Below are 57671 nucleotides of genomic sequence, written 5' to 3'. Positions count from 1 at the left end.
GCTGATTCAACAATTTAAATCAACAGAGGGCGTACTGGCAGCAATAGACGAACTGAAGCCGGCGCAGAAAAAGAAAATCGAAGAGCACAAAGAAATGCTGCTGCTGTCGAAAGAGCTGGCTGTCATCAAATGTGATGTGCCACTCGATGTTTCCTTAACGGAAATTGCCGTTCCGCGCTATACGGAAGAACATATCCGCTTCTGTGAAGAGGAGCAGTTGACTTTGCTCGCCAGACAATTGGCAAAAAGCTTATAAGGCGTGTGGCTATTGGGAAACGGGAACGATTTTCACAAAAGATAATACCTGTTGATGTTTACGGTAAGAAGCTGTCCGGAGTTTACTCGGCCGGCTTCTTTTTCCGTTATCGTGGAAAAACAGAATCACATCATCCTGCTTTTCTTCGAAGCCGATCAGCGGTACCCAGTGGTAACGGAACATCGGCTTGGAAAACCAGCGAAACGAAAAATAGCGGTCGAACTTCATGGCTACTGGACGACCTGCAAGAAGTTCCGTTTTCACCTGGTCGATGGAACGGATTTTTTTGATTTCAAAGCGGGAGCCAGTCAATTTGCGAAGCTTCCGGATCAGTCTCCAGCTGAACAAGCCGATTGCTGTGGTACCGAGGCTGGCATAAAGGTCATTGACGGCATATTCTTTTTCTCTATGAAATTTCATGATGGAAGCCACTGTCACCGGTCCGCAGGCAGAACCTTGTTTGCGTCCTTCAATTGTGTTCTCGTATTGGGACATGCCTGTAAAAGGAATTATCGTTTTCACATTGAACATCTCCATTCCTGAACATTCAGAGGGAATAAAAGGGTTGTTCGTTTTCATTGAGCAGTTCTTTCAGCGCGGCTCTGAACGTGTTATACGCTTCAAGTTCCACATGAATGCCGGCATGGACAATTTCCCTGACGAAACGTGGATTGAATCCTACATAAATTGGACGAAGCCCCATCAGTTTTAACGCATCGTTCAATTGGAAAAGCTCGCTTGCCAGTTCGTTATAGTCGAATGTTTCGATATCTTCTCTTTCAACGCCGGTAAAGTCAAAAATAACGCGCTGTGTTTCGCGGTTCTCACCGGCATGTTTTAAGACAGCTGATTGTATTGCCTCAAAACGATCCCGGAAAATGACTCCTGCTATGGGCACCAAAATAGTGTGTGGAACAATTGAAGGGATGATGGGGGCAGCCATATTTTTTACCAGCTTTTCATAGTATTTCACCAAGTCTCTGAGTTCTTTCATTTCCTGTTGTTGATCCATTTGATTGAACACCTCATTTTTTTACATTTATTATAACGCAAACAAAAAGAATAGGCTGCTGCCTACTCTTTTTGGTCTGCCAAGAATTCTGTGACGGATTCTGGTGTTTTTGCGTTGGCACTGTGAAGATGAGCTGTTTTTTCACCGTTTTTGAAAATCAGCAAACTTGGAATCCCCATGACTTCATATTTTTCAGCGACATCCGGTAATTCATCCCGATTCACGTCAAACCATTTGTATTGGCTGTATTCTTCCATAATCGGATCGATGAACATGTCCATCCGTCTGCAATCCGGGCACCAGCCGGCCTGGAACTTAACGATGACCGGTTCGTCGCTTTCAATTACTTGGTTGAATTGGTCGTTGGTAATAATAGGTTTCAAAAAAATCGCCTCCTGTTTCTATCGTCTTTACAAGTTGAACTAATTATCTTCACTTACCGATATTCCGCAAACCAGCAGCGCAGCGATGCAGGAGCAGTACGTTCTTCTCCGCTGTTTTGCTCCATATCTTTTATGAAAAACAGTGAAATAACATATACTCGCTTATTGGCTGATACTTTCTTAGCACCGGCGCGTTCACGGGCAGGACTGAGCTATGCTCAAAGTGGCCGAATCGGTGAAGAAAAGTGAATGTCTTTCGTTCAACTCATCTAGTGTAACGCGCCAAGAAGAAATGGGAAAGAAATTAAACCAGGGCAGAGATTTTTTTATCGCTTAAATATTGCGAAAATAGAAGAAATAGCTTACACTAAAAAACATAGAGAGCGTTCTATTTTTTTAACGTAAAAATGAATGAGTATTCATTCAAAAAAATTCAAGGAGGATTTGTTCATGCCATACCAAATAAAAAAAGCAGCGGTGCTCGGCTCAGGTGTCATGGGATCGGGGATTGCGGCACACCTTGCAAACATCGGCATTCCGGTGCTGTTGCTTGATATCGTTCCGCGTGAATTATCGAAAGAAGAACAGGCAAAAGGTTTGTCGCTCGAAGACAAAGCTGTCCGTAACCGGATTGCCTCCGGCTCCGTGCAAAAATTGCTCAAACAAAAGCCGGCACCGCTGACTTCGAAAAAAAACCTGCAGCTGATTACACCAGGCAACCTGGAAGATGATCTGGAACAGCTGAGCGAAGTGGATTGGATCATTGAAGTCATCGTTGAAAATCTGGATATCAAAAAATCGCTTTATGAAAAAATAGATGGAGTCAGAAAACCGGGGACCATCATTTCTTCCAATACTTCGGGAATCAGCATCAACGCAATGGCTGAAGGACGTTCTGAAGACTTTCAAAAGCATTTTCTCGGTACACATTTCTTCAATCCGCCGCGCTATTTGAAATTGCTTGAAGTGATTCCGGCGAATACAACAGCGCCTGAAGTGGTTGACTTTATGTCGGAATTCGGAGAAGACCGTCTTGGCAAAGGTGTCGTAATCGCGAAAGATACGCCGAACTTCATTGCCAACCGGATTGGAACTTATGGATTATTGGTGACGCTTCGGGAAATGCAGAATCGCGGGTACTCCATTGGTGAAGTGGATTCGGTAACCGGACCGCTGATTGGCCGGCCAAAATCAGCGACATTCCGCACGTTGGATGTAGTGGGCCTTGATACGTTCATGCACGTGGCGAAAAATGTCTATGACCAAACTTCCGGCGAAGAACAAAAAGTCTTCGAAGCTCCGTCATTCATGGAGAAAATGATTGAAAATGGCTGGTTGGGTGCAAAAAGCGGCCAAGGATTCTTTTTGAAGAAAGACAAGGAAATTCTGGAATTGGATCCGGAGACGCTGGAATACCGCCCTGCCGGCAAGTTGAAAACGCCTTCACAGGAACAGGCGAAACAGCAAAAAGGATTTGCTTCTAAAATGAAAACATTGGTATATGCAGACGACCGGACGGGGGAATTGCTGTGGAATATCCTTTCTCCAGTCATGCGTTATTCAGCGGAGCTGAACGGGGAAATTGCCGACGACATCGTGGCAATCGACAATGCGATGAAATGGGGCTTTGGATGGAACTACGGCCCATTCGAAACATGGGATGCGATTGGTGTCCAAAAATCAGTGGAGAAAATGAAACAGGACGGACAGGAAATTCCGGCTTTTGTCCAGCGTCTTTTGGATGCAGGACACGAAAGCTTCTATAAAGAACAAGACGGCGATTTGCTGTTTTTTGACGGATCGGACTATCAGTCGGTGCCGGTCAATGAAAAAGTGATTGATTTGAAGCGCTATAAGAAAAAGCATGGCGTCATCAAATCAAATTCTGGCGCCAGTTTGATCGACCTCGGTGATGGTATTGCATTGCTTGAATTCCATTCACAATCAAATGCCATCGGGTTGGATATTTTACAGATGATCAATTTTGCCGTCGACGAAGTGGAAAAAAACTTCAAAGGGCTTGTGATTGGAAACCAGGGCAAGAACTTCTGTGTAGGCGCCAACCTCGGCATGATTTTGATGGAAGCTCAGGACGATAATATTTTTGAACTGGATTTCACGGTCAAAACTTTCCAAAATGCCATGATGAAGATTAAATACAGCACGAAACCTGTGGTAGCAGCGCCATTTGGCATGTCACTCGGCGGCGGTGCGGAAGTGGCACTTCCTGCAGCACACATCCAGGCTTCGATGGAAACGTATATGGGCTTGGTGGAAGCCGGCGTCGGCCTGGTTCCCGGCGGTGGCGGAAACAAGGAATTGTACATCAAACACTTGAAAGGTCTGCCGAACGGTGTCACGGTCGATTACCAGAACATAGCGAACAAAGTGTTCGAATCGATTGCGATGGCAAAAGTGTCAACTTCTGCAGAAGAAGCGAGAGAAAACAATTTCCTCAGCTTTGTGGATGGCATCAGTGTCAACAGCGATCATTTGATCTATGACGCAAAACAGGCGGCTCTGGCATTGTATGAAAATGGCTACCAGGCGCCGTTGCGTGAAAAAGTGCCGGTCACCGGCGAACCCGGATACGCTACTTTATTGCTGGGAGCGGAAGGTATGTTCTTATCGGGATACATCAGTGAATACGATTTAAAGCTTGCCAAAAAATTGGCGTTTGTCATAGCCGGCGGAAAAGTTCCATACGGCACAGAAGTGGATGAGCAATATCTGCTCGACTTGGAGCGGGAAGCATTCCTGAGTTTAGTGGCGGAACCGAAAACACAGCAGCGCATGCAGCATATGCTGATTAAAGGAAAACCGTTACGCAACTAATCGCTGGAGAAAAAGGGAGGAAACAACTATGCGCGAAGCAGTAATCGTGGCCGGGGCTCGGACTCCGGTCGGAAAAGCGAAAAAAGGTTCTCTTGCCACAGTGCGGCCGGATGATTTTGGAGCACTGGTAGTCAGGGAAGCATTAAAACGTGCGGGCGGTTATGATGGTCCGATCGATGATTTGATCATGGGATGTGCAATGCCTGAAGCGGAACAGGGGATGAATATTGCCCGTAATATCGGCGCACTGGCCGGATTGCCGGATACAACGCCTGCCGTCACCATCAACCGTTTTTGCTCTTCAGGTCTGCAATCCATTGCATTTGCAGCAGAGCGGATCATGGTTGGACATGCAGAAGCCATCATTGCCGGCGGCGTGGAATCGATGAGCATGGTTCCAATGATGGGCAATGTACTGCGTCCTAATGCGAAATTGGCAGAAACAGCTCCTCAATATTATATGAGTATGGGCCATACAGCCGAACAAGTGGCGACACAATACGGCGTCAGTCGTGAAGACCAGGACGCATTTTCCGTCCGTTCCCATGAAAAAGCGGCGGCAGCCATTGAAGCCGGACATTTCGATGAAGAAATTGTACCGGTTGAAGTGACCAAACGTTTTGTCGATGACAACAATAAGTACCAGGAAAAAACGTTTATGTTTGAGAAGGATGAAGGAGTTCGTCACGGCACTACCATCCAGACACTGAACAAATTGCGTTCGGCGTTTTCAGCAAGAGGAACGGTTACAGCCGGGAACTCTTCACAGACATCGGACGGTGCCGGTGCATTGCTGGTGATGGACCGCGAAAAAGCGGAGTCGCTTGGCTTGAAGCCAATTGCGAAATTCCGTTCATTCGCTACTGGCGGCGTGCCTCCTGAAGTGATGGGCATTGGCCCGGTAGTCGCCATTCCGAAAGCCCTGAAACTCGCCGGATTGGAAATCAATGACATCGACGTCTGGGAATTGAACGAAGCGTTTGCTTCCCAGTCACTGGGAGTTATCCGGGAACTTGGGTTGGATATCGATAAAGTGAATTTGAACGGCGGTGCCATCGCATTGGGTCATCCACTCGGTGCCACTGGATCCATTTTGACATTGAAGATGATGAGTGAGCTGAAGCGCCAAGGAAAACAGTTCGGCGTCGTCACGATGTGCATAGGCGGCGGAATGGGCGCAGCAGGCGTCTTTGAAATGCTGTAAAAATATGAGCTGAATTTGAACAATGATATTCCGCCAAACAGCTTCGCTGTTTTGCTCCATATCATTTCTTCTCTCTTTAATTGAAAAATGCAGCGAAAAAATAGGAGGAAATTAAAATGGCAGAAGAAAAAACATTGATCAAAGGTGGAGGTTTTTTAATCGAAGAGGCGGATTTGTCCCGCGTTTTCACGCCCGAAGATTTTACGGAAGAGCATAAAATGATTGCCAAAACGACAGAGGAATTTGTGCACACGGAAGTGCTGCCGGTTGTAGAGAAATTGGAAAACCATGAATTCGACCATTCTGTCCGTTTATTGAAATCTGCGGGTGAGCTTGGGTTATTGGGAGCTGATGTTCCTGAACAATATGGCGGCTTGGGGCTGGATAAAATTGCGTCCGCTTTGATTGCTGAGAAGATGTCAGTTGCAGGTGGATTCTCCATCACTCACGGTGCCCATGTAGGAATCGGTTCATTGCCGATCGTCTTATTCGGCAACGAAGATCAGAAACAGAAATACCTGCCGGTTCTGGCGACAGGTGAAAAAATTGCAGCCTATGCATTAACTGAGCCAAGCTCAGGGTCTGATGCACTTGGAGCCAAAACTACAGCGAAACTGAACGAAGAGGGAACTCATTATGTCCTGAACGGTGAAAAGCAATGGATTACCAATGCCGGCTTTGCGGATGTATTTGTGGTATATGCGAAAATCGATGGCGAGCAATTCTCTGCATTTATCGTAGAACGTGAATTTGACGGTGTATCCGTTGGTCCTGAAGAGAAAAAGATGGGCATCAAGTCTTCTTCCACTCGCACATTGATCCTGGAAGATGCCAAAGTGCCGGTGGAGAACCTGCTGGGAGAAGCAGGGCGCGGACACATTATCGCGTTCAACATCCTGAACATCGGCCGTTACAAATTGGGCGTGGGCACAATCGGCGGTTCAAAACGAGCACTGGAATTGACCATCCCTTACACAAACCAGCGCCAGCAGTTCAAGACACCTATTTCATCGTTTAATCTGACACGTGAAAAGTTGGCTTCCATGGCTTCCCGTCTGTATGCGGTGGAAAGTTCCGTGTACCGTACGGTCGGACTTTTTGAAGATCGCATGAGCGGATTTACAGAGGAAGAACATGCCAACGGAAAATTGGTGGCCGACTCGATTGCCGAGTTTGCGATTGAGTGTTCCATGAACAAGTTCTTCGGTACAGAAACGCTGGATTACATTGTTGATGAAGGGGTTCAATTGCATGGTGGCTACGGTTTTATGCAGGAATATGAAATCGAGCGCATTTACCGCGACTCGCGCATCAACCGTATCTTTGAAGGAACCAACGAAATCAACCGTTTGCTGGTTCCTGGCACATTGCTTCGGAAAGCCATGAAAGGTGAACTTCCGCTGTTGCAGCATGCTGAAAAACTGCAGGAAGAGCTTCTGATGATGATGCCGGAAGAAGTTGGCACAGAAGCGTTGGAGCAAGAGAAATATCTGGTGAAAAACGCCAAGAAAATTGCTTTGCTGGCAGCAGGGCTTGCAGCTCAGCGCTACGGCAAAAAGCTTGAAACCGAGCAGGAAGTGCTCGTCAATGTTGCGGATATCATCAGCAACGTTTTCGCGATGGAATCCGTCGTCCTGCGTACGCAAAAAGCGATTGAAGCTTCAGGAGAAGAAAAAGCAAAGCAAAAACTTCTGTATACGCAGATTTACTGCCAGGAAGCTTTTGATGCCATCGAACGGGATGCCAAAGAAACGCTGCTGGCAGCAGTCGAAGGCGACAACCAGCGCATGATGCTTTCTGCTCTGCGGAAGCTGACGCGTTCAACTCCTTACAACGTTATTGATAAAAAGCGTCAAGCGGCAGTCAAGCTGATTGAAGCGGAAAAATATATCGTCTGATCTGAAAAGACGCCACAGTGCATTGTGCTGTGGCGCTTTTTTTATGACCGTTGAGCAGACGAGGGAAGCGCTGAGCGATTGGTTGACCATTTTCGAGGAAAGTGTGAAAAAATGCTGAGCGCACATTAATTGCAACCAGCGTGCATAACCGCAATTCACAAGCTGGAACATCTTCCGGCGAACGGAAAACTGATTCATGCAGCAGAAGAAAACTTGCATATTCACTTTGAAACATCGACCCGGGACGACGCTTTTGATAAGCTGAAGTACGAGGAGGTTGATAAAATGATTACATATTATGCATACCCGAAATGCGGCACTTGCCGAAAAGCGAAAAAATGGCTGGAGGAAAACGGCGTTGCATTTAACGAAGTGCACATCGCTGAAAATCCACCATCGAAAACAGAGTTGAAAAAGATTCATCAGACCAGCGGCTTGGAACTGAAAAAGTTTTTTAATACGAGCGGCATGAAATACCGGGAACTGGGTTTGAAAGACAAGTTGCCGGAAATGACCGATGAGGAGAAGTTGGAGCTATTGTCATCAGATGGCATGCTGATCAAGCGTCCGATCGCTTTTGATGGCGAAAAAGTGACTGTCGGATTCAAGGAAGCCGACTACGAAAATACTTGGCTGTAAACGCCTCGGCATCTTGTCTTTTGCAAAGGGTTATGTCAAACTGAGATTGAGCATACTACATATTTTGGAGGCGTTTGGATGAGCACACCAGAAGAACTTCGTTATTCAAAAGAACACGAATGGGTAAAAGTGGAAGGCGGCACTACGCGTGTCGGCATCACACATTTCGCGCAGGCGGAACTGGGAGATATTGTTTTTGTTGAGCTTCCACAAGTTGGAGACGAGTTGAAAAAAGATGAACCGTTCGGCAGCGTTGAATCTGTTAAAACCGTGTCAGAGCTTTATGCGCCTGTGAGCGGTAAGGTAGTGGAAGTCAACACAGAGCTGGAAGACAGCCCTGAATTTGTCAATGAATCCCCTTATGAAAAAGCCTGGATGGTCGTAATCGAATCACCGTCGGAAGAAGAAGTCGGCGAATTGATGACAGCGGAACAATACAAGGAAATGATTAACGAATAAGTCATGAAAAGCGCCGGATTTCTGGCGCTTTTTTTGATAGACGGTTCGGTTGTACAGCAAGCCGAATGTCTTGCAGTAAACGCCGGTTTCCTTCTATCATAGAAGAGTGATTACTGTACCGAAATGAAAAGATGCCAAGCTTTACTTAATGTCCAGACTCCAGCACCCAGCCCCTCGAGTCGCTTCAGCCTTTCCGTCAATGGCAAAGAACGCCATTACCGGCAAGGCTTCCAGCGCTTGTCAGGGCTACACGGGCGCTTACGCTTTTCTTTATAAAACTCGACGGGGTGTTGACTCATGGAAAAAGTGATTGTGGTCGAAGGAATTTCAGATAAAAGCAGGATTGCTCCTCTTATTGCAGAACCCGTAACCATTATCTGCACAAATGGTACAGTGAGCGCCACCAGGCTTGAAGAATTGCTGCTGCCTTATGAAGGGCTGGACATCATCATTCTCGTGGATGCTGATAAATCAGGAGAACAACTGCGGAAACTGGTGAAACGGGAATTCCCCGAAGCCCGGCATTTCTATGTCAACCGCAATTACAAGGAAATCGCCGCGACACCGATCCGGATATTAATCGATGTGCTCATCGCTGCCAATGTCCGGGTCAATAAGATTGTAACCGAGGGATGAAACCATGAATGAATGGACACATAAAGATTGGATAAAAGAAAAGAACATCAACAAAGCCACAGCTTACTATCTATACACGCCCATGTGCGGAACGTGCCAAGTCGCTTCTAAAATGATGGGAGTGGTAAAAGAGCTGGTGCCGGATCTTCCGATTGGAAAAGCCAATTTGAATTACGTACAGGAAATTGCAGGGTTGTACGAAGTGGAAAGCGTGCCGTGTCTGCTGATTACAGAAAACGGCAAACTAAAAGAAAAGATCTACGCTTTTCAGTCGGTTCCTTATTTATATAAAAAGTTAAAATCAGTTGACTGACATACTCAGCCATGATAAATTATAGCTCTGTACAACAACTGTATATCATAAACTCTTATTGAGAGAGGTGGAGGGAAGTGCCCGACGAAGCCCGGCAACCGTCATGAAAATGAAATGGTGCCAATTCACACAAAGCGAAAGCTTTGGAAGATGAGAGATTGGTTTTCGTATACGAGACGTAACCCTTCTGCTCACATTCATGCAGAAGGGTTTTTTATTTTGAAGTAGGAGTGTAAGCGAATGATTGAGCTAAAGCAACTGACGAAGATATTTGATACCGGCAAAGGTTCATTAACAGCCGTCGACCATGTTAACTTATCGATAGCGACCGGTGAAATTTTCGGCATTATCGGCTACAGTGGAGCGGGGAAAAGTACTTTGATCCGTTTATTGAATGGATTGGAACAACCCACTTCCGGCACAGTCCAGATCAACAAACAAAATATTACGGACAGCAAAGGTTTGGAGCTCCGGAAAGCGCGTCAGAAAGTCAGTATGATTTTCCAGCATTTTAATCTGTTATGGTCCCGCACAGTGAAAGAAAATATTGAATTTCCGCTTGAAATTGCAGGCGTACCCAAACAGAAACGGCAAGCGCGGGTGTCGGAACTGGTGGAACTGGTCGGTTTGACAGGCCGTGAAAATGCATATCCATCGCAGCTGTCGGGCGGTCAAAAGCAACGTGTGGGTATCGCCCGGGCGCTTGCCAACGAGCCGGAAGTACTGCTTTGCGACGAAGCCACATCTGCTTTGGACCCGGAAACAACGGACGCCATCCTGGACTTGCTGGTCGATATCAATAAGCGCCTTGGCTTGACGATTGTCCTGATTACACATGAAATGCATGTCATCCGGAAAATCTGCCACCGTGTGGCCGTAATGGAAGGCGGTAAAGTAGTGGAACTCGGTGACGTGCTGGAAGTTTTTCAATCACCGAAAGAAGAAATTACAAAACGCTTTGTTGCTCAAGTGACTGAAAAAGAAGACTCACACGAAACGATCAAACATCTCCGGGAATTGTATCCAACCGGCGAACTGGTCAAATTGATCTTTATCGGAGACCAGGCAGAGCAACCGATTCTGACGAAATTGATCCGCAATTTTCCGGTCGAAGTGAACATTGTCCAAGGTGATATCGCTCATACGCAACGTGGGGCCTATGGAACGTTGATCTTGCAAATCAAAGGAGAGCCGGAACAGATTGCCGGCGCCATACAGTTTCTCGAAGTTGAGAATGTGCAGACGGAGGTGATGGCAAATGCTTGAGTCATTATTTCCAAACGTCGATTGGGACAGCATGTGGGAAGCGACTGTAGAGACCTTGTACATGACAGCCATGTCGACATTGTTCACCTTTGTGATCGGTCTGGTCCTTGGAATCATTCTGTTTCTGACGGCTCCCCGGCAATTATGGGCCAACAAAGTCGTCAATTGGCTGACGGGCGCATTCGTGAACATTTTCCGTTCGATCCCTTTCATCATCCTGATCATTTTGCTGATTCCGTTTACAAAGTTTTTAATTGGTACGATCCGTGGACCGAATGCGGCTTTGCCGGCTTTGATCATCGGTGCGGCACCGTTCTATGCACGAATGGTGCTGATCGCCTTGAAGGAAATCGACAAAGGCGTCATTGAGGCAGCCCGTTCGATGGGAGCCACAACAAAAACAATTATTTTGAAAGTATTGCTACCGGAGTCGAAACCGGCGCTGATTTCCGGTATTACCGTGACGGCCATCGCGCTTGTCGGCTATACGGCGATGGCTGGAATCATCGGGGCCGGGGGTCTCGGAACATTGGCGTTCCTTGATGGTTTCCAACGCAGCCGGGAAGATGTAACTTTAATGGCAACAATTCTTATTCTCGTGATTGTATTCGCGATTCAGTTTATAGGAGATTTCCTGACGACAAAAGCTGACAAACGGTAGTAACGGGCAATCCGTTCACACATAAAAAACACAACAAGGGGAGAGTTATGACATGAAGAAATTTTTAACAGGTACAGCATTGACCGCTTTGGTCCTCGCAGGATGCGGAAGCGACACAGAGACTGAAGATACCAGCACAGAGAATGGCGGGACGACCGAAGAAGAAACAAGCACGTTGACAGTCGGTGCTTCCAACGTTCCACATGCTGAAATTTTGGAGCAGGCGCAGCCGATTCTTGAGGAACAGGGCATTGAATTGGAAATCGAGACCTACCAGGACTATGTCCTGCCAAATGAAAATTTGGAATCCGGTGAAATAGACGCCAACTATTTTCAGCATATTCCTTACCTGGAATCACAAATTGCAGACCATGGCTATGAGTTTGAAAACGCCGGTGGCATTCATATAGAACCGATCGGTGTTTATTCGCAGAAGCATGAATCTCTGGAAGACTTGCCGGAAGGTGCGGTTATCCTGATGAGCAACTCAGTTGCAGACCACGGCCGTATTTTGTCGATGCTGGAAGCACAAGGGTTGATCACACTTGAAGAAGGTGTTGAGAAAACAGCTGCCGAAGTAAGTGATATTGCCGAAAACCCGAAAAATTTGGAGTTCGATGCAAATTACGAAGCGGCTCTGCTTGTTCAAATGTATGAATCCGATGAAGGTGACGCGGTGTTGATCAATTCCAACTACGCGATTGATGCAGGGTTGAACCCGTTGGAAGATGCCATTGCTCTTGAAGATTCTGATTCTCCATACGTCAACGTCATTGCCGTACGTTCTGGGGATGAAGAAAATGAGAACATCCAAACGCTGGTCGAAACACTTAAATCTGAAGAAATTCAAAACTTCATTCTGGAAGAATGGGGCGGCGCGGTAGTACCCGTCGACTGATAAAAAGCATCCGAGAGGATGCTTTTTATTTATTTGAAATAATATTAATATTCCGGGTTTTCGTCGGTATCTATCTTCCTCAATGACAATGTGCTATTTTAAGATAATTAAAGAAACAGATGTTCATTTGAGGGGGACATATACATGAAAATCAAATTCGGTTTATTGCCCAGAATCATCGTCGCTATCGCGTTGGGTGTGACAATCGGTTCGATAGCACCGGAATGGCTCGCCAGGTTGTTTGCGACTTTTACGACTATTTTCGGGAACTTCCTGAATTTTGTCGTGCCACTGATCATTATCGGCTTTATCGCTCCAGGAATTGCGAAACTGGGAACAGGGTCCGGGAAGCTGCTTGGTTTCGCCACAGCTGTCGCTTATGCTTCCACAATCCTGGCAGGTGTGCTGGCTTTTTTGGCCGCGACATCGATTCTACCGTTCTTTATGAGCGGAGGATCGCTCAGTGGAATTGAAGATCCTGAAAAAGCATTGGCCACCACATTCATCGAATTAGACATGCCGCCTGTATTCGGTGTTATGACGGCTTTGATCCTGGCGTTTTTGTTGGGTCTTGGCATGGCAGCGACTGCCAGCCGGACCATGCTGTCATTTTTCAATGAGTTCCAGGCAATTATTGAGAAAACGATTTCCTTTATTATTATTCCATTATTGCCTTTTTACATTTTCGGTATTTTCGCCAATATGGCATACGGCGGAGCTGTCGCAGAAATTCTGTCGCTGTTTGCGGTTGTGTTTGTCCTGATTCTTGCCTTGCACTGGCTCATGCTGCTGGTGCAATATACGGCTGCAGGTTCACTGAACAGAAAAAATCCACTCGCAATGCTGAAGACCATGATGCCTGCTTATTTTACAGCGCTCGGCACACAGTCCTCAGCTGCGACGATTCCGGTCACGCTTCGTCAAACACGTCAAACCGGCGCCAGCGAAAGAGTAGCGGACTCCACGGTTCCATTATTCGCCACCATCCATTTATCGGGCAGTACGATCACGCTTGTGACATGTGCCATCGGTGTCATTATTTTAACGGGGCAGAGTGCTGAATTCGTCGACTTCCTGCCGTTCATAATGATGCTTGGAGTTACCATGATTGCGGCACCGGGAGTTCCAGGAGGAGCTGTTATTGCAGCTCTCGGCTTGCTGGAAGTTATGCTGGGCTTTGATGAAACCATGCTGGCATTAATGATTGCCCTTTACATGGCACAGGATAGTTTTGGCACGGCTGCTAATGTGACAGGCGATGGCGCTTTATCCAACATCGTCGACCGCTTTTCAGCCAAGGAAAAAGCAGCAGACAACGAAATATCTTCATAGAACAAAGAAAAGACCTCCTTTGCATTGCTGCAAACGGAGGTCTTTCAATATTTACCAAAAAGTAAGAAAATATAACTGTTTTTTGAATAGTTAAAAATTTTGGGTGTTTATACAGAAAAATATTGGGTATAATAGTTTTGAGGCAAATTAAGAAAGGAATGGTTTATTATCGAAAACCAAGGAATTGAGAAGCCCGAAAACATGGAGCATGCGTTCCGGAGCAAACATGGAATTGGAATGGATGAATACCAAAATGACCCGAACAAATTGATAGAAGTGGAACAGCGGAGAGACCGTGAGTATGAACAGGAACAACGAATCGTATCGCGTTTTCGTTCAACAGAATCACATCAGTAATATATAGAATGACAGCCAGCGCCCATAAGCGCTGGTTTTTTTATTGAATTCGATTCTCAATTAGAAAACTTTTATTGAAAATAAAAAAATAGTATAATCAGTAACAGCAGCTGAAAATTCCCTTGGAAATTCAGTATTTTAAATTGTTCATATATCTTTTCACCAATCGGTTTAATGATTTGCCAGTAGAATCAATATCGGTTAAGATTAGAATGATACTAATTAAAGAATGGTTTTTCCATTCTATATTAATTTTATGGAGGTATTTACATGTCAACTTTGGTCATCCAGGATTTACACGTTGAAATCGAAGGGAAAGAGATTTTAAAAGGTGTAAACTTAACAATTAATACGAGCGAAATTCATGCCATCATGGGGCCTAACGGGACAGGGAAATCGACTCTGGCATCTGCTATCATGGGGCATCCAAAATATGAAGTAACATCAGGTTCCATCACTCTTGACGGAGAAGACGTCTTGGAAATGGAAGTGGACGAGCGCGCTCGCGCCGGTCTATTCCTTGCTATGCAGTACCCAAGTGAAATTTCTGGGGTAACCAATGCCGACTTCATGCGTTCAGCTATGAATGCGCGCCGCGAAGAAGGCGATGAAATTTCATTGATGAAATTCATCCGTGAATTGGACAGCAAAATGGATATCCTTGACATGGATCAGGATATGGCTCAACGCTATCTGAACGAAGGTTTCTCAGGCGGGGAAAAGAAACGCAACGAAATCCTTCAATTGATGATGATCAAACCGACAATCGCAGTATTGGATGAAATTGACTCAGGACTTGATATTGATGCCTTGAAAGTCGTTTCAGAAGGGATCAACCAAATGAAAGGCGAGAACTTCGGCTGCTTGATCATCACCCACTACCAACGCCTGTTGAATTACATCACTCCGGACCACGTTCATGTGATGATGCAGGGCCGCGTAGTTAAATCGGGTGGAGCAGAGCTTGCTCATAAATTGGAAGCTGAAGGCTACGACTGGATTAAAGCAGAACTCGGAATTGAAGACGAGACTGTAGGACAAGAAGCATAATTGGAAGGGGAGACTACCGTGACGGTTGAAACAAACAAGAAAATGACCGAGCAGGACGTGCGCTCCTTCTCGGCTTCGAAATCAGAACCGGAAGAATTTACTGAACTGCGTGTGAAGGCCCTGGCGGCTGCAGAAGCGTTGCCATTGCCGAAACCGGATAAAACAAAAATCATCAATTGGAATTTCACTGAATTTCCTGTCCATGCGACAGAAAGTTCGACTTATTCTTCACTGGAAGAACTTCCGGAAGAAGTGAAGTCGGTCGTTGATTTAGACCAGAAAAACCTTTATATACAGCACAACAATACACCGGCTTATACAGCTCTTTCTGAAGATTTGAAAGAGAAAGGTGTAATTCTTACGGATATATTCACAGCGATTCGCGAACACAGCGAATTAGTGGGCAAATATTTCATGACAGAAGCGGTGAAAGCCGAAGAGCACAAATTGACGGCACTTCATGCAGCGCTTCTGAATGGCGGCGTCTTCCTCTATGTTCCGAAAAACGTAGTGATCGAAGATCCGATTCAAGTGGTTTTCCTGCACGATGACGAAAACGCTTCTCTCTTTAACCACGTATTGGTGGTTGCGGATACAAGCAGTAAAGTCACGTATGTAGAAAATTATTTCTCGACTGTGCCTGAAGCCAAAGGATTGGCCAATATTGTGTCAGAAGTCTTTGCACAAGACAATGCACAAGTCACTTACGGAGCTGTAGATGTACTCGCAAAAGGTTTCACCACTTATGTGAACCGGCGTGGAGTTGCTGCCCGTGATGCACAAATCGAATGGGCGCTTGGCATGATGAACGACAGCGACACGATTTCAGACAACACCACTTATTTGATCGGCGACAATTCTGTCGGCGACACGAAAACGGTGGTCGTTGGCCGCGGATCACAAAAACAGAACTTTACGACACAAGTCATTCACTGGGGTAAAAACTCAGACGGCCAAATCCTGAAGCATGGCGTCATGAAAGATTCCGCTTCTTCCATTTTCAATGGTATCGGCAAAATCGAACATGGAGCGACAAAAGCGAATGCGGAACAGGAATCGCGCGTCTTGATGCTGAGCCCTGGAGCCCGTGGCGATGCCAATCCGATTTTGTTGATCGATGAAGATGATGTAACTGCAGGACACGCAGCTTCAGTCGGAAGAGTCGATCCATTGCAGCTCTATTACTTGATGAGCCGCGGAATCACAAAACAAGAAGCTGAACGTCTTGTTATTCACGGCTTCCTGGCACCGGTTGTAAACGTGCTGCCAATCGAAGGCGTTAAAAAGCAATTGACGGAGGTTATCGAAAGGAAAGTCCGCTAATGATCAATCAAGAGATAAAGAGCTATTTCCCAATATTGAATCAGGAAATCAACGGGCATCCGCTCGTTTATCTGGACAGCGCAGCAACTTCTCAAAAGCCTGTCCAAGTGATCGAAGCATTGAAAAAGTATTATGAATTCGACAATTCGAATGTGCATCGGGGCGTTCATACGCTCGGCAACCGGGCTACCGAACATTACGAAGGTGCACGCGAAAAAGTCCAAAAATTCATCAATGCCGATTCAACAGAAGAAATTGTCTTTGTACGGGGCACTACGACCGCCATCAATACAATTGCCCAAAGTTACGGAAGAGCCAATGTAGAAGAAGGTGACGAAATTGTCATCACCTATATGGAGCATCATTCCAACATCATTCCGTGGCAGCAATTGGCCAAAGAACGCGGAGCTATTTTGAAATACGTGGAACTTGAAGAAGATGGAACGATTTCATTGGAACAAGTGCGCGCGGCCGTGACGGAACGGACGAAAATTGTTTCGATGGTATACGTGTCGAATGTATTGGGGACCATGAATCCAGTGAAAGAAGTTGCGCAGATTGCCCATGAGAATGGAGCAGTTCTTGTAGTGGACGGAGCTCAGGCAGCTCCTCATCTGAAGATTGATGTGCAGCAGCTGGATTGTGATTTCTTTGCCTTTTCAGGACATAAGATGTGCGGTCCAACAGGCATCGGTGTCATGTACGGCAAGAAAGCCTTATTGAACAATATGGAACCGGTCGAATTCGGCGGTGAAATGATTGATTTCGTCGGCTTGTACGACTCGACCTGGAAAGAACTTCCGTGGAAATTTGAAGGCGGAACACCGATTATTGCAGGTGCTGTCGCTTTGGGAGCGGCCATCGATTTTCTCAATGAAATCGGCCTCAATGAAATAGAAAAACATGAACATGAAATGGCAGCTTATGCAATGAATGAAATGCAGCAGATTAAGGGCCTCGACATTTACGGACCCAAAGACCCGGGCAAACGGGCAGGGATTGTCACCTTTAATCTGAAAGAAGTGCATCCACACGATGTTGCAACGGTGCTGGACATGAGCGGGATCGCGGTCCGTGCAGGTCACCATTGTGCTCAGCCGTTGATGAAATGGCTGGATGTTACTGCTACAGCACGCGCAAGTTTCTATCTTTACAATAACGAGGCGGATGTAGACCGTCTGGTGGAAGGTTTGCGTTCTGCAAAGGAGTATTTTAGCGATGTCTTTTAATAATTTGGATCAACTTTATCGCCAAGTCATTATGGACCATTACAAAACACCACGGAACAAAGGTTCACTTGAAAACGACAACATCAATATCGAAATGAACAATCCGACTTGTGGCGATCGTATTCAACTGACGCTTCAAGTCGAGGAAGGCATTGTCAAAGATGCCAAGTTTGATGGTGAAGGCTGTTCCATTTCCATGGCTTCAGCTTCCATGATGACCCAGGCAGTCAAAGGAAAAGACGTGGAGACAGCACTTCGATTGTCCAAAACGTTTTCTGACATGATGCTCGGCAAAGAGTATGATGATTCGATCGATTTAGGGGATATCGAAGCATTGCAGGGCGTCTCCCAGTTTCCTGCACGGATCAAATGTGCCACACTTGCATGGAAAGCCATGGAAAAAGGTGTACAAAACGAAGAAAAATCGTAACTTAGAACGGAGGAACGACGATGGCTAAAAAAATGCCAGAAATCGGCGATTACAAATATGGGTTTCATGATAAAGACGTATCGATTTTCAGATCACAGCGTGGCTTGACAGAAGATATTGTCAGAGAAATCTCGAAAATCAAAGAAGAACCTGAGTGGATGCTCGATTCACGTTTGAAAGCTCTTAAATTGTTTTATTCCATGCCTATGCCACAATGGGGCGGCGACTTAGGAGCTCTTGATTTTGATGAAATCACGTATTACGTGAAACCATCAGAAGCAAGCCAGACTTCATGGGATGAAGTTCCTGACGAAATCAAACAGACGTTTGACAAATTGGGAATTCCCGAAGCAGAACAAAAATACTTGGCAGGTGTTTCAGCTCAGTACGAGTCGGAAGTTGTGTACCACAACATGAAAGTTGAACTTGAAGACATGGGCATCATCTTTAAAGATACAGATGCGGCACTTCGTGAAAACGAAGACTTGTTCAGAGAAAACTTCCAAACGGTTATTCCAGCAGCAGACAATAAGTTTGCGGCATTGAACACAGCAGTTTGGTCAGGTGGATCTTTCATCTATGTTCCACCGGGTGTAAAAGTGGAGTCTCCGCTTCAAGCCTATTTCCGGATCAACTCGGAAAATATGGGGCAGTTTGAACGCACGCTGATTATTGTAGACGAAGGCGCAAGCGTTCACTACGTGGAAGGCTGTACAGCTCCAGTTTACACAACTAACTCACTGCACTCGGCAGTCGTTGAAATCATCGTGAAAAAAGATGCGTATTGCCGTTATACAACCATCCAAAACTGGGCAAATAACGTGTATAACCTGGTGACAAAGCGTGCTTTCGTTGATGCCAACGGCACAATGGAATGGATCGACGGCAACATCGGCTCTAAACTCACCATGAAATACCCGGCTGTCTACCTGCGCGGCGAAGGCGCCCGCGGAATGACACTTTCCATTGCAATCGCAGGGAAAGGACAGCACCAGGATGCAGGAGCGAAAATGATTCACTTGGCTCCGAATACTTCTTCTTCGATTGTTTCGAAATCCATTTCGAAGCAAGGCGGGAAAGTATCATATCGCGGAATTGTCCGTTTCGGACGCAAAGCAGACGGTGCTCGTTCGAACATCGAATGCGATACGCTGATCATGGACAACCAATCAACTTCCGATACGATTCCTTACAATGAAATCATGAATGACAATGTTTCATTGGAGCACGAAGCGAAAGTTTCAAAAGTATCCGAAGAGCAACTGTTCTATCTGATGAGCCGTGGTGTTTCTGAGCAGGAAGCGACAGAAATGATCGTCATGGGCTTTATCGAGCCATTCACGAAAGAACTGCCGATGGAATATGCAGTTGAAATGAACCGTCTTATCAAGTTTGAAATGGAAGGTTCAATCGGTTAATAAGCTATCAAGCCCTTGGCATGACTCAGTTCATGCTAAGGGCTATTTTTATGGTTGGATTTTTCATTACGCTGGTTTTATTCTGCTGCGGCTTCCTATAAGTGGCGCGGTCCAGCAAGACGGTGCAGTTTCATAATTCACGCAGAGGGTATACAACTTACGAAGAGATAATTCGAGGAGGTTTTTTGCAAATGAGTCAAACATTTGATGCGTTGAAAGAAAAAATCAGTAATGCGGACATGAGCCAGGCGAAAGAAATAATCGGACAAGTCAAAGAAGCTTATGCGGATGGAAAAATTGATGAAAACGAAAAGAACGAGCTGATGGAAACTGCGAAATCCAAGCTTGGCGGCGGAGGCCTCGGCGGATTGTTCTAAGAAATTGAAACGAAAAGGCAGCAAACAAATAACCTTTGGCGTCCTGTGGGGATGCCAAAGGTTATTTTGATGCGTTTTTCAACAAGCTTTCATAAAAACTCCTAAAGAAAATGTCTATTCCGGAAACGGGAACCGGGCAGAAGAGGATGGGTTTTGCGAAAAAATCACCGTACCTGTAAAGAACGCCTTTAAAAAAGGACGTTCCATTTTTTCTATGCTATCATGAAATAATAACGGTATTGGAGGCAGAACGATGATATACGTTGGGTTAACGGGCTGGGGCGACCACCCCGATGTCTATAGTCCGGGGTCAAAGAAAACAGAAAAGCTGATTGACTACAGTGCTCATTTTCCGATCGTCGAATTGGATTCCTCATTTTATGCGGTGCAACCGGAGCGCAACATTCGGAAGTGGATAGAAGAAACGCCGGAAGCTTTTCAATTCGTCGTAAAGGCGTATCAGGGAATGACCGGCCATCAAAGGGGCGAAAATCCGTTTGAAAGCAGGGAAGCGATGTTTGAGGCCTACATCCGGTCGATACGTCCATTAAAAGAAGCCGGGAAATTGGCGATGGTGCTGTTGCAATTTCCGCCCTGGTTCGATTGTACGAAAGAAAATGTTGAACAGCTCAAAGAGGCGGCCGGTAAGCTGCACGAGTTTGACGTGGCCGTGGAATTCAGGCACCAATCCTGGTATGCGCCTGATTTGAAAGAAAAAACCATTGATTTTTTAACCGACCACAACCTGATTCATTCTGTCTGTGATGAGCCTCAGGCAGGAGAAGGGTCCATTCCATTTGTGCCGATTCCTTCGCGGAAAGACAAAGTACTGGTCCGTCTCCACGGCCGCAATGTCCACGGTTGGCTCAATCCCGGAAACGCCCAAAAATGGCGGGAAGTGCGCTATTTATATGACTACAACCAGCAGGAACTTGCAGAAATCAGCCGGGCGGTTCAGTCTTTAAACAAAAGCGTCGATCAGGTCTATGTCATCTTCAATAATAATTCCGGTGGCCATGCGGCGGGCGACGCAAAGGAGTTCCAGCAGATGAATGAACTGGAGTTTGAAGGCCTTTCTTCGAAACAGATGGACTTGTTCGAAGGAGGATTTTGATGGAATTCTTTTTAATGGCCTTTGTCGGGTTGGTGGCAGGCGTGGTCGGATCGTTGATCGGCCTGGGAGGAGGCGTGATCCTAGTTCCTTCCTTATTGTTTCTGGGAACTACCTATGCTTTTTTTCCTGAGCTATCCCCCCAGAAAATTGTCGGTTTGTCCGTTGTGATGATGATTTTCACAGGCCTGTCTTCAACTTTGGCTTATATGAAAGTTAAAACGGTGGATTACCGCAGCGCATTTATCTTCTTTCTGGGAAGTGCCCCTGGAACTATTGTCGGTGCATTTATCAACAAAGGCCTGGATTTGCCTTCTTTCAATTTATATTTTGGTCTTTTAATGGTATTTCTGGCGGTTTTATTGATGGTCAGAAACAAGCTTCCCGCTGTCCGTTGGTTCGTGGAAAACGGGAAAACGTATAGCTTTACGGACAATATGAAGAAAGAGTATATTTATGGATACCCCATTTGGTTTGCATTGTTGCTGACGTTTTTTGTCGGCCTCGCTTCCGGCTTGTTTGGGATTGGTGGCGGTTCGATTATTGTGCCTGCCATGATATTGTTGTTTTTGTTCCCGCCTCATGTAGCAGTGGGAACATCAATGCTCATGGTCTTTTTGTCCGCCATTGTCAATTCAGTGACCCACATTTCGTTGGGCAATGTGCCCTGGATCTATACATTGGTGGTTGTACCCGGAGCCTATATCGGGGCAAAAATAGGCGCAGCCCTCAACAGCAGACTCAAATCTGAAACCCTGGTGATGATTTTACGCCTGGCACTGATTGTGTTCGGCTTACGTTCGATATATGAAGGATTATTCAGTTCCTAAAGAGGTGTATTATTGTGAGTGAAGTGATTCATATTTATCATACAAATGATTTGCACAGCCACTTCGCCAACTGGCCGAAGATCAAAGCGTTATTGAAAGAACGGAGACGCTGGCATGAAGAAGAAGGAGATGCGTGCCTGGTTCTTGACATCGGGGATCATGTTGACCGCTCGCATCCTTTTACGGAAGGGACTGCAGGAAAAGGCAATGTCGAGATGCTGAATGAGGCAGTTTACGATGCGGTGACCATCGGAAATAACGAAGGCATCACTTTATCAAAAGAAGAATTGAACGATTTGTATGTACAGGCAGATTTTGATGTGATTGTAGGAAACCTGTTTGATCAGAAAGGTGACCGGCCGGAATGGGCAAAGCCCTATCAGATCATCAAAACCACTGGAGGCACCCGCATTGGCCTGGTGGGAGCCACAGCGGATTTCACACCGTTCTATAAACGCCTCGGCTGGCAATTGACCGATGGAAAAGAAGCCGTCCTTCAAGCGGTGGAGGAAATCAAAGACCGGACGGATTTGATCATTTGTCTGTCGCATCTGGGGATCAAAGAAGATGAATACCTGGCGGAACTGTGCCCTGATATCGATGTTTTACTTGGTGCGCATACACATCATATATTCCAAAAAGGGAAAGAAATCGGAAAGACTTTACTGGGGGCGGCTGGAAAGTTCGGTTATTATATCGGTCATATCACCATTGACCTGGCAGACCAGTCAAAAACCGCTTATTTGATTGAAACAGCGAACCTTCATGCGATCGATGATTCCTATAACGATTCGCTTTTGGAACAAGGGAAGCAGCAGATGAATGACATAGTCTTTTACAACGAAGAACCATTAAGGGCGGAATGGTTCGGACATTCGCAGTTGGCTGAACTGTTTGGCCAATCGCTGATGGAACTGATGAAAGCGGATTGTGCTTTGTTTAATGCAGGTATTTTCGTGGAAGGGATGCCGCAGGGAGAAGTGACAAGTTATGATTTCCATAGAATGCTGCCGCATCCGATCAATCCCTGTTTGGTGGAATTGAGTGGCGCCGAATTGAAAGAAATCTATCTTCAATCCTTAAATGAAGATTGGCCTCACCTGGAACTTAAAGGAATGGGCTTTCGCGGCGTAATTTTTGGGAAAATCGTCCACATTAACCTGAAGATGGTCGATCGACGCCTGTATATCGGCGATCAGCTCCTCATCCATGACAAAATCTATCGTTTAGCCACTTTGGATCTGTTCACTTTTGGTTATTTTTTCCCGTCGTTAAAGCGGGCGAAAAAAACCTATTTCATGCCCGAGTTTCTGCGGGACGTATTCAGTGATTTCTTCCACAGTAAAGCCCTGAAATGAAGCTTTGTCATATCCTGTAACTGGTTTTTCTATGAAAAAAGCAAAGAATCCCTCGCGCAATTTCTGGCTGCTGACAACAGGATGTCCTGTTCAACGGCTGCGTGCCTGCGCCTTGTGGACCGAAAGCGACGCTGGTTCGTGGACACCACCCATTTATATAACAATAGAATAAAAAGAATATTTTACGAAATTGAAAGAGGCTTGATTTTGAAACAGACGTGGGCTATGCTAACAGGGAATTATATATTTCTGGGTAGAGGCTGCAGGGCTGATCAGTAAGATGCGCTCATATGACGAAAGAAAACGCATCTGAAAGGGAGTTTTGCCGAAGCTTGTGTTCCTCCGTCAAAAGGAAGACAGGCTGGGGGCATCTTGAATAAGGATGTCACTGTCATTTATGCACGCATAAATGGTGAGCTACAGGCTTGTTTGAGGGTTCGACCACACAAACGAATTGTAGAAGGCTGATGTATCCGCTTGGAGACGTCAGCCTTTTTTGCTTCTCTACCCGAAAGAGACTGGAGGAATCATAACATGGAAAACACGATTTTTTCGATACTGCCGCCCATTATTGCGATCGTCATGGTGTTATTGACGCGGAAGGTATTGTTGTCGCTTGGTACAGGTATCGTCGTGGCGGCATTCATCCTGACTTCTTTTTCGCCGCTGGAGGCATTGCAGGAACTCTTTACTTCTTTTGCGGTGACTTTCTGGGATGAAGGATTTAATGCATACAACGTCTTCATCATTTTGTTCTTATTATTGCTTGGCGTCATTACAGCCTTTGTCAGCTTGTCTGGAGGCAGTCACGCCTTTGCAGAATGGGCAACCACCCGCGTTAAGTCCAGGAGGGGAGCGAAAGTACTCACGGTTTTTCTGGGTATCGTGATTTTTATCGACGACTATTTCAATGCATTGACAGTCGGTCAGGTGGCCCGTCCCATTACCGACCGCTACAAAGTTTCAAGAGCAAAACTGGCTTACTTTATCGACTCCACTGCAGCGCCTGTCTGCGTCGTTTCTCCCGTATCCAGTTGGGGAGCAGCCATCATCGGAATGATTGCGACGATTCTGGCTGGACAGACTTTTGTGGAATATTCGGCGCTGGAAGCATTCTTGTGGATGGCTCCGATGAATTTTTATGTAATTGCCGCTTTGGCCATCGTCTTCTTTGTGGCCATTCGCGATGTTGACTTTGGAGAAATGAAGAAACATGAAAAGGCGGCGATTGAAAACGGTCAGTTGTTCGATCCCGAAAAAATAATTCCGGGGGAATTGAAAGAAGAATTTCCAAGCCATTCACATGGACGGGTACGGGATCTTCTTTTGCCGATCTTGCTGTTGATTGCCGGCACTGTAGCGGCAATGATTTGGACAGGCTACCAAAACGCCGGACAGGTTTTTGACATCTGGCTGATTTTTGAAAGTACCGATGTTCCATTGTCTCTTCTCGTGGGTGGTCTTCTTGGGGCCATCACTTCCATCGTCCTTTACTTGATGCAAATGAAAGTGAATAAAACAGCGAATGCCGGCTGGATTGGCAAAGGCATTTGGGCAGGAATCAAATCGATGACAGGAGCTGTATTGATATTGATTTTTGCCTGGTCGCTGACGTATCTGATCGCCGGCTTGGAGACGGGAGAATACCTTGCCGGTGTCGTTACTGCATCCAACATGCCGACAGCCGTTCTGCCGGTTCTGCTGTTTCTCCTTGCGGGAGTCATGGCTTTCTCGACAGGCACTTCCTGGGGGTCTTTCGGGATTCTCCTGCCGATTGCCGGAACAATCATGGCACAGGCAGAACCTGAATTATTATTGCCGGCGTTGTCGGCCGTGTTGGCCGGAGCTGTTTTCGGTGATCATTGCTCACCGATTTCAGACACGACAATCTTATCTTCCACAGGAGCTGGCAGCAACCATATGGACCATGTCGTGACGCAATTGCCGTATGCGCTTCTTGCAGCAGCCATTGCTTCAGTCGGGTATATTGTCATGGGCATCACTGAATCGTTGGGCTGGTCCCTTGGAGCAGTGGCGATTATCCTTTTGCTGCTGTTTGTGGGTTGGTCAAAACGCACAACTCTTCTTGAAAAACAAGCCAATACACGCTGACAGAAAGCGGAGAACTTTGTTCTCCGCTTTTTTGCTGCGAAAAATCATCTGAAAATATTTCAGAAACTGTCTTTACTTAAGACATTAGCATCGGTATACTATGCTTAAAGTAACAAATTATCTGAATAGAAACAAACTTCCTACTTTTCTGCTAGAAAATTGGGAAAAAACAAAGGGGGAGAAATAATGGAACGTTCGACATGGGGCACGCGAGCTGGGTTTATTATGGCCGCTGTCGGTTCGGCAGTAGGATTGGGGAACATTTGGCGTTTTCCGTATGTGGCCTACGACAATGGTGGAGGAGCATTTTTTATACCGTACTTATTCGCTCTGTTAACCGCAGGGATCCCGATTCTTATTTTGGAATTCACCATTGGGCACAAATACCGTGGATCAGCGCCTTTGTCGTTTTTCCGGATGAGCGGTAAAAAACTCGAATGGATGGGATGGTGGGCGATACTCGTCTCGTTTGTCATTTCCGTTTATTACGCGGTCATCATCGCATGGGCGATGCGCTATACGATCTTTTCAATTAACCAGGCATGGGGAACGGATACGGAAACCTTTCTGTTTTCCGATTTTCTGCAGTTAACTGTTGAACCGGGGCAAACCGGTTCCATCGTGTGGGGGATTTTTATCCCACTGGCGATTGTCTGGATTATCACACTCGGAATTTTGGCTGCCGGTGTTAAAAGAGGAATCGAAGCGGCAAACCGTATTTTCATTCCGACACTGGTTGTCATTTTCCTGATCATTGTCATTCGTGCAGTAACTCTGGAAGGAGCGGGACTTGGATTGACCGCTTTCTTCGAACCGAATTTTGATGCCATTATGGACCCGTCGGTTTGGGTGGCAGCCTACGGGCATATTTTCTTCAGTTTATCGATCGCCTTTGCGATTATGATTACGTACTCCAGTTATTTGCCGAAAAAATCGGATATTACGAATAACGCATTTATCACCGGCTTTGCAAACTCCAGCTTTGAATTGCTGGCTGGTATAGGTGTATTCGCAGTACTTGGGTTCATGGCTGCTCAATCAGGTGACGCAGTGGCAGATGTTGCGACAGCGGGTGTCGGTTTGGCATTTGTGGTATTTCCAGCCATCATCAATGAATTTCCAGGATTCAATGGACTTTTCGGGGTCTTGTTCTTCTTATCTTTAACGATTGCCGGCCTGACTTCACTGATGTCAATCACAGAAACATATGTGGCAGGTATTTCCGAGAAATTTGGGACTTCCCGCACGAAAGCGGTCTTGGTTGGTGGCGGCCTTGCAGCGCTGATCTCTATTTTATTCGCAACACAAGGCGGGTTATTCTTCCTGGATTTGGTCGATTACTATATCAACCAGTTTGGAGTAGCTGCAATTGGCTTGGTGGAAGTAATCATGATTGCATGGGTTTTCCGGAAGTTGGATACCCTAAAAGACCATGCGAATCCGCTTTCAGATATTCAACTGGGCGGATGGTGGAAAATCAGTCTGGGTGTCATCACGCCTATCGTCCTCGGTTACATGATGTTTGGCTTGCTGAGAACGAATATTCTTCAGCAGTTCGACACCGAAACCGGAAACTATGAAGGCTATTCCGATATGTTCGTCTTAACCGGTGGCGTTGCTGTAGCTGCTGCAGCACTCATTCTCGGAATTTTGTTCTCACTCGGCAAATGGCATAAAGACCATGCCCGCTTTGATGAAGAAAACTAAAGGAGGTTCACCATATGACAGGCAGTGCGATTGTAGTCATGATCATCGGCATGTTGATCATTTGGGGCGGTTTGGCAGCAAGTATTATTAACGCAGTTCGAAAAGGAAAACAACGAAAAGCTGCATGAAGAAAGAGGCAGTCCAATAAAATATACGCAAAAACCCGGGGATAGTTTGTTTCCGGGTTTTTTGTTGCCTGAAAACACCGCAGCTGGAAAGTTGCCTTGTGACTCCCATTTCTTTGTGGTACATTTGATATGGTATTTACTACATACATAAAACCAAACAGAATGGGATGATGAGCATGTCGACAAAACAGGAACATCTAAGAAAACCCGATTGGTTAAAGATTAAATTGAACACAAATGACAACTACACCGATTTGAAAAAGATGATGCGGGAAAATAATTTGAACACCGTGTGCGAAGAAGCGAAATGCCCGAACATTCATGAATGCTGGGGAACGCGCAGAACAGCCACTTTTATGATTCTGGGAGCGGTCTGTACAAGAGCATGCCGTTTTTGCGCAGTAAAAACCGGATTGCCGAACGAATTGGATTGGGATGAGCCGGAACGTGTAGCAAAATCTGTTCAATTGATGAATTTGAAACACGCTGTCATCACGGCAGTGGCAAGAGACGATTTGAAAGATGGAGGCGCAGCGGTTTTCGCGGAAACCATCCGGGCGATCAAACGGGCAAATCCATTTACGACAATAGAAGTTCTGCCATCAGACATGGGTGGAGTATATGAGAACCTGGAAATGCTGATGGATGCCAAGCCGGATATTCTGAATCATAACATCGAGACGGTCCGTCGCCTGACTCCGAGAGTCAGAGCACGTGCAAAGTATGACCGTTCACTCGAATTGTTGAAGCGCTCAAAAGAACTGCAGCCGGAAATCCCTACCAAGTCATCACTGATGATCGGTCTTGGGGAAACGAAAGAAGAAATTATCGAAGTCATGGATGATTTACGTGCCCACGATGTCGACATTATGACAATCGGCCAGTATCTGCAGCCGTCAAAAAAGCATTTGAAAGTGTTGAAATACTACTCACCGGCAGAGTTCAATGAGTTGCGGGAAATCGCAATGACAAAAGGATTCTCGCATTGTGAGGCCGGTCCTTTGGTACGGAGCAGTTACCACGCCGATGAGCAGGTAAATGCAGCCGCGAAGGAGCGTCAACGACTGGGAGAAGAACAAAACGCTGTTTCCAACAGCTGATGGATGGTGAGAAATTTGATTACACTAGATCAATGGAATTACGAAGTGATAATCAATTACCGGGATGGTCTTCAGGAAGAAGCCCTGGCTAGCCGGTATAGTGAAATCCTCGGAAAATATGATTATATATTAGGCGATTGGGGATATGGCCAGTTGCGGCTCAAGGGCTTTTTTGAAGACACAAACCACAAAGCCACCTATGATACCAAAATAAGTACGTTACAGGATTATTTGTATGAGTACTGCAATTTCGGCTGTGCCTACTTTGTGATAAAGAAAGTCGGAAAAGTGTCTCAGAAGACAGAAACAATAGAAAAAACAGAAGAAACAACCCCCGAAGCGGATACATGAGCGCGGGGGTTTTTCCCTGCCTCTATGGTATGATAGAAGTGAAAAAATCATTAGAACAAGGCATTATTGGAGGGTAAATCATGTATTTTATTGACCGGTCAAAAATAACAGAAACCACCACTTATATGAAGTCGTTAATGGAGGCGTACGAGAGCCAGCAGGAATGGGCTGGTATTACAGAGCAATTGGCATTGGAACGTTTGGTGCATAACATTGTTGAATCGATCATTGACGTGGGAAATTCCATGATAGATGGTTTTATCATGCGTGATCCGGGAAGTTATGAAGATATAATCGATATTTTGACAGATGAACAAGTAATCGATGCGGAAATGGACAAACCGTTGAAAGAAGTAATCGGGTTGCGGAAGATGCTGGTCCGTGAGTTTACGAAGGTTGACCATGGAAAACTGATAACAGTGATTGACAGGAATAAGACGGCTTTGCAAAAATTTGGGCCGAAAGTGGAACATTATTTGGAGCACGAACTTGGACCTGTTTCAGCATTTATGCCGGAGAAGAAAAATGAAAACATATAAAGCTTATTGTGTAGATTTGGATGGGACAGTGTATCGGGGAACAGAACCCATTTCTTCAGCGGTTTCATTTGTCCGGCGGTTGCAGCAAAAAAATACTGAGCCTTTTTTTGTGACAAATAATGCTTCGATGACACAGCTGCAGTTAAAGCAAAAACTGGCCCGTTTCGGCGTTTCTGCGCAACTGCCCCGCATCATGTCATCGGCCATTGCCGCAGCAAAATACATCAAGAGATGGTATCCGGGCAAATCGGTGTATATGATCGGTTCAGAAGGTTTGGAACAGGCATTGGTGCAGGAAGGCATCGAACGGGTCGGAAAAGATGCAGATATTGTACTGATGGGAATCGATCCGTCCATCAATTATGAGAAATTGGCCCAGGCTTGCCTCGACATCCGCAATGGCGCAGTCTTTTTATCGACCAACCGGGATTTGGCGTTTCCTTCCGAAAGAGGCTTATTGCCAGGAAATGGTGCGTTTACTACATTGGTTGCCGCATCCACCGGTGTGGATCCAGTCTATATTGGAAAGCCTGAGATGCATATGCTGGAAGCAATTTCCCACGAGTTCGGATACGACAAAAGCGAAATGGTGATGATCGGAGATAATTACGAAACCGACATACTGGCCGGCCTGAATTTTGGAGTGGACACCGTTCATGTCAACACGGGCGTCACACCGATGGAAAAGGTGCTGGAAAAAGAACAGCAGCCTACTTATATAGTAGAAGATCTATCTTTCTTGAAAGTTTAAAGTCGGACAAAATAAAAAAAGCCGTTTGGCAACGGCTTAAAACAATGGGTTTTCTTCTATAAACTGATACACTTTCTGCGTCAGTTCTTCTGGGCTGTCAGCTTCTACAATTTCGCCGTTGACCAGGGCATATAATGATTCTGCACATTTCGTGCAGTAACTTAAACAACCATATTCCAGAACATCCAGGTTTGGGTCCCGTTCCAGTTTTTCAAAAGATTCTTGTGAACCATTTGCGATATTGCTGATGCAAAATTCAACAATCGGATTCATTTAAATCACCTCGCTACTAAGAAATCCTACCTTTTTTACCGGCGAGAGTCAATTATTTGATTTCAGCAGAAAACATTGTGAAAGTCCTCACAATCAGCTATACTCATATTTGAGAAAGCAGCAGACAGAAGAGTTAAAGGAGATATTTATGAAAAAATTAGTCTTACTTGGTGGCGGATATGGCAATATGCGGATACTGCTCCGTTTATTGCCCAATAACTTCCCTCAGGACATGGAAATTACCTTGATTGATCGGACCCCTTTTCACAGTATGAAAACCGAATTTTATGCATTGGCGGCCGGCACGGAATCCGATCAGGATGTACGCGTGCCTTTTCCTGAGCATGAACGTTTGAACGTGGTTAATGGGGAGATCATGGAAATCGATTTGGAAGAAAAATGCGTCTTGCTCGAAGATGGCCAGCGGGTGCCCTATGACGATTTGGTGATTGGCTTGGGCTGTGAAGACAAATACCATAATGTGCCGGGAGCGGATGAATATACGTACAGCATCCAAACAATCGGTAATTCGCGCAAGACATACCAGGCATTGCTGAGTCTTCCTTCAGGGGCGGTAGTCGGTGTTGTCGGTGCAGGTCTCAGCGGGATTGAGCTCGCAAGTGAATTGCGGGAAAGCCGGAAAGATTTGAATATCAAGCTGTTTGACCGCAGTCCGCGGATTCTGCGTGACTTTCCGGAACGGTTGAGTAATTTCGTGAAAAAGTGGTTTGATAACAACAATGTAGATGTGATTCCAAGCTCGAACATCACCAAAGTGGAACCGAATCTTCTATATAATCACGAAGAGACGATTCCGGTCGATGCAGTGGTGTGGACAGCCGGAATCCAGCCGGTGAAACCGGTATTGGATTTAGGCCTTGAAAGCGATGGCAGCGGACGAGTGGTCATCAATCAATACCATCAATTGCCGAATGACGAGAATGTCTATGTGGTAGGAGACTGTGCTGCTTTGCCAATGGCTCCTTCTGCGCAATTGGCCGAAGAGCAGGCAGAACAAATCGTCAAAGTGCTCAGAACAAAGTGGAAAGGCGAAGCATTGCCTGAAACCATGCCGGAGATCAAACTGAAAGGATTTCTTGGCTCACTCGGCAAGAAACAGGGCTTTGCTTATTTGGCGGATCGTACAGTCACCGGGCGTATTGCACGTTTGATGAAGTCGGGTGTCTTATGGATGTACAAATGGCATAATGGGTAAGAAAAGATGCTGTCAATACAGGGAATACCTGCTTGGCAGCTTTTTTTGTTAAGGGCCATTCATTTTGAAAAAATTTTGTGCAAGGAAAAGGCAATAGAGGAATTCCTTTTTCTTTATCGAAATTGTCTATAGTGAGAGGCAGGTGAACTCATTTTGTTGGAATCATTGCTGACGCAAAAAGTGAAAGACCGGATCACCAGCAGGAAAATTACAGATGCTGAAGGCGTGTTCACTTTTTTTACGGACCGTTTCAGGGACTTGACGAATGATATCAATGCAATGGATGAGGAAGTGGTCCACGTCATTAAGCTGGAAAAAGAAAAAGTAAGGTTTTTTGAACTGTTTGAATACAAACTGGAGCTGAAAATCGAAGAGGGATTTATTGCGGTCTTAAAAGGAGTCGCAGATAAAAGAGAGCTGATTGGAAAAGTATCGTTCAAGGATGGATACTCCATCGCCACTTTTGAAGGGGAAGAGGAAGAATATCTTTTGACGTACGATGCAGTCGACCGTTTTTTTGACAGAGTTTTTAAGCCGTTGCTTGATTAATAGGAAGCTGCAGAAAAGAAACCGGATTGGCACAATAAAAAAACGCTCAAATTGAGCGCTTTTTACTGCGAAGCAAATCCGTGTTTTTCAAGTTCTTTGTAAACGGGCTTTAACTGAACGTACCCTTCACCGACAATTTCTCCTTCGACGGTGACCAGTGGATAAAACAGTTCATCGTCCAGTATTTTTTGGACGTATTCTTTTTGGTGCTCTTCCGATTGTGGTTTCTCAATATCCACATAAGTAATTGAAAATGGCTGGTCTTTGTATTTGCGTGAAATCGCAGCTTCCAACCATTCGTAAGTATCGATGGAGGAAGGTGCGTTTACACAGCTCGCACAGACGGCATCAGCGCCATAAACTTCGATTGAGATTTCTTTCGGCATAAAGATAAGCCCCCCTTTAAATTCATTAGTGGATTTTTCCGCTCATTCACATTATAATGATTATAATGAAAGGAGTCGATATAAATGACTGAAGCTTTGATGGAAGATCAAGTAATGGAAGTCTTAGATAAATTACGTCCATTCCTTTTGCGTGACGGAGGGGACTGTGAACTTGTGGATGTAGAAGACGGTATTGTAAAACTCCGTCTACTCGGTGCATGCGGCAGCTGCCCAAGCTCAACAATTACATTAAAAGCAGGAATTGAACGCGCGTTAGTGGAAGAAGTTCCTGGCGTTGTGGAAGTAGAACAAGTATTTTAAAGCCAAGGGACCTTTTACAGGTCCCTTTTTCTGTAGAGTAAGCGCCTTTGGAAAGTTGAAGAACTTGAAAAATGATGGAAAAGATTGCTATGATAAAAAGACAGGAGGGTGATATGGATGACACAAGTTGTGGAAATTACAGAAGCGGCATCATACCAGGTAAAAGAAATGATGCGTCATAACGAAGAGGAAGATTCCTATTTGCGTGTAGCCGTTAACGGAGGCGGTTGCAGCGGCTTGACGTATGGCATGGGCTTTGAAAAGGAAAAAAGCCCGGAAGACGATGAATACGAACAATTTGGAATTCCGATTTTGATCGCCAGAGAAGATGCACCTATTCTTCAAGGAACTGTGGTGGATTATAAGCAATCATTGATGGGTGGAGGCTTCACGATCAATAACCCGAATGCCATCGCTTCATGCGGCTGTGGAACATCATTCCGGACGGCAAAGAAAACGGGCACACCGGAAAATTGCTGATATGATTGCCGATTCAAAAACCTTTCCTGCAAGTGGATTTGCGGAAAGGTTTTTTCAATACTCCTTATTTTTATTCAGTTGAAATCGAGGTATAAAAGGGCTAATATAGAAGGTAGGAGTTTATCGGAAGCACTAGGGGCATAAAAGCCGCATGATCCGATTAAAAAAATGACTTGAAGGTGGTTGCGATTGTGTTGAAAAGACCGTCAATATTAGTATTAGGAGCAGGATATGGTGGATTGGCTACTGTAGTGAACTTGCAGAAAGTTCTAGGCACAGATGCAGCCGACATCACTTTGATCAACAAAAACGAATACCATTACGAAAGTACTTGGCTTCATGAAGCAGCGGCAGGGACAATGTTGCCGGAACAGGTGCGTTATGATATCAAAGACGTAATTGATGGTGTGAAAGTGAAATTTGTTCAAGCGACTGTTGAGGCAATTGACGTCACTGGCAAGAAGGTTTCGACGGACAACGGAGACTTTACATATGATTACATTGTTATCGCTCTTGGCTTTGAAGGCGAAACGTTCGGTATCGAAGGTCTTGATAAATACGCTTTATCAATCGCCAATGTCACAGCGGCCAGATATATTCGCGAACACATTGAATATCAATTTGCAACATGGTCTTCCGAGGAAGTAAAAGACGACAGCCGTTTGACAATCGTGGTTGGCGGAGCCGGCTTTACTGGTATCGAATTTCTTGGAGAGCTTGCAAACCGTGTACCGGAATTGTGCAAAGAATTTGATGTGCCGCGCGAAAAAGTCCGCGTCGTTTGTGTTGAAGCTGCACCGATGGTTCTTCCTGGATTTGATCCGGAATTGGTCAATTACGCAGTGGGGAACCTGGAAGCGAAAGGAATCGAATTCTCGATTGGCACACCGGTTGTGGAAGCCACTCCTGAAGGGGTCAATATTAAAAAAGGCGATGACGAATTTGAATTCATCAAAGCCGGTACAGTGGTTTGGGCAGCAGGTGTTCGGGGCAGCAAACTGATTGAATCGACGCCAATCGAAAACATGCGTGCACGTGTGAAAGTGGAAAAAGACCTTCGTGCTCCTGGGTTTGAAGATGTCTTCATCGTTGGTGACTGTGCTTTGATGATCAACGAAGAGACAAACCGCCCATTCCCTCCAACGGCGCAAATCGCTATGCAACAAGGGGAAGCGGCAGCGAAAAACATCAGTGCCTTGATCAAAGGTGAAGAAACACACGCTTTTGAACCGGACCTAAAAGGGACTGTTTGCTCATTAGGTGAAGACGATGCAATCGGCGTGGTATTCGGCAGAAAAGTGACGGGCAAAAGAGCTTCTTTCATGAAAAAAATGATTGATAACCGTGCTTTGTATATGATCGGCGGACCATCGCTTGTTATGAAAAAAGGAAAGTTCAACGTTCTATAAGACAGACAAGTTTGGGCTTGTAAACTGCACTGAAACGATTAGACATTTGTCTACCCGTGGAAGTGCAGTTTTTTTGGCGTTGTGCGGATTCTCTTATTCGTTCAAAATTGACGAAAAAGTGAACAATTTAAAAAAATATAATTGTAATCGTTTACATAAAGCATTTTTACTTGTGTGGTGAAAACATACATGATATATTATCAGAATATTACAAACAACAGGAGGAGGTGTTTCGAATGACAATCTTCAAAAAGTCTAAACCCGCAAACCAATGCCCTTATTGCTCAGGTCAAGGATATTTTCAATTACGACTTGGCGGCTCAGAAACGTGCTCCTGCTGTTCAGGATCCGGAAAAAAATAAACGATAACAGAAAAACGCTTATGGAAGTTAAACCCATAAGCGTTTTTTTTATTTGGTTGCGCGGCTGAAAACACGCCGCTTCGCCAGAGTGTCTTACGCCAGTCGGGCCTTGCTCGATCGCCTCCGCTATTCTGTGACAAAGCGATGAATTCTCTTTGCTGTCGTTGAAAGCGCAGGGGTTTTCGGTTAAACTGATGAAGGGAATATCGGAGGTTAGAAACCATGGACAGTTCATTAACAATCGTGCAATTAATTATTTCGATGTTGTTATTTTTTGTCATGTTTTTCGGCATCGGCTTTTTATTGAATATGCTTCTTCGAATGACATGGCTCATGGCGATCGTTTATCCGATTGTCGTATTGCTGATTATTGACGATATCGGCTTTTTTGATTATTTTACAGATCCGGGTAACTCATTCTCCCTGTTATGGGATTCATTGCAGTCTCTGACAGGCAGTGATATTGCGGTATTGGCTGCCGGCATGGCAGGCGCGATTACTTCAGGGATTGTCATGAAAATTCTGCGTAAAATGGGTTACCGCATGTTTTAGAATAAGCACATGGAAAACCGCCGGGACGGGCTGACTGTTCCGGTGGTTTTTCATTGGTCATTTTAGTTTTGTCTTAATTGTAAATGGCATAAAAAACAAAAGAAATGGCGATTCCGGTCAAAGCGCCCATGAACACCTCACTGGGCTTATGGCCAAGAAGCGTTTTCAAATCTTCTATTCGTTCTTCTTCCTTCATTTTCGTCCATTTTCTTGTTTCGTCCATAAAAATATATAAATCATTCCGTAATTTATTGATGGTCAATGCCTGCTGTCCGGCTTGGAACCGGACTCCAGTCGCATCGTACATCGTGATAACAGCAAACATAGCGGCAATCGCAAATATAGTGGAATCGACACCATATTCCAAACCGACAGATGTTGTCAACGCTGTCACGGCCGCGGAATGTGAACTTGGCATGCCACCCGTGGAAGTGAACAGTTTCCAGTCCAATTGACGTATCACCATATACTGAATCGGAATTTTAACAAATTGAGCAAAAAGGATAGCAAAGAGGGCCGCCATCAGCGGCAAGTTAGAAAAAATAGCCATCAAGTAACAACCTTTCGAAAAAATATGTGTTCATATTATATCATAAAGCGTTTCACTGCCATCGCATTATTTCATTTCGTCCTGCGAACTACTGAAAGAAAGGATTCCGTGCTAAACTGAATGTATTACTTAATTAGGAGGAATTTGAATGGAATTTACAGTACAGGCTGACGCCAAAAATGCAGAAGCTGATATTTTAGTGGTTGGTTTGAGCCGCCATCCGGAAAACAGCAAAGGGTGGGAATCTTTTGCAGAACGTTTTGACGGCAGACTGGAAGCGTGGACGAAGCAGGACCTGTCTTTTGATTTAAAAAACCTACTTACATATCCGACACTCAAAGGAACGATTTCCCGGGTGTTATTCGTTGGGCTGGACGACCGCAAAAAATTGACGGAGGAAGACCTGCGCTTGTCTTTTGGACAGGTAGGGAAAGAGCTTAAAAAGAAAAAAATGCAGAGCGTCGCCATTTACTTGGATTCTTTCTTGAATGAAAACATCACTTCAGAAGATGCAGCTTATCTTGCGGCAGAAGGAATCACGATGGGTTCCTACCAGTTCGATGACTACAAGACGACATCCAATGAAGCCGATATTGCAATTGAATCGCTGCATTTTTTGACTGAAGACGATCCGGAAGATATTCGGGCTTCGGCTTTTATCGGAAAAGTGTTTGCAGATTCTGTCAATGAAGCACGGACACTTGTCAATATGCCCGGCAATATCCTGACTGCCTCCGCCATGGCAGAGTATGCAAAAGAATTAGCTGCAGAACAAGGCTTTGAAGCGGATATACTGGGGAAATCGGAACTTGAAGAGCTCGGCATGGGAGCTTTGCTTGCCGTCAACAAAGGCTCTGTAGAGGAACCCCGCCTGATTGTCTTGAAATATAAAGCGACAGAAGGATTTGAAGATCCGTTGGCGCTTGTTGGAAAAGGAATCACCTTTGATACCGGCGGCTATTCCTTAAAGCCGAAAGACGGTATTGTCGGCATGAAAGGCGATATGGGAGGTGCGGCTGCGGTGCTGGGCGCCATGAGAGCCATTGGAGAATTGAAACCGGATAAAAACGTGGTGGCCGTAATCGCCTCTACTGATAATATGATATCCGGCAATGCATTTAAACCAGATGATGTCATCACTTCGCTCAGCGGCAAAACGATTGAAATTCTCAATACAGATGCGGAAGGGCGACTGGTGCTCGCTGACGCTGTCACTTACGCAAAACAGTTGGGAGCCACAAAGATCATCGACGTAGCGACATTGACAGGCGGTGTTATTGTGGCTCTGGGCAAAGACAAAACAGGAGCTTTGACCAACGACGAATCGTTTTTTGAGAGTTTTATGGAAGCTTCTTTGGAGACAGGAGAATTTGTCTGGAGACTTCCGTTTACGGAAAGCGACAAAAAACGAATCCGTAAAAGCGATGTAGCGGATTTGAACAACTCGCCGGGCCGTGATGGCCATATGATTTTTGGTGGCGGATTTGTAGGGGAATTTGCTGAAAATACACCATGGATCCATCTGGACATCGCCGGCACTTCCAATGCGGAGGCAGATCATGATCTGGGTCCAAAAGGCGGCACTGGTGCCATGGTGCGTACACTGGCGATGCTGGTGGAGAAAATGGCCGAAGAATCTTGATAACTAATAAACGAAAAACCTGCAAGCGATGATTTCGCTTGCAGGTTTTATTATTTCTCTTCTGCTTTTTTCTTTTTTATAGCGATTCCCATGTCATCCCGTACTGTTTCTTCGGCAACTTTGATGCCGGACATGTAAGAAGCACGCCCAATCAAGTGACCGCCGACGGGTGCGGTGATGAATAGGAACACAATAGCGATGATCGCCTGTGTATTAAAGACGTTTTCCACCAGCAAAAAATGGAGGAACGTGCCGACTAGCACACATAACACACCCAGTGTCGAACTTTTGGAGGCAGCGTGTGTACGCGTATAGACATCGGGCAAGCGCACAAGTCCGAGCGCTGTAACGGCGCTGAAGATGACTCCTGTGCTGATCAAAATAATTATGAGGGTGTTAACGATTATTGTCCCGATCGAAAATCGCTCCTCTCTCAATAAATTTCGCAAAAGCGACGGTTCCGATAAAAGAGAGGATGCTCAGTAACAGAATAATTTCCAGGAAGAATTCCGTTTCGATAATAAGCGACAACAAAGCCACAATCGAAACTAGCGAAATTCCGATGGCATCCAATGCAACCACACGGTCAGCGACTGTAGGACCTTTGACAAGCCGGAAGAGCAGGCCGGCAAAGGCGATACTGACAACGATCAACGATACCCAGTAAAACATCATCATGGCCGGCTCACCTCCAATATGGCGCGTTCAAAAGTGTTTTTAATTGATGAGACGGCATCCTCAATGTCTTCAAAATCGAGCGCGTGGATATAAAGTCTCTTCTGGTCATCGGAAATCCCCACGACCAGAGTACCCGGCGTTAAAGTGATCAGGGCGGAAAGGAGGGTGACTTCCCAGTCATGCTGCAATTCCGTTTCCAGTTCAAAAATCGCCGGTTTGATATTCATATTGGGTCTGACAACAATTTGCAGCACTTGAATGCTTGATAGGAAAAGCTCTTTCAAAAACAGCAGGATCAAAGATATAACAGCCCATGCGCGGGATGTGTAAAGGCGGTAAGAAAAAAATCGGCGCATTAAAACGATTATCCCCAAACCGACCAGATAACCCACGATAAAGCCAGTCGGAGTAAAAGACACTGTCATGAACATCCAGACCAGGGCTAAAAAGAAATTCAATAAGATTTGCAAAGCCATCGACATCTACTCCTTTAATACTGCATCAATATAGATGGATGGATTCAGTAGCACTTCACCCGCACCTGATATGAACGGCATGAAGAGTTCCGCACCGACTCCGAAGAACACTGTAATGGCTACCAGCACCACTGTCGGAGTAAACATCTGATAATAAGATGATTTTTTGAGTGGAACGGTTTCGACCGGTTCTCCCCAAAAAGCGTAAATGAAAATACGGACGACGCTTAGCAAGACGATTAAACTCGTAGCCAAAATGACAATGCTTCCCCAGAACTGAGGACCTTCAAAGCCTCCCTGGACAATCAGCAATTTGCCGGGAAAACCACTGAGAGGAGGAATTCCTGCTAATCCGAATGCGGCCACAAGGTATGACCATCCAAGCACCGGATAGGTTTTGATCAAGCCGCCCATTTTTCGAAGATTCGTCGTACCGAATAGTACAGCAACAATCCCGACAAGGAAAAACAGCGCTGCTTTGATCAACATATCATGGATCAAATAGAAAATGGAGCCTTCGATTCCTGCTTCATTCATTTGCGAGACACCAAACAAAATGACGCCTACAGCAATGATGATGTTGTAGATGATGATTTTCTTGACATCAAAATAGGCGAGAGCGCCCACACACCCGGCCAGGATTGTCAAAATTGCGATGATTGCCAGCAATTCATGAGTAAATCCTATGTTCATTGTAAAGAACAACGTGTATGTACGCATGATGGCATAAACACCGACTTTTGTCAGCAATGCGCCAAACAACGCCAGAATCGGTACGGGCGGTGCATGGTATGAACCAGGCAGCCAAAAGTACAATGGAAAAATTGCGGCTTTAAAACCGAACACGACCAAAAACATGACAGCGATGACGGTTAAAATGCCCGTTGCTTCAATTTCCGGTATTTTGACTGCCAGATCAGCCATATTCAAGGTGCCCGTCACTGAATATAAAAAGGCGACTGCCGCCACGAACAAGGCTGAAGAAATGATATTGACCAAAAGGTACTTGATGGACTCGCGCAATTGCGGTTTTTCACCGCCATGGACGATTAATGCGTATGAAGCCATCAACAGCACTTCCACAAAAACAAACAAGTTGAAAATATCCCCGGTTGTAAAAGCTCCGTTGACACCGGTCATCAAGAACAGGACAGCCGGGTAATAATACGATTGCTCCCGTTTGATGCCGATGGTCGAATAACTGTATACGACCACAAACAAAGTGATCAGTGAAGAGCTCAGTACAAGCAGCACGGATAACATGTCGGAAACCATTGAAATACCGAAAGGTGCCGGCCAGCTTCCAAGTGTTACAGCCTGCACACCGTCCGATTGGACTTTGGCCAATAAAAACAATCCAGCGACAAACGTACTGGCAGCACCTATTACAGCGATCCAGCGCTGCATTTTCAGGTTTTTAGGGAAAATCATAAGAACAGTGGCAAAAATTAATGGAATGATGATCGGAAATAGAAGTAAATTACTCATGGTCTTCGGTTCCTCTCAGCAAATCCATATTGTCTGTCCCCAATTCCTGATAAGCCCGATAAGCCAGAACCAAAAAGAAGGAAGTAACCGCAAAGGAAATGACGATGGCGGTCAAAATCAAAGCCTGTGGCAATGGATCGGCATAATCAGCGACGCTTACACCGTCCGCCACTACAGGCGGTGCATCGCCGCTCAAGCCGCCCATTGTCAACAACAGTAAGTGGGCTCCGTGGCTCAAAAGGCCGGTGCCGATGATAATACGGATTAAACTTTTCGAAAGCATCAAGTAAACAGCTGCCATGAAAAGCAATCCAATGAGAACTGACATAATAATTTCCATTATTCATCCTCTCCAATCGTTTGAATAATGGTCATCGTGACTCCAACAACAACCAAATAAACTCCTGCATCGAACAGCATTGCTGAATGCAGGGAAGTTTCGCCAAGCAGCGGCAGATCAAAATAATCATAAGCGTGCGTGAAAAACGGAACATCAAACACGATGGAAGCAGCGGCTGTTCCTACTGCGAGCAACAAACCGACAGCTGTCATGACGACATAATTGATCGGCAATATTTTCCTCACCGTGTTCATGTCGAATGCAAGCATCAGCAAGACGATTGCACTGGTAGTCAGCAATCCGCCGACGAATCCACCACCTGGTGTATAATGCCCGGCAAAGAAAATGTGGACAGCAAACAGCAAGATGATGAACGTCACCACTTTTGTGGCAGTTTGCAGCATGACGTCATTTGTTCTCATGCTGTCCCTCCTTTTTGCTCAACCGCAGTTTGATCATCGTCAGGATACCGATGCCCGCAATACCAAGCACCGCAATTTCAAACAATGTATCAAACCCACGATAGTCTACTAAGATTACGTTTACAATATTACCGCCTCCAGCTTCCGAGTACACCGTTTCCTTGTAATATTCTGAAATTGAAGGCAATGCTTTCTGTGAATGGGCGGCCAGCGCGACAAAAGTCATCGTAACCCCCACACCCACCGCAATGATGGCGTTTCCGAAACGGAAGCGCATCCGTTCTTCTTTCCTGCTGATTTGCGGTAGATGATAAAAAGCGAGCAGGAACAATGCCACAGAAATCGTTTCGATGACAAGTTGAGTCAAAGCCAAGTCAGGTGCTCTGAAAATGACAAAGAACAATGCCACTGAATAACCGACTGCTCCCAGAGCGATAATGGCTGTCAGCCTTGATTTTGAGGCAAGAATCGTCACAGTGGCACCAAGTAAGGTCAGTACAATGACGATTTCGTAAAAACCAATGGGAGCCAAATTGGCAAAATCGATGGCAAATGCACCGTTCAGGACAAATGTTCCCAGCACAATGATAACCAGAAAGCTGAACATGTAAACGAGATACGAGCGGATAAATCCTGTCATGTACGTTTTTGAAAAACGATTGGCGCCGACATCTCCCAAAAACATCAAATTATCGTATAGACGGTTCAGCGTCAACGCGTCAGGGAAGACTTCATAACTGCGCTGCCACTTGCGGAGTGTCCAGAACATCAAACCACCTACCGCAAAAATACCAATTGTCATGTACAATTCTGTATTGAAACCATGCCAAGCCGCTACGTGGACATCCACTTCAGCTGGAGAATTGTAGAGGAATGGCTGAATGGCAGCGACAGCCGGTTTGACCAGCCAATCGCCAACGATATTTGGAATAAAGAAAATCAGGATAACGAGTACCGCCATGAATACAGGTGACACCAGCATGCCAGCAGGTGCTTCATGAGCCGGTTTCGGCAGCTGGTCAGGTTTATGTTTGCCTGCAAAAGTGTGGAACACAAAATAGAAACTGTAAATGAATGTAAACACAGAACCGATCCAAGCGATAACAGGGAATAGAATCCCCCAGGCATCCATTGAGAACAAATCAAATTCCGTTAACGTCAACATAGCGGTCAAAAATTGTTCCTTACTGAGAAAACCACCGAACAATGGAAGACCAGCCATTGAAAACGATCCAATCATGGCAACCGTGAAACTGATTGGCATCAAACTCATCAAACCGCCAAGTTTCCGGATGTCACGCGTACCGGTTTCGTGATCGACAATTCCAGCGACCATGAAAAGGCTTCCTTTAAAGACAGCATGATTGACCAAATGGAAGATCGCTGCAAAGCCTGCATACTTAAACGCTGTCTCTGCTGCATTTTCCACATGGAAACCAGCGGCCGATGCCCCGAGAAGGGACATGATCAACCCAAGCTGAGAAACGGTGGAAAAAGCGAGTATGCCTTTCAGGTCTTTCTGCTTCAGGGCGAAAAAAGATCCCCAGAACATGGTCAGCAAACCGATGCCAGCGACTAACCACAACCATGTTCCAGAGACTGCGAAAATAGGTGTGAAGCGAGCAACAAGGTAAAGACCTGCTTTTACCATGGTAGCTGAATGCAAGTACGCACTGACAGGGGTCGGTGCTTCCATGGCATCCGGCAACCAGATGTAAAATGGGAACTGGGCAGATTTCGTAAATGCTCCCAACAGTATGAGAACAAGCGCCCACATAAAGAAGTCGTGGTTTGCCAGTTCAGGTGATTGGGCAACCAGTTCCCGGATGGAATATGTATCGCCCATTATGCTGAGCAGCACAAATCCACCAAGCATCATCAATCCGCCAAAAACGGTAATCATCATGGATTTCAAAGCTCCAAACCTTGAACGGTCGCGGGTATACCAATAACCGATCAAAAGGAAAGAGGAGATCGATGTAAGTTCCCAAAACAAATACAGGGAAATCATATGGTCGGACTGGACAACTCCGAGCATGGCGCTCATGAAAATCAGCAAATAAACATAGAAATTATGTAATTGCTCCCGGTTTTTATCCAAATAGAAAATGGAATACAGCACGACCAATGCACCGATGCCTGTGATCAGCAATGTGAACAGCAGGCTCAAGCCATCAAGATAGGCGATGACCGCAATATCAAGAGATGGGATCCATTGAAATTCCGAGACAACGGTTCCACCTTCCATCGTTGTTGGCAGGATTGTTGCGTAATAAAGAAATAAAGCGACCGGGACGATTAGGACAAACCAACCCGTATGTATCTGGCCGATTTTTTTAAACAACAGCGGTATGAAGAGCGCTGCGATTATAGGCAAAAAAATCAAAAACACAAGTGACAAATGAATCCTCCTTCCATGCGTATACGTGATGAGTTTCTAGAAAAATTATAACGTAAGTGAAGCAGTTTTGCACCGTTCGGCCTTTGAAAGACGATAAATGGACATACTTTGTCCCGAATTATGAAATAGGTAGAAACTCAGCAGAAAAATTATTTTTTGGACAAGAAAAAAAGCTGTTTCCGGATGGAATCAGCTTTTTTTACATGGATTTCATTTCCTGTTCTAGTAACACATCTTCAAAATCCTGTTCCGGCTTTTTCAAAGTATAACGCAAGAAAGCAAACGACAGCAGGAACAAGGTGCCAGTGACGATGAAGACAGAAGAGATGCCGATAAATCCACTGACAATCCCGCCAAACATAGGCCCCACAATGTTTCCTAAAAACCGGAAGCTGGTATTATAACCCATCACTTCCCCTTGTATGTCAATCGGGGCTTCCCGTCTCATCAATGCGGTAGTCGTTGGAATCATTCCGCCAACTGCAATTCCGAACAACAGGCGCAGGCCGATCAGTTGCCATAATTCGGTGACAAATGCTTGCGGCACCACAAAGGCGAACGCCAGTACCAGCAAAAAGCCCAATACTTTTTCGTAACCGATGGAATCTCCCAGACGGCCCCACCTGCGGGCAAACAAAATATTTCCGAGCCCGGTCGCGCTGAATGTAATACCTGCCAGAAAAGCGACTTGTGCACCATCACCCGTCAAATGATCTACGTAAAGTGACAGCAGCGGCTGTATGCTGAAATTGCCTATTTGAATCAGTGATGTGATAATCATGACATTGATCAGCAGTCGATGATGCAGAATTCCCTGGACGATGGTTTTTCTGGCATAGACATGACTGCCTTTTTTCTTGACGCGTTTGATTTCTTTGATGCCGAATAACACAAGAGTTGCGGCAAAACCGATAACGACCGCTGTGATGACAAACGTATAGGAGAAACCGAACGCATCCGCCATCAAACCGCCGATGACCGGACCGAATAAGGTGCCGGAAACACTTCCCATCTGCAGAGTGCCGAGTGTTTTTCCCGCGATTTCCCTTGGCGTCTGAGAACTGACAAAAGCCAGCGATGTCGGGATGAAGCCTGTGACAATCCCCATGAACAAACGAAGCAGGAACAATTCCATCACAGATTCGGCTGTGCCCATCAAAAAGATGCTGATGGCAATACCAAATCCGTTAATCACCAGTATCGGTTTGTATCCGTATTTATCGGCAATGCGGCCCCAGATGGGCGACATGATCAAAGCGGCAACAAAAGTGATGCCGAATACCAGTCCAGCCCAGCGCTGTACATATTCATCTGAGAAATCTCCCATGGATTCGATATAAAGGGATAAGAAGGGCATGATCATCGTGGTACTGCCTGCTACAAGAAAATTGGAAAACATAATTATAATAAAGTTCTTTTTTTGTCCAATCATTGTGAACCCTTCTTTCTAAAGCAACCAACTGTCTCTATTATAATCTATTTCGACACACGAAAAAAGCGGAAGGAATTACCAGTGAATTCAAAAATTTTTATGGTAAACTGAAACAGGGTGAAAAAGAGATGAAGAAAATGATAAGCATACTTTTATTGATGACTGTTGTCCTTGCTGCCTGTGGAGCAGAGCAAACCTCAACAAAATCACCGGAGCAAGAGCCGGCAGATAAAATGACTGCACCTGAACAGCTTCCGCAAACTACGGACCAAGTGGCTGAACAGGAGGCGTTAGTTGAGCTGAACACTTCAAAAGGGACGATTCAGATAAAACTGTTCCCGAAGATTGCCCCAAAAACTGTGGAAAACTTTCTTGCTTTGGCGGAAGAAGGATACTATGACGGAGTAATATTCCATCGGGTGATGGAAGGCTTCATGCTTCAGTCAGGGGATCCGACAGGTACAGGAAGAGGGGGCGAAAGCAGTTTTGGTGAGCCTTTTGAAGATGAAATTTCGAATGAGCTCTATCATTTCCGCGGCGCGTTATCGATGGCAAATGCAGGACCGGGGACAAACGGCAGCCAATTTTTCATTGTACAGGCTGATACGGCAGCAGAAGATGCATTGCCGGAAAACTATCCCGATGAAGTTGTTGCGCTGTACCGGGAAATGGGCGGTACTCCCTGGTTGGACGGCGCTCATAGTGTTTTCGGACAGGTGATCGAAGGGATGGAAGTAGTTGACGAAATCGCACAGGTTGAAAAAAACGGAGAGAAACCGGTGGAGGATATCACCATTGACACAATCGATATTCTTCAGCGGTAATCAAAAACTGTGCACCGATGACACTTTCACGGTGTTTCGATCCTTCTTTTTTATTTTGCAGAATGGGTCGGTATAACTGGTCATGATACAGAATGTTGGGTGAATACAGATGGATGTCAATGAAATGAACAAAAGGGCAGTCAGAATCCTGAAACAATGGGACCCTTTTTCAGTCGGAGAGCAAATGTACAGGGCTGAAATTGAAGATGCGGTAATGGCACTTCAAGTGCTGGACGACCCGTCTGAGTTGGCTAAAAAGATCCGAAGCATTTATGGATTTTCGTTTAATAAATGGATTCCGATTGAAAAATGTGTCGATATTTCCTATAAATTGCTGGCTTTGAAATACGAAGCCAAACACATAATCTAGCGGAAGCTGCTGGAGAAGTTGCTGTTGTGATCGTCCGAAGAGTGAACAGGTGAAGACAAAAGGGCGGAAGAGGTTTCCATTTTGCCAAAACAAAAAATAAAAGCTCTCGGCCAATACAGCCGAGAGCTTTTATTTTTGTGCTTCTATGCCTTCCAATAAATTTGAGGCTGGAACATCCAATGCATTGGACAGAATAAGAAGAGACTGTACAGATGGTACTTCTTCGCCTGATTCATAGGCTTTAAGGCGCGAAACACCGATTCTGGTTCGTAGCGATAAATCGTCCAGACTGACGTTGCGTTCTTCCCGAGCAGCTTTCAATTGAGTGTGCAAATCCTGTTTCATAGTCATACACTCCTTTAGTATTGGTACTTTTCCACTTCCATCATACCATGCCGGTACACCCGGTGAAAGCTGAAGTTGTGTCATTTTTCAAACACTTCAACCTCCGAACACATCCATCAAACCCTGGACGAAAACGATGATAATGGCAGCAGGCGCTACATACCTTACCAACACCCGCCATATGTCGACCAATACATCCTGTTCATTCAATTCGGCATGGACATCTTTCTTGGTCAGCACATATCCGGCAAACAACGAAATGAATAAGGCACCAAGAGGCAGGCCAATCCGGCTGGTTAACATGTCGATGAAATCAAAGAACAAGTAACCGAACATGAACGGTTCCGACAACACACCGAACGACAAAGCGCTTGGAACACCAACCAGGAAGATCAGTAAGCCAAAAACGATAGCTGTTCTGCGTCGGCGTTCGTATTGGTTTTTCACACCGATGGAGACGACAATTTCCAGCATGGAAATCGATGAAGTCAACGTGGCAAACAATAAAAGGACAAAGAAAATGATGATAAGGAATTGTCCCATGAAAAGCTGATCGAAAATTGCCGGCAAAATGATGAAAACGAGGCCAGGCCCTTGATCAGGCGTATAACCGAGTGCAAACACAGCAGGGAAAATGATTAATCCCGCCATGATGGAGATTAGAATGTTTAATGCCGCGACACTGGCAGCGGAGCGCCCCAAATTTTCAGATTTGGACAAATAGGAAGCATACGTGATCATTCCCGCTACACCCACACTCAATGAAAAGAAAGCCTGACCAAGAGAGATCAAAGCCGTTTCAAAAGTGAAAAATGACCAGTCGGGCACAAACATGAAAGAAATACCTTCCATAGCTCCTTCTAACGTCAATGAGCGGATGATTAAAATCACCAGGAAGATGAGAAGCGATGGCATCATGATTTTGCTGGCCCGTTCGATTCCCGACTTGATCCCCCCTTGGACGATCCAAACAGTGAGGAGCATAAATCCGGCTTGGGCAATCAATACTTCCCATGGATTGCCGATGATGCCGTTGAATAACTCAGCAAATCCGTTATCTCCCAAATCTGAAAGCTGGAACAACAGCGAACGGCCCAGATAAGACAAAATCCAACCGCCGACTACGCTGTAAAAAGATAAAATGAGAAAAGAAAAAATAAAGCCGGACCAGCCGATCAAAAACCAGTATTTTCCCGGAGCTAATTTTTTCAATCCACTTACTGCATCTGCCTGACCTTTTCGGCCGATGACAAATTCAGCAAGGAGAATCGGCAGGCCAATGGCGAGGGTACTGATGATAAACAGTAGGATGAAGACGCTTCCTCCATTGGCCCCCGTTTCGTACGGAAATTTCCAAATGGCGCCCAGGCCGATCGCACTGCCGGCCGCTGCAAGGATAAAGCCAATTTTGGAAGTCCATTGTTCGCGTGGTTTCATTGTGAGCACTCCTCTATATTCTGGATTTATTCATTCTACACGACACGGGGTGAAAAAAATAGATGAAACTGGCTCCTTCTTTAGAATGCGTTGTATATTGGGATGGCTAATTATAGAAAAGAGTGAACTCGTGACCGGCGAAAAAGGTGAAATGACGAAATGTGAAAGACTTTATTCGGTAAGTCGAACCCTGGTTAGCTCTTTCCGTTATAGAGCTGCTGATGAGCGACAACACAGACCGCTGTAATGACTGGCATGGTGCAGAAGCGGGCTGGAGGGTGAGTGAAATAGAAAGTGGAAGGAAAAACGCAGTATGGATGGCAAATCAGATTTTACTAGTTAGCAGGGACTGTGCTATAATATACAGATGCCAATAGGTGTATAGGACAATCAGATAAGACTAGGAGCGGGTAAAGATGACAAAAACATACCAAGTAGGAGACACAGTTTCCGGTAAAGTAACAGGAATCCAGCCATACGGGGCTTTCGTAGCGTTGGATGAGCAAACGCAAGGGTTGGTCCACATTTCAGAAATCACTCACGGTTATGTTAAAGAAGTGAGCGAGTATCTTGCAGTTGGGCAGGAAGTAGACGTAAAGGTATTGGAAGTTGACGAAAAATCGAAAAAAATCAGCTTGTCAATCCGCGCGCTTCAAGAACAGCCACCAGCAGCGCAGCGCAATGAAAAACCAAAACAGTCTTTGCAATCCCATGTGGATGAGCGTGATTCTGAAGGATTCAACACGTTGAAAGACAAAATGCAAGAATGGATCAAAAGATCCGGGCAATAAGAAAAACGGATCTGATCAATAAGAAAAAACGAAGGGCAGACATTACGTCTGCCCTTCGTTTTTTTTGATTTTACGCAATCGATACTGAAGGTTTTGGCGGCTCATCCCGAGAGCGGCAGCCGCTTTGGTGACGTTGCCATGGTGAAGGTCCATCACTTTCTCAAGGTAATAGATCTCGGCTTCCAACAAATATTCCTCCAAAGGCGGCAATTCCTTAGTCGTATGGACAAGAAAATCCTCCGGTCTCAGCTTTCCGTCTTTGTTTACTTTCAATTTAAAGTGAGAAGGCAGCAATTCTTCCGTAACGACTTCTTCAGTGGTCAGTAAGGACGTGGTCTCATCCAGCAACAGCTCCAGCTCTTTTAAATTCCCCGGCCAGTCATAAGCGAGGAACAACCGCTTCACGTCTTCATCGACTCCTTTTACAACTGAACCGAACTTCATACGGTGGCGGGAGAAATAATCTTCAACGAATGGCATAATGTCTTCTTTGCGGTTACGGAGCGGCTCTATTTTGATGGTAAGAGCAGAAAAGAAGTAATACAATTCCTTCATTAATTTTTTCTCAGCCACCAACTCGACTGGATCTTCACCTACACTCGCGATAAAAGTAATGCTGTGATTGGAATATTCTCTTGCCATTTCCAGCAGGCGGGTCTGCAACGCAAAAGGCAATAAGTCAATGCGTTCACAATACACCGTGCCGCTGCCGTTTTCGTTCAGATTTTCTGCCAACTGCTCGATCAGCTGCTCATCCGTTCCGTGGCAGTAAAGGGTATGAAGTTCTCCGTCGGAAGAAGCCCAGTGAATGGCTTCGGCGATCAGCTCCTTGCCGGTTCCGGATTCCCCGATCAGCATGACGGAAAGCTGCGCTATCGCTGCTTTTTCTGCCGTGTTAATTACATTCTTCATGCTGTCGGAGACCGCCGTCAAGCTGGTGAAAGTAACAGGTTCCTCGTATTTCTTCAAAGGCTGATATACCACTTTCTCGAGCCGTGTCACATCCCGCGATAATTCAATGGCACCAATCATCTGCTGTCCATCAAATACGGGATAAGTATCATTGATGGTCGTGATTTCCTGTCCTTTGCGGTTCCAGTAGGTCTGTTTGGCATTCAAAACAGGCGTTCCGCTCTGTAACACTTCAAGCAATGTGCTTTCGTGCTGATCGAAACGGAACATCTCCAACAAGGAACGGTCAGCCAGCTCTTCAAAATCAAAGCCTTCAATTTCCTTCATTTTCTTATTGTATAAAATGGTTTTCCCTTTTAGATCAATTGCATGAACACCTACGCCCACATGCTCTACAGCGAATGAGAAGAAAGGGGATAAATCCAGTTCTTTCCGATTCAATGTGCTCACCCCAAAAAGTTTTTTGATTTTTTGAATTAAAATACTTGAAAAATGCAATAATCTTTTGCATTATTATATATATAAACAGATTATAAGTGCAAATTTTTTTTGCACATATAACAAAAAGAGGAGGATTTACATGATTCCCTACAAACACGAACCATTCACGGACCTCTCCATTGAGGAAAACCGTAACGCTTATTTAGAAGGCTTGAAAACCGTTGAAGCTTATTTGGGACAGGACTACCCATTGGTCATCGGTGGAGAGCGTGTTACAACTGAAGACAAGATTATTTCCTCAAACCCTTCCAACAAAGAAGAGGTTGTGGGAAGAGTTTCGAAATCGAACAGAGAATTGGCTGAAAAAGCAATGCAATCAGCTGATAAAGCATTCAAAACCTGGAGCAAAGTGAAACCTGAAGTGCGTGCTGATGTATTGTTCAAAGCAGCAGCCATCGTCCGCCGCCGTAAATTCGAGTTTTCGGCTTTATTGACAAAAGAAGCAGGGAAGCCATGGAACGAAGCGGATGCCGATACAGCAGAAGCCATCGACTTCATGGAATACTATGGCCGTCAAATGCTTCGTCTGAAAGATGGCATGCCAGTGGAGAGCCGTCCGGGCGAATACAACCGTTACGATTACATCCCGTTGGGCGTGGGGGTTGTCATTTCCCCTTGGAACTTCGCTTTTGCCATCATGGCAGGTACAACAGTAGCCGCGATGGTCGCAGGAAATACGGTGCTATTGAAGCCGGCTTCGACAACTCCGGTCGTTTCCTATAAATTCATCGAAGTTCTTGAAGAAGCGGGCATGCCGCCTGGTGTCGTCAACTACATTCCAGGACCTGGAGGGGAAGTTGGGGATTACCTGGTGGACCACCCGAACACACGCTTTATTTCATTTACAGGTTCAAGAGATGTAGGTTTGCGCATTGCAGAGCGCTCTGCCAAAGTGAATGAAGGCCAAATCTGGATGAAACGCTTAATCGCGGAAATGGGCGGCAAAAACACAATGGTCGTCGATAAAGAGGCAGACCTGGAGCTTGCTGCTCAATCCATCGTAAAATCCGCATTCGGCTTCAGTGGGCAAAAATGTTCTGCTGGCTCACGCGCTGTCATTGTTGAAGATGTATATGATGAAGTTTTGGAACGCGCCATCGAACTGACAAATGAATTGACCATTGGCGATCCTACCGATCAATCCAATTTCATGGGGCCGGTGAATGATGAGGCTGCTTTCAAAAAAATTATGGACTATATCGAAATCGGCAAAGGCGAAGGTCGCTTGGTTGCAGGTGGTACAGGAGACGATTCAAAAGGCTACTTTATCAACCCGACCATTTTTGCAGACCTTGATCCGAAAGCCCGCATTATGCAGGAAGAGATTTTCGGTCCTGTTGTCGCTTTCACAAAAGCAAAAGATTTCAAAGAGGCCATTGATATTGCAAACAATACCGAATATGGCCTGACAGGCGGTGTCATCACAAATAACCGTGAGCACCTTGAATATGCACGTGAAGAATTTCATGTCGGGAACTTGTATTTTAACCGTGGCTGCACAGGCGCCATTGTCGGATACCAGTCGTTCGGCGGATTCAATATGTCTGGTACGGATTCCAAAGCTGGTGGTCCGGACTACCTGGCTCTCCACATGCAGGCAAAAACAACATCAGAAATGTTCTAAATTTCGGATGGTGTTATAATCATTCAATAAGTGTTATAATAATACAGCGAAAGGCAGACGTCGTGTCTGCCTTTTTTAAAAAAGGAGGAATAGATATGACACAGACACAAACCATTATTGAACAAACAGAGAAATACGGAGCGAACAACTACCATCCACTGCCAATCGTCATTTCAGAAGCAGAAGGGGTATGGGTAAAAGACCCGGAAGGCAATAAATTCATGGATATGCTGTCAGCGTATTCTGCCGTTAACCAAGGGCATCGCCATCCGAAAATCATTCAGGCTTTAAAAGACCAGGCTGACCGAGTTACGTTGACGTCGCGCGCATTCCATAACGACAAACTGGCACCTTGGTATGAAATGATCTGTGAACTTACAGGAAAAGAAATGGCTTTGCCGATGAACACTGGCGCAGAAGCTGTAGAAACAGCAATCAAAGCAGCACGCCGTTGGGCTTATGATGTAAAGGGAGTTGCTGAAAACCAAGCGGAAATCATTGCATGCGAAGGAAACTTCCATGGCCGTACTATGACTGCTGTATCGTTGTCTTCTGATGAAGAATACCGTAAAGGTTTCGGTCCTATGCTGCCAGGCATTAACATTGTCCCGTTCGGTGATCTGGAAGCGTTGAGAAATGCCATTACGCCAAACACTGCCGCTTTCCTGATTGAGCCGATCCAGGGCGAAGCAGGCATCATCATGCCACCGGAAGGGTTCCTGAAAGAGGCAAGGGAACTATGCCGTGAAAACAATGTCCTTTTCATTGCGGATGAAATCCAGTGTGGACTTGCCAGAACAGGTAAAATGTTTGCTTGTGAATGGGAAAATGTGAACCCTGATATGTACATATTAGGAAAAGCACTTGGCGGAGGTGTGTTCCCGATTTCCTGCGTTGTGGCTGATAAATCAGTGCTTGGTGTTTTCAATCCGGGATCGCACGGCTCCACTTTTGGCGGAAACCCGCTTGCGAGTGCTGTTTCCATTGCATCAATGGATGTGTTGAAAGAAGAAAAGTTAGCTGAACGTTCATTGGAGTTGGGTGAATATTTCATGGGCAAATTGCGTGAAATCAAACATCCATCTGTTAAAGAAGTAAGAGGGCGCGGCCTGTTCATCGGAATGGAATTGACGGAAGCAGCTCGTCCATATTGTGAACAATTGAAGGAACTGGGGTTATTGTGCAAAGAAACTCATGACACGGTCATCCGTTTTGCGCCTCCATTGATTATTTCCAAAGAAGATTTGGATTGGGCAATTGAACGCATTCAAAAAGTATTCTCAAAGTAAGAACTTTATAGCAAATGAAAGTTGAACTATGTTACACTGAATGCGAAGTAATTACTATAATACAAAGAGGCGATTTAAAACAATGGCTGAAAACTTGAATTTGTTGACGTCAACGCAAAACGTTATTAAAACTGCATTGGATAAACTCGGATATGAAGAGTCGATGTACGAACTTCTGAAAGAACCAATGCGGATCATGGAAGTCCGTATTCCAGTTCGGATGGATGACGGGAAAACGAAAGTGTTTACCGGTTTCCGTGCACAACATAATGACGCGGTTGGACCTACGAAAGGTGGAGTGCGCTTTCATCCTGATGTAAACCGTGAAGAAGTTATGGCATTGTCCATGTGGATGACATTAAAATGTGGAATTGTAGATTTGCCATACGGGGGCGGGAAAGGCGGAATCATCTGTGATCCGCGGGAAATGTCCATGCACGAGATTGAAAAACTGAGTCGCGGGTATGTCCGTGCCATCAGTCAGATCGTCGGGCCAAACAAAGACATCCCGGCACCGGACGTATTTACAAATTCACAGATCATGGCATGGATGTTCGATGAATACAGCAAAATTGACGAATTCAATTCTCCTGGATTCATTACCGGTAAACCTTTGGTGCTTGGCGGTTCAGAAGGCCGTGACAAAGCCACTGCTCAAGGCGTAACCATTGTTATTAATGAAGCTGCGAAAAAACGCGGTCTGGATATGAAAGGCGCACGAGTAGTCATACAAGGGTTCGGGAATGCAGGCAGCTTCCTGGCGAAATTTTTGTACGATGCCGGCGCTAAAGTAGTAGGTATCTCTGATGCATACGGTGCATTACACGATCCAGACGGTTTGGACATTGAATATTTACTAGATCGCCGTGACAGTTTCGGAACAGTTACGACATTATTCGACAACACCATTTCAAACAAAGAGTTATTCGAAATTGATTGCGACATTTTGGTTCCTGCAGCCATTTCGAATCAGATCACAGAAGAGAATGCCTATGACATCAAAGCATCAATCGTTGTGGAAGCGGCCAATGGTCCAACAACTGCTGAAGCAACCAAGATTTTGACGAACCGTGGAATTCTGCTGGTTCCTGATGTGTTGGCCAGTGCCGGTGGCGTTACCGTCTCTTATTTTGAATGGGTTCAGAATAACCAAGGATATTACTGGACACAGGAAGAAGTCGACGAAAGACTCCATAAAAAATTGGTTGACGCTTTCGAAAACATCTACAATGTAGCCTCAAACCGCAATATCGATATGCGCTTAGCAGCTTACATGGTAGGTGCCCGCAGAACAGCGGAAGCGGCTCGTTTCCGTGGCTGGGTATGATTATGAAAAAAACCGTTTGGATTCCTGGAATCCAAACGGTTTTTTGTCGTTTTTGCAATTCATCTGTAGATTCTGCATAATATAAAATGAAAAGGAGGCGGAAAAAGATGAATGCATTTTCGTTTTATAATCCAGTAAAGTTGATTTTCGGTAAAGGCCAATTAGAGGCAGTAAAAAAAGAACTGCCGAAATACGGCAAAAAAGTATTGGTGGTCTATGGAGGCGGAAGCATTAAAAAGAACGGCCTCTATGATGAAGTGATGGCTGCTTTAGGTGAAGCCGGACTGGAAATTTTTGAATTAGCAGGAGTTGAACCTAATCCGCGGATTTCCACAGCAAGAAAAGGGATTGAAATCTGCAAAAAAGAAGGCATCGAAATGCTCTTGGCAGTAGGTGGCGGTTCAGTGATCGACTGTACAAAGCTGATTGCCTGCGGAGCGAAATACGATGGAGATGCATGGGATTTGGTGTCGCGTAAAGCAAAAGCAACAGATGGTTTGCCATTTGGTACAGTTTTGACAATAGCGGCCACCGGTTCAGAGATGAATGCAGGATCTGTTATTACAAATGAAGAAACACAAGAGAAATATGGTTGGGGAAGTCCGTTTTCATTTCCTAAATTTTCTATTTTGGACCCAACTTACACCTTGACGGTTCCAAAAGACCAAACGATTTATGGAATTGTGGACATGATGTCGCACATCTTTGAACAGTATTTCAACAATGCCGTCAATACACCGGTACAGGACCGCATGTGCGAAGGTGTATTGAAAGCCGTTATCGAAACTGCTCCTAAGTTGATGGAGGACCTGAACAGCTACGAACACCGGGAAACGATTTTATTCGCCGGCACGATGGGGCTGAACAAATTCCTGGAGATGGGCTATAACGGAGATTGGGGAACACATAATATCGAGCACGCAGTATCAGCCGTGTATGATATTCCACATGCCGGCGGATTGGCAATTTTGTTCCCTCAATGGATGCGTCATAATGTCAAACAAAACCCGTCCCGTTTTGCTCAAATGGCTGAACGTGTATTTGAAGTAGACCCAGAAGGCAAGACGGCAGAAGAAGTTGCATATGAAGGAATCGATCGCTTGCAACAGTTCTGGACATCACTAGGTGCTCCGACCCGATTGGAAGATTATGAAATTGATGATTCGAAAATTGAAATCATCGCGGACAAGGCGATGGTTTATGGAGAGTTCGGTAACTTCGCAAAAATGGACAAAGAGAACGTCATTGAAATCCTGCAAGCTTCTTTATAGAAAAAAGGATTGAGCCAAAAGCTCAATCCTTTTTTTAGTTGATCAGCTCGATAGCCAGGTTTTTTACTTCCTCCAACTCCGAAATCTCCTGATACAAGTCAATGATTTCTTTGTTCTGTAAATAAGTCACTCGAATAATTACCTCATGTTTGTCAAACGAATCTTCATGATCATCGTGCGTGATGTTCATCGACTCGATGATCAACCCTTCTGCTTTTAATTGATTTACTACTGAACGAATGGAAGCATTGCCGGAGACTGTAATTTTTAAGTTGGCCTCCGCCATTCTCAACCTTTTTGGACCAAATTTAAACAATAAGGGGGGGATCAGTTCAATTCCGAATAAAATAATGAGTACAGAGACAGCTGCTTCAATATAAAATCCGGCAGCGACGGCAATGCCGATTCCTCCGGCCCCCCAAATCATTGCAGCTGTTGTTAAGCCGGATATGGAATCATTGCCTCTTTTTAAAATAACACCAGCTCCAAGAAACCCGATGCCCGAGACAATTTGTGCGGCCAAGCGGAGAGGGTCCATTGTAATATTGACATTCTCATGCTGACTTCCTTCTGCGATATAAGCGGATTCAATCGAGATAATGGTGAGGAGGCAACTGAATGTGGAGATTACAACGCTGGTCTTCAGCCCGACCGGTTTTCTTTTCAGCTCCCGTTCAAGTCCGATAACCAAACTCAGGGAAGCGGCGATCAATAATTTTATAAAAGTCTCCAAAGAAGAAACCTGCAATGCTGTAAACAAATCCATATACAATGCCTCCAATCAGTTTTGTGGTTGCTTCCGCTACAGCTGCGTGTCAAACTAGTATAAGAGTTTGAACGAAATATGAAAACAGGTAAGAGAGGTAAGAGGTAACGTCATGGAGAAACCAATCATACATCCTTATATTCCGATTATTATCGGCGTCTTTTCCGTAGCAATTTCTGCAATCTTTGTTAAAATGACTACCGCAGATTCCGGAGTCACCGCGTTCTACCGAATGCTTTTTTCCATTCTCATTATGAGCCCGGTCTTCTTTTGGAAATATACCCACGAAATCAAAAAGCTAAGCAAAAGGGATTGGCTATTCACGACGATCGCCGGTATTTTCCTGGCGTTTCATTTCATCCTGTGGTTTGAATCATTGAATTATACTTCTGTGGCCAGCTCGACTGTTCTCGTGACATTACAGCCACTGTTCGCTTTTGTTGGAACTTATTTTTTCTTTAAGGAATCGATATCGGTAAAAACACTGGTTTCCGGTGGAATCGCTGTATTGGGAAGCGTGCTGATTGGCTATGGCGATTTCCGCATCAGTGGGAGTGCTTTGTTTGGAGATGTTTTAGCATTGGCGGCGTGTGCACTGATCACCGCCTATTTATTGTTCGGGCAAGATGTGCGAAAGCGCCTCTCCTTAATGACATATACTTTTGTAGTATATGGAATCAGTGCTATTACGTTATTTTTTTATGTAGTAGCGAAAGGAGAGTCTTTCGGTCCTTATCCCGCGCAGGAATGGATGTGGTTTTTGCTGCTTGCCCTGATCCCAAACTTGTTCGGCCATACTTTGTTCAACTGGGCATTAAAGTTCGTCAGCACCAATGTCATTTCCATCGCCATTCTTTTTGAGCCGGTAGGTGCTGCTATCCTTGCTTATTTTATCCTGGGAGAAGTTTTATCCTGGAGCCAAATCATCGGCGGAAGTATTGTCATTACGGGAATCATTTTCTTCATTACAGATTACAGAAAAATAAAATCATACTTTTTTAAAATAAAAGCTTGATTTTCCATTCTCGGCGGTTTATAGTTATACATGTCCTTAAAACAGCGAGAAAAAATATTTCAAAATAATTATTGACTTCAGAGCTGAAACAGGATATATTAATAAAGTCGCCAAGAACGACGGCAACTTAAACAAACAACTTGAACCTTGAAAACCGAACAGCAAAACGTCAACAAAAGACGTCACGAGCGCCTTGGTGCGCGAACGGCATTTGCGAGGGTCGCCTTTGGGCGATCGGAGCACAGCCTTCGAGCTTCTT

Annotated in this window: 63 protein-coding genes and 2 riboswitches (1 of these 65 running past the window's edge); of the genes, 45 read left to right on the top strand and 18 right to left on the bottom strand. The window is 45.3% G+C overall.

Translation table 11 applies throughout. From position 1 onward, the window contains the following. Positions 1–256, top strand: the 3' portion of a protein-coding gene (locus tag EEX84_RS09565; RefSeq protein ID WP_123165416.1) for a 5'-3' exonuclease. It extends 620 nt beyond the left edge of the window; 256 of the gene's 876 nt are visible here — the last part of the coding sequence; its start codon lies beyond the left edge, outside the window; its stop codon occupies positions 254–256. A gap of 9 nt (positions 257–265) precedes the next feature. On the opposite strand, the gene EEX84_RS09560 is transcribed toward EEX84_RS09565, so the two are convergent. The 3 genes from EEX84_RS09560 to EEX84_RS09550 all read right to left on the bottom strand — a co-directional run bounded on the left by EEX84_RS09560 (position 266) and on the right by EEX84_RS09550 (position 1651). Continuing rightward, entirely contained in the window at positions 266–778 is a 513-nt protein-coding gene (locus EEX84_RS09560) for a C39 family peptidase (RefSeq protein ID WP_123165415.1), read from the bottom strand. Positions 779–803: 25 nt separating this feature from the next. After that, positions 804–1268: an STAS domain-containing protein gene (locus EEX84_RS09555; RefSeq protein ID WP_123165414.1), complete on the bottom strand. Its 465-nt coding sequence runs from the start codon at positions 1266–1268 to the stop codon at positions 804–806. Positions 1269–1330: 62 nt separating this feature from the next. Beyond that, positions 1331–1651: a thioredoxin family protein gene (locus EEX84_RS09550; protein ID WP_123165413.1), complete on the bottom strand. Its 321-nt coding sequence runs from the start codon at positions 1649–1651 to the stop codon at positions 1331–1333. Positions 1652–2101: 450 nt separating this feature from the next. Here EEX84_RS09550 and EEX84_RS09545 point away from each other — a divergent pair, with 450 nt between their 5' ends. From EEX84_RS09545 to EEX84_RS09415, 28 genes are all read left to right on the top strand, one after another. Then, entirely contained in the window at positions 2102–4486 is a 2385-nt protein-coding gene (locus tag EEX84_RS09545; RefSeq protein WP_123165412.1) for a 3-hydroxyacyl-CoA dehydrogenase/enoyl-CoA hydratase family protein, read from the top strand. A gap of 28 nt (positions 4487–4514) precedes the next feature. Continuing rightward, positions 4515–5690, top strand: coding sequence for an acetyl-CoA C-acetyltransferase (locus EEX84_RS09540; protein WP_123165411.1), 1176 nt, complete (start codon positions 4515–4517; stop codon positions 5688–5690). Between the two features lie 116 nt (positions 5691–5806). Further along, the gene (locus tag EEX84_RS09535; RefSeq protein WP_123165410.1) at positions 5807–7588 is read left to right on the top strand and encodes an acyl-CoA dehydrogenase family protein; all 1782 of its coding nucleotides are present in this window, start codon (positions 5807–5809) and stop codon (positions 7586–7588) included. Positions 7589–7873: 285 nt separating this feature from the next. Next, positions 7874–8227 (top strand): arsenate reductase family protein, encoded by a 354-nt coding sequence (locus tag EEX84_RS09530; protein WP_123165543.1) that lies wholly within the window; start codon positions 7874–7876, stop codon positions 8225–8227. Between the two features lie 78 nt (positions 8228–8305). Continuing rightward, on the top strand, positions 8306–8686 hold the full coding sequence (gcvH, locus tag EEX84_RS09525; protein ID WP_123165409.1) for a glycine cleavage system protein GcvH: 381 nt from the start codon (positions 8306–8308) through the stop codon (positions 8684–8686). A 297-nt stretch (positions 8687–8983) separates the two neighbouring features. Further along, the gene (locus tag EEX84_RS09520; RefSeq protein ID WP_123165408.1) at positions 8984–9322 is read left to right on the top strand and encodes a toprim domain-containing protein; all 339 of its coding nucleotides are present in this window, start codon (positions 8984–8986) and stop codon (positions 9320–9322) included. Between the two features lie 4 nt (positions 9323–9326). Beyond that, positions 9327–9635, top strand: coding sequence for a thioredoxin family protein (locus tag EEX84_RS09515; RefSeq protein WP_123165407.1), 309 nt, complete (start codon positions 9327–9329; stop codon positions 9633–9635). A 52-nt stretch (positions 9636–9687) separates the two neighbouring features. Beyond that, positions 9688–9792: riboswitch (SAM riboswitch) on the top strand. An 83-nt stretch (positions 9793–9875) separates the two neighbouring features. After that, positions 9876–10901 (top strand): methionine ABC transporter ATP-binding protein, encoded by a 1026-nt coding sequence (locus EEX84_RS09510; protein ID WP_123165406.1) that lies wholly within the window; start codon positions 9876–9878, stop codon positions 10899–10901. Next, on the top strand, positions 10894–11562 hold the full coding sequence (locus tag EEX84_RS09505; RefSeq protein WP_123165405.1) for a methionine ABC transporter permease: 669 nt from the start codon (positions 10894–10896) through the stop codon (positions 11560–11562). The genes EEX84_RS09510 and EEX84_RS09505 overlap by 8 nt, the downstream gene beginning before the upstream one ends. A gap of 52 nt (positions 11563–11614) precedes the next feature. Next, positions 11615–12460, top strand: a complete 846-nt coding sequence (locus tag EEX84_RS09500; RefSeq protein WP_123165404.1) for a MetQ/NlpA family ABC transporter substrate-binding protein — start codon at positions 11615–11617, stop codon at positions 12458–12460. Between the two features lie 144 nt (positions 12461–12604). Next, positions 12605–13792, top strand: a complete 1188-nt coding sequence (locus EEX84_RS09495) for a dicarboxylate/amino acid:cation symporter (protein ID WP_123165403.1) — start codon at positions 12605–12607, stop codon at positions 13790–13792. A gap of 201 nt (positions 13793–13993) precedes the next feature. Beyond that, complete coding sequence (locus tag EEX84_RS16595) at positions 13994–14149, top strand: YuzK family famiily protein (protein ID WP_192892945.1); 156 nt, start codon at positions 13994–13996, stop codon at positions 14147–14149. A gap of 264 nt (positions 14150–14413) precedes the next feature. After that, entirely contained in the window at positions 14414–15199 is a 786-nt protein-coding gene (gene sufC, locus EEX84_RS09490) for a Fe-S cluster assembly ATPase SufC (RefSeq protein ID WP_338048386.1), read from the top strand. Positions 15200–15217: 18 nt separating this feature from the next. Next, positions 15218–16522: a Fe-S cluster assembly protein SufD gene (sufD, locus tag EEX84_RS09485; protein WP_123165401.1), complete on the top strand. Its 1305-nt coding sequence runs from the start codon at positions 15218–15220 to the stop codon at positions 16520–16522. After that, positions 16522–17751, top strand: a complete 1230-nt coding sequence (locus EEX84_RS09480; RefSeq protein WP_123165400.1) for a cysteine desulfurase — start codon at positions 16522–16524, stop codon at positions 17749–17751. The genes sufD and EEX84_RS09480 overlap by 1 nt, the downstream gene beginning before the upstream one ends. Further along, complete coding sequence (sufU, locus tag EEX84_RS09475) at positions 17741–18181, top strand: Fe-S cluster assembly sulfur transfer protein SufU (protein ID WP_123165399.1); 441 nt, start codon at positions 17741–17743, stop codon at positions 18179–18181. The genes EEX84_RS09480 and sufU overlap by 11 nt, the downstream gene beginning before the upstream one ends. Positions 18182–18201: 20 nt before the next feature. Then, positions 18202–19599: a Fe-S cluster assembly protein SufB gene (sufB, locus tag EEX84_RS09470; RefSeq protein WP_123165398.1), complete on the top strand. Its 1398-nt coding sequence runs from the start codon at positions 18202–18204 to the stop codon at positions 19597–19599. A gap of 191 nt (positions 19600–19790) precedes the next feature. Next, a complete protein-coding gene (locus EEX84_RS09465; RefSeq protein WP_123165397.1) occupies positions 19791–19976 on the top strand; it encodes a hypothetical protein in 186 nt (61 codons plus the stop codon). A gap of 253 nt (positions 19977–20229) precedes the next feature. Next, the gene (locus EEX84_RS09460) at positions 20230–21090 is read left to right on the top strand and encodes a DUF72 domain-containing protein (protein WP_123165396.1); all 861 of its coding nucleotides are present in this window, start codon (positions 20230–20232) and stop codon (positions 21088–21090) included. Further along, on the top strand, positions 21090–21917 hold the full coding sequence (locus EEX84_RS09455; RefSeq protein ID WP_123165395.1) for a sulfite exporter TauE/SafE family protein: 828 nt from the start codon (positions 21090–21092) through the stop codon (positions 21915–21917). The genes EEX84_RS09460 and EEX84_RS09455 overlap by 1 nt, the downstream gene beginning before the upstream one ends. Before the next feature lie 14 nt (positions 21918–21931). Next, complete coding sequence (locus tag EEX84_RS09450) at positions 21932–23275, top strand: bifunctional metallophosphatase/5'-nucleotidase (protein ID WP_123165394.1); 1344 nt, start codon at positions 21932–21934, stop codon at positions 23273–23275. Positions 23276–23521: 246 nt separating this feature from the next. Beyond that, a riboswitch (Lysine riboswitch) is annotated at positions 23522–23703 on the top strand. A gap of 106 nt (positions 23704–23809) precedes the next feature. Beyond that, positions 23810–25387 (top strand): Na+/H+ antiporter NhaC family protein, encoded by a 1578-nt coding sequence (locus EEX84_RS09445; protein ID WP_123165393.1) that lies wholly within the window; start codon positions 23810–23812, stop codon positions 25385–25387. Positions 25388–25573: 186 nt separating this feature from the next. Beyond that, entirely contained in the window at positions 25574–27094 is a 1521-nt protein-coding gene (locus EEX84_RS09440) for a sodium-dependent transporter (RefSeq protein ID WP_123165392.1), read from the top strand. Positions 27095–27108: 14 nt separating this feature from the next. After that, positions 27109–27222 carry a methionine/alanine import family NSS transporter small subunit gene (locus tag EEX84_RS09435; RefSeq protein WP_123165391.1) on the top strand — a complete coding sequence of 38 codons (114 nt, stop codon included), beginning with the start codon at positions 27109–27111 and terminating at the stop codon, positions 27220–27222. 176 nt (positions 27223–27398) lie between these two features. Next, positions 27399–28322 (top strand): lipoyl synthase, encoded by a 924-nt coding sequence (lipA, locus tag EEX84_RS09430; RefSeq protein ID WP_123165390.1) that lies wholly within the window; start codon positions 27399–27401, stop codon positions 28320–28322. A gap of 15 nt (positions 28323–28337) precedes the next feature. Further along, positions 28338–28673 carry a YutD family protein gene (locus EEX84_RS09425; protein WP_123165542.1) on the top strand — a complete coding sequence of 112 codons (336 nt, stop codon included), beginning with the start codon at positions 28338–28340 and terminating at the stop codon, positions 28671–28673. An 80-nt stretch (positions 28674–28753) separates the two neighbouring features. Then, entirely contained in the window at positions 28754–29212 is a 459-nt protein-coding gene (gene hepT, locus EEX84_RS09420) for a type VII toxin-antitoxin system HepT family RNase toxin (protein WP_123165389.1), read from the top strand. Beyond that, positions 29199–29963 (top strand): TIGR01457 family HAD-type hydrolase, encoded by a 765-nt coding sequence (locus tag EEX84_RS09415; protein WP_123165388.1) that lies wholly within the window; start codon positions 29199–29201, stop codon positions 29961–29963. Before hepT ends, EEX84_RS09415 begins: the two co-directional genes overlap by 14 nt. Before the next feature lie 36 nt (positions 29964–29999). Here EEX84_RS09415 and EEX84_RS09410 read toward each other — a convergent pair whose 3' ends face one another. Then, positions 30000–30236 (bottom strand): YuzB family protein, encoded by a 237-nt coding sequence (locus tag EEX84_RS09410; RefSeq protein WP_123165387.1) that lies wholly within the window; start codon positions 30234–30236, stop codon positions 30000–30002. Positions 30237–30384: 148 nt separating this feature from the next. Between EEX84_RS09410 and EEX84_RS09405 the strand changes: the two genes are divergently transcribed. Further along, complete coding sequence (locus tag EEX84_RS09405; protein WP_123165386.1) at positions 30385–31452, top strand: NAD(P)/FAD-dependent oxidoreductase; 1068 nt, start codon at positions 30385–30387, stop codon at positions 31450–31452. A 153-nt stretch (positions 31453–31605) separates the two neighbouring features. After that, positions 31606–32001: a hypothetical protein gene (locus EEX84_RS09400; RefSeq protein WP_123165385.1), complete on the top strand. Its 396-nt coding sequence runs from the start codon at positions 31606–31608 to the stop codon at positions 31999–32001. 62 nt (positions 32002–32063) lie between these two features. On the opposite strand, the gene EEX84_RS09395 is transcribed toward EEX84_RS09400, so the two are convergent. After that, entirely contained in the window at positions 32064–32387 is a 324-nt protein-coding gene (locus EEX84_RS09395; RefSeq protein WP_123165384.1) for a YuzD family protein, read from the bottom strand. Between the two features lie 84 nt (positions 32388–32471). Between EEX84_RS09395 and EEX84_RS09390 the strand changes: the two genes are divergently transcribed. The 5 genes from EEX84_RS09390 to EEX84_RS09375 all read left to right on the top strand — a co-directional run bounded on the left by EEX84_RS09390 (position 32472) and on the right by EEX84_RS09375 (position 35511). Further along, on the top strand, positions 32472–32708 hold the full coding sequence (locus tag EEX84_RS09390) for a NifU family protein (protein ID WP_123165383.1): 237 nt from the start codon (positions 32472–32474) through the stop codon (positions 32706–32708). A gap of 117 nt (positions 32709–32825) precedes the next feature. Continuing rightward, positions 32826–33188, top strand: coding sequence for a HesB/IscA family protein (locus tag EEX84_RS09385; protein WP_123165382.1), 363 nt, complete (start codon positions 32826–32828; stop codon positions 33186–33188). 194 nt (positions 33189–33382) lie between these two features. Further along, positions 33383–34597, top strand: a complete 1215-nt coding sequence (locus tag EEX84_RS09380) for an NAD(P)/FAD-dependent oxidoreductase (protein ID WP_123165541.1) — start codon at positions 33383–33385, stop codon at positions 34595–34597. A 236-nt stretch (positions 34598–34833) separates the two neighbouring features. Further along, positions 34834–34959, top strand: a complete 126-nt coding sequence (locus EEX84_RS16515; protein WP_158599107.1) for a YuiA family protein — start codon at positions 34834–34836, stop codon at positions 34957–34959. 222 nt (positions 34960–35181) lie between these two features. Next, positions 35182–35511: a YuiB family protein gene (locus tag EEX84_RS09375; RefSeq protein WP_123165381.1), complete on the top strand. Its 330-nt coding sequence runs from the start codon at positions 35182–35184 to the stop codon at positions 35509–35511. Positions 35512–35584: 73 nt separating this feature from the next. Here EEX84_RS09375 and EEX84_RS09370 read toward each other — a convergent pair whose 3' ends face one another. Then, on the bottom strand, positions 35585–36061 hold the full coding sequence (locus EEX84_RS09370) for a divergent PAP2 family protein (RefSeq protein ID WP_123165380.1): 477 nt from the start codon (positions 36059–36061) through the stop codon (positions 35585–35587). 148 nt (positions 36062–36209) lie between these two features. Here EEX84_RS09370 and EEX84_RS09365 point away from each other — a divergent pair, with 148 nt between their 5' ends. Beyond that, positions 36210–37703 carry a leucyl aminopeptidase gene (locus EEX84_RS09365; RefSeq protein ID WP_123165379.1) on the top strand — a complete coding sequence of 498 codons (1494 nt, stop codon included), beginning with the start codon at positions 36210–36212 and terminating at the stop codon, positions 37701–37703. A 50-nt stretch (positions 37704–37753) separates the two neighbouring features. Here EEX84_RS09365 and mnhG read toward each other — a convergent pair whose 3' ends face one another. The 8 genes from mnhG to EEX84_RS09325 form a co-directional block, all read right to left on the bottom strand. Next, positions 37754–38152, bottom strand: coding sequence for a monovalent cation/H(+) antiporter subunit G (gene mnhG, locus EEX84_RS09360; protein ID WP_240033954.1), 399 nt, complete (start codon positions 38150–38152; stop codon positions 37754–37756). Then, positions 38100–38381: a Na(+)/H(+) antiporter subunit F1 gene (locus EEX84_RS09355; RefSeq protein WP_123165378.1), complete on the bottom strand. Its 282-nt coding sequence runs from the start codon at positions 38379–38381 to the stop codon at positions 38100–38102. The genes mnhG and EEX84_RS09355 overlap by 53 nt, the downstream gene beginning before the upstream one ends. Continuing rightward, positions 38378–38857 (bottom strand): Na+/H+ antiporter subunit E, encoded by a 480-nt coding sequence (locus tag EEX84_RS09350; protein WP_123165377.1) that lies wholly within the window; start codon positions 38855–38857, stop codon positions 38378–38380. The genes EEX84_RS09355 and EEX84_RS09350 overlap by 4 nt, the downstream gene beginning before the upstream one ends. Positions 38858–38863: 6 nt before the next feature. Beyond that, complete coding sequence (locus EEX84_RS09345) at positions 38864–40345, bottom strand: Na+/H+ antiporter subunit D (protein WP_123165376.1); 1482 nt, start codon at positions 40343–40345, stop codon at positions 38864–38866. Then, the gene (locus EEX84_RS09340) at positions 40338–40685 is read right to left on the bottom strand and encodes a Na(+)/H(+) antiporter subunit C (RefSeq protein WP_123165375.1); all 348 of its coding nucleotides are present in this window, start codon (positions 40683–40685) and stop codon (positions 40338–40340) included. Before EEX84_RS09340 ends, EEX84_RS09345 begins: the two co-directional genes overlap by 8 nt. Beyond that, positions 40685–41107, bottom strand: coding sequence for a Na(+)/H(+) antiporter subunit B (locus EEX84_RS09335; protein WP_123165374.1), 423 nt, complete (start codon positions 41105–41107; stop codon positions 40685–40687). Before EEX84_RS09335 ends, EEX84_RS09340 begins: the two co-directional genes overlap by 1 nt. Next, entirely contained in the window at positions 41094–43508 is a 2415-nt protein-coding gene (locus EEX84_RS09330) for a Na+/H+ antiporter subunit A (protein ID WP_123165373.1), read from the bottom strand. The genes EEX84_RS09335 and EEX84_RS09330 overlap by 14 nt, the downstream gene beginning before the upstream one ends. Positions 43509–43707: 199 nt before the next feature. Further along, positions 43708–44940: an MFS transporter gene (locus EEX84_RS09325; RefSeq protein ID WP_123165372.1), complete on the bottom strand. Its 1233-nt coding sequence runs from the start codon at positions 44938–44940 to the stop codon at positions 43708–43710. 128 nt (positions 44941–45068) lie between these two features. Between EEX84_RS09325 and EEX84_RS09320 the strand changes: the two genes are divergently transcribed. After that, positions 45069–45764 carry a peptidylprolyl isomerase gene (locus tag EEX84_RS09320; RefSeq protein WP_123165371.1) on the top strand — a complete coding sequence of 232 codons (696 nt, stop codon included), beginning with the start codon at positions 45069–45071 and terminating at the stop codon, positions 45762–45764. A 124-nt stretch (positions 45765–45888) separates the two neighbouring features. Continuing rightward, on the top strand, positions 45889–46134 hold the full coding sequence (locus EEX84_RS09315; RefSeq protein WP_338048381.1) for a DUF1871 family protein: 246 nt from the start codon (positions 45889–45891) through the stop codon (positions 46132–46134). A gap of 129 nt (positions 46135–46263) precedes the next feature. On the opposite strand, the gene EEX84_RS09310 is transcribed toward EEX84_RS09315, so the two are convergent. Together EEX84_RS09310 and EEX84_RS09305 are read right to left on the bottom strand one after the other, a co-directional pair. Next, positions 46264–46479 (bottom strand): helix-turn-helix domain-containing protein, encoded by a 216-nt coding sequence (locus EEX84_RS09310; protein WP_123165369.1) that lies wholly within the window; start codon positions 46477–46479, stop codon positions 46264–46266. A gap of 96 nt (positions 46480–46575) precedes the next feature. Next, positions 46576–47916: a sodium-dependent transporter gene (locus tag EEX84_RS09305; RefSeq protein WP_123165368.1), complete on the bottom strand. Its 1341-nt coding sequence runs from the start codon at positions 47914–47916 to the stop codon at positions 46576–46578. Between the two features lie 416 nt (positions 47917–48332). On the opposite strand from EEX84_RS09305, the gene yugI reads away from it, so the two are divergent. Next, the gene (yugI, locus tag EEX84_RS09300; RefSeq protein WP_123165367.1) at positions 48333–48707 is read left to right on the top strand and encodes a S1 domain-containing post-transcriptional regulator GSP13; all 375 of its coding nucleotides are present in this window, start codon (positions 48333–48335) and stop codon (positions 48705–48707) included. Between the two features lie 42 nt (positions 48708–48749). Here the strand turns inward: yugI and EEX84_RS09295 are convergent, their stop codons facing one another. Further along, positions 48750–50060, bottom strand: coding sequence for a sigma 54-interacting transcriptional regulator (locus EEX84_RS09295; protein WP_123165366.1), 1311 nt, complete (start codon positions 50058–50060; stop codon positions 48750–48752). 139 nt (positions 50061–50199) lie between these two features. Between EEX84_RS09295 and pruA the strand changes: the two genes are divergently transcribed. The 4 genes from pruA to EEX84_RS09275 all read left to right on the top strand — a co-directional run bounded on the left by pruA (position 50200) and on the right by EEX84_RS09275 (position 55631). Continuing rightward, positions 50200–51744, top strand: coding sequence for an L-glutamate gamma-semialdehyde dehydrogenase (gene pruA, locus EEX84_RS09290; RefSeq protein ID WP_123165365.1), 1545 nt, complete (start codon positions 50200–50202; stop codon positions 51742–51744). 95 nt (positions 51745–51839) lie between these two features. Continuing rightward, a complete protein-coding gene (locus tag EEX84_RS09285; RefSeq protein ID WP_123165364.1) occupies positions 51840–53033 on the top strand; it encodes an ornithine--oxo-acid transaminase in 1194 nt (397 codons plus the stop codon). A gap of 82 nt (positions 53034–53115) precedes the next feature. Further along, on the top strand, positions 53116–54360 hold the full coding sequence (locus tag EEX84_RS09280; RefSeq protein WP_123165363.1) for a Glu/Leu/Phe/Val family dehydrogenase: 1245 nt from the start codon (positions 53116–53118) through the stop codon (positions 54358–54360). Between the two features lie 107 nt (positions 54361–54467). After that, positions 54468–55631 (top strand): iron-containing alcohol dehydrogenase, encoded by a 1164-nt coding sequence (locus EEX84_RS09275; protein WP_123165362.1) that lies wholly within the window; start codon positions 54468–54470, stop codon positions 55629–55631. Positions 55632–55665: 34 nt separating this feature from the next. On the opposite strand, the gene EEX84_RS09270 is transcribed toward EEX84_RS09275, so the two are convergent. Beyond that, positions 55666–56397, bottom strand: coding sequence for an MgtC/SapB family protein (locus EEX84_RS09270; RefSeq protein ID WP_123165361.1), 732 nt, complete (start codon positions 56395–56397; stop codon positions 55666–55668). Between the two features lie 112 nt (positions 56398–56509). Here EEX84_RS09270 and EEX84_RS09265 point away from each other — a divergent pair, with 112 nt between their 5' ends. Continuing rightward, positions 56510–57412 carry a DMT family transporter gene (locus tag EEX84_RS09265; protein WP_123165360.1) on the top strand — a complete coding sequence of 301 codons (903 nt, stop codon included), beginning with the start codon at positions 56510–56512 and terminating at the stop codon, positions 57410–57412. Positions 57413–57671: the final 259 nt, after the last annotated feature.

The organism is Planococcus salinus (genome assembly GCF_003719725.1).
Lineage (GTDB): Bacteria > Bacillota > Bacilli > Bacillales_A > Planococcaceae > Planococcus > Planococcus salinus.
This window is presented reverse-complemented; position numbering and strand designations above follow the sequence as displayed.

Coding starts and splice junctions, on each gene's coding strand:
- EEX84_RS09555 (WP_123165414.1), bottom strand. CDS start 1,268: ATGGATCAACAACAGGAAATGAAAGAACTCAGAGACTTGGTGAAATAC.
- EEX84_RS09545 (WP_123165412.1), top strand. CDS start 2,102: ATGCCATACCAAATAAAAAAAGCAGCGGTGCTCGGCTCAGGTGTCATG.
- EEX84_RS09540 (WP_123165411.1), top strand. CDS start 4,515: ATGCGCGAAGCAGTAATCGTGGCCGGGGCTCGGACTCCGGTCGGAAAA.
- EEX84_RS09535 (WP_123165410.1), top strand. CDS start 5,807: ATGGCAGAAGAAAAAACATTGATCAAAGGTGGAGGTTTTTTAATCGAA.
- EEX84_RS09530 (WP_123165543.1), top strand. CDS start 7,874: ATGATTACATATTATGCATACCCGAAATGCGGCACTTGCCGAAAAGCG.
- gcvH (WP_123165409.1), top strand. CDS start 8,306: ATGAGCACACCAGAAGAACTTCGTTATTCAAAAGAACACGAATGGGTA.
- EEX84_RS09520 (WP_123165408.1), top strand. CDS start 8,984: ATGGAAAAAGTGATTGTGGTCGAAGGAATTTCAGATAAAAGCAGGATT.
- EEX84_RS09515 (WP_123165407.1), top strand. CDS start 9,327: ATGAATGAATGGACACATAAAGATTGGATAAAAGAAAAGAACATCAAC.
- EEX84_RS09510 (WP_123165406.1), top strand. CDS start 9,876: ATGATTGAGCTAAAGCAACTGACGAAGATATTTGATACCGGCAAAGGT.
- EEX84_RS09505 (WP_123165405.1), top strand. CDS start 10,894: ATGCTTGAGTCATTATTTCCAAACGTCGATTGGGACAGCATGTGGGAA.
- EEX84_RS09500 (WP_123165404.1), top strand. CDS start 11,615: ATGAAGAAATTTTTAACAGGTACAGCATTGACCGCTTTGGTCCTCGCA.
- EEX84_RS09495 (WP_123165403.1), top strand. CDS start 12,605: ATGAAAATCAAATTCGGTTTATTGCCCAGAATCATCGTCGCTATCGCG.
- EEX84_RS16595 (WP_192892945.1), top strand. CDS start 13,994: ATGGAGCATGCGTTCCGGAGCAAACATGGAATTGGAATGGATGAATAC.
- EEX84_RS09480 (WP_123165400.1), top strand. CDS start 16,522: ATGATCAATCAAGAGATAAAGAGCTATTTCCCAATATTGAATCAGGAA.
- sufU (WP_123165399.1), top strand. CDS start 17,741: ATGTCTTTTAATAATTTGGATCAACTTTATCGCCAAGTCATTATGGAC.
- sufB (WP_123165398.1), top strand. CDS start 18,202: ATGGCTAAAAAAATGCCAGAAATCGGCGATTACAAATATGGGTTTCAT.
- EEX84_RS09465 (WP_123165397.1), top strand. CDS start 19,791: ATGAGTCAAACATTTGATGCGTTGAAAGAAAAAATCAGTAATGCGGAC.
- EEX84_RS09460 (WP_123165396.1), top strand. CDS start 20,230: ATGATATACGTTGGGTTAACGGGCTGGGGCGACCACCCCGATGTCTAT.
- EEX84_RS09455 (WP_123165395.1), top strand. CDS start 21,090: ATGGAATTCTTTTTAATGGCCTTTGTCGGGTTGGTGGCAGGCGTGGTC.
- EEX84_RS09445 (WP_123165393.1), top strand. CDS start 23,810: ATGGAAAACACGATTTTTTCGATACTGCCGCCCATTATTGCGATCGTC.
- EEX84_RS09440 (WP_123165392.1), top strand. CDS start 25,574: ATGGAACGTTCGACATGGGGCACGCGAGCTGGGTTTATTATGGCCGCT.
- EEX84_RS09435 (WP_123165391.1), top strand. CDS start 27,109: ATGACAGGCAGTGCGATTGTAGTCATGATCATCGGCATGTTGATCATT.
- lipA (WP_123165390.1), top strand. CDS start 27,399: ATGTCGACAAAACAGGAACATCTAAGAAAACCCGATTGGTTAAAGATT.
- hepT (WP_123165389.1), top strand. CDS start 28,754: ATGTATTTTATTGACCGGTCAAAAATAACAGAAACCACCACTTATATG.
- EEX84_RS09415 (WP_123165388.1), top strand. CDS start 29,199: ATGAAAACATATAAAGCTTATTGTGTAGATTTGGATGGGACAGTGTAT.
- EEX84_RS09410 (WP_123165387.1), bottom strand. CDS start 30,236: ATGAATCCGATTGTTGAATTTTGCATCAGCAATATCGCAAATGGTTCA.
- EEX84_RS09405 (WP_123165386.1), top strand. CDS start 30,385: ATGAAAAAATTAGTCTTACTTGGTGGCGGATATGGCAATATGCGGATA.
- EEX84_RS09395 (WP_123165384.1), bottom strand. CDS start 32,387: ATGCCGAAAGAAATCTCAATCGAAGTTTATGGCGCTGATGCCGTCTGT.
- EEX84_RS09390 (WP_123165383.1), top strand. CDS start 32,472: ATGACTGAAGCTTTGATGGAAGATCAAGTAATGGAAGTCTTAGATAAA.
- EEX84_RS09385 (WP_123165382.1), top strand. CDS start 32,826: ATGACACAAGTTGTGGAAATTACAGAAGCGGCATCATACCAGGTAAAA.
- EEX84_RS16515 (WP_158599107.1), top strand. CDS start 34,834: ATGACAATCTTCAAAAAGTCTAAACCCGCAAACCAATGCCCTTATTGC.
- EEX84_RS09375 (WP_123165381.1), top strand. CDS start 35,182: ATGGACAGTTCATTAACAATCGTGCAATTAATTATTTCGATGTTGTTA.
- EEX84_RS09370 (WP_123165380.1), bottom strand. CDS start 36,061: ATGGCTATTTTTTCTAACTTGCCGCTGATGGCGGCCCTCTTTGCTATC.
- EEX84_RS09365 (WP_123165379.1), top strand. CDS start 36,210: ATGGAATTTACAGTACAGGCTGACGCCAAAAATGCAGAAGCTGATATT.
- EEX84_RS09355 (WP_123165378.1), bottom strand. CDS start 38,381: ATGATGATGTTTTACTGGGTATCGTTGATCGTTGTCAGTATCGCCTTT.
- EEX84_RS09350 (WP_123165377.1), bottom strand. CDS start 38,857: ATGGCTTTGCAAATCTTATTGAATTTCTTTTTAGCCCTGGTCTGGATG.
- EEX84_RS09345 (WP_123165376.1), bottom strand. CDS start 40,345: ATGAGTAATTTACTTCTATTTCCGATCATCATTCCATTAATTTTTGCC.
- EEX84_RS09340 (WP_123165375.1), bottom strand. CDS start 40,685: ATGGAAATTATTATGTCAGTTCTCATTGGATTGCTTTTCATGGCAGCT.
- EEX84_RS09335 (WP_123165374.1), bottom strand. CDS start 41,107: ATGAGAACAAATGACGTCATGCTGCAAACTGCCACAAAAGTGGTGACG.
- EEX84_RS09325 (WP_123165372.1), bottom strand. CDS start 44,940: ATGATTGGACAAAAAAAGAACTTTATTATAATTATGTTTTCCAATTTT.
- EEX84_RS09320 (WP_123165371.1), top strand. CDS start 45,069: ATGAAGAAAATGATAAGCATACTTTTATTGATGACTGTTGTCCTTGCT.
- EEX84_RS09315 (WP_338048381.1), top strand. CDS start 45,889: ATGAACAAAAGGGCAGTCAGAATCCTGAAACAATGGGACCCTTTTTCA.
- EEX84_RS09310 (WP_123165369.1), bottom strand. CDS start 46,479: ATGAAACAGGATTTGCACACTCAATTGAAAGCTGCTCGGGAAGAACGC.
- EEX84_RS09305 (WP_123165368.1), bottom strand. CDS start 47,916: ATGAAACCACGCGAACAATGGACTTCCAAAATTGGCTTTATCCTTGCA.
- yugI (WP_123165367.1), top strand. CDS start 48,333: ATGACAAAAACATACCAAGTAGGAGACACAGTTTCCGGTAAAGTAACA.
- pruA (WP_123165365.1), top strand. CDS start 50,200: ATGATTCCCTACAAACACGAACCATTCACGGACCTCTCCATTGAGGAA.
- EEX84_RS09285 (WP_123165364.1), top strand. CDS start 51,840: ATGACACAGACACAAACCATTATTGAACAAACAGAGAAATACGGAGCG.
- EEX84_RS09280 (WP_123165363.1), top strand. CDS start 53,116: ATGGCTGAAAACTTGAATTTGTTGACGTCAACGCAAAACGTTATTAAA.
- EEX84_RS09275 (WP_123165362.1), top strand. CDS start 54,468: ATGAATGCATTTTCGTTTTATAATCCAGTAAAGTTGATTTTCGGTAAA.
- EEX84_RS09270 (WP_123165361.1), bottom strand. CDS start 56,397: ATGGATTTGTTTACAGCATTGCAGGTTTCTTCTTTGGAGACTTTTATA.
- EEX84_RS09265 (WP_123165360.1), top strand. CDS start 56,510: ATGGAGAAACCAATCATACATCCTTATATTCCGATTATTATCGGCGTC.